The sequence below is a fragment of the Streptomyces sp. NPDC002133 genome (genome assembly GCF_040296405.1).
Taxonomy (GTDB): domain Bacteria; phylum Actinomycetota; class Actinomycetes; order Streptomycetales; family Streptomycetaceae; genus Streptomyces.
The window spans coordinates 57,549-112,013 of sequence record NZ_JBEOXF010000015.1 but is presented as its reverse complement, the minus strand read 5'-3'; the positions used below and the strand labels follow the sequence as shown (position 1 = coordinate 112,013).

Below are 54,465 nucleotides of genomic sequence, written 5' to 3'. Positions count from 1 at the left end.
GGGCGGCGAGGGCGCTTCTGAGGAGATCCTCGTCGTCGGCGATCAGCAACCGGATCAACACGCCGCTCCGTTCGCCGAGGCCGGCAACGACGCCAGGACTACGAAGCGGTCGCCGTCTCGGCCCCACGTCAACTCGCCGCCGGCTGCCCGCAGCCGCTCGGCGAGGCCGCTCAGCCCGGTGCTCTCCGTGGCGGCGGAGTGCTCGTCGGCGCCGTCGTTGCTGACCCGCAGGCGGGCGAGGCCGCTGGTGACGCGGTAGTCGACCTCGGCGTGCCGGGCGTGGCTGTGGCGGAGCACGTTGGTGGTGGCCTCGCGCATCACCAGGCCCAGCAGGTGGCGGGTGGGGCCGGCCAGGTCGGCGGCGACGGCCGCGGGGTCGAGGGCCATCCGGGCGTCGATGTCGGCCGCGGCCAGCACGCGGGTGGCGTTGGCGATCTCTTCGTCCAGTGTCGTACGGCGGTAGCCGTGCACCACGGCCCGCGTGTCGCGGAGGGCTTCGGCGGACAGGCGCTGCACGTCCCTCATCTCCTCGGCGGCGCGCGCCGGGTCCAGCTCCGCGAGCCGCGCCGCCAACTCGCTCTTCAACGCGATGATCTGCAGGTGGTGTCCCTGAATGTCGTGCAGGTCGGCGGCGAACCGCAGCCGCTCGTCCTTGACCGCCAGCTCCGCCTCCAGCCGCCGCGCCCGATCCAGCCGCCCCGCGACGTCCCACGCCCAGAGGGGGCCGAGCACCATCCAGACGGTGAAGGCGATGAGCCCAGCCGGGAACAGCGCGGCGTACGCCAACTCCCCGTCCCCGGCGGCCAGGCTGACGGCACCGCCCGGCAGCAGCGCGAGGACCACCGCGCCGACGATCAGCAGCCGCCTGCGGCTCGGCGTGAGGTAGGTCGCGCAGATCGCCACCGTGACCGCGGGCGCGACCGCCCACAGTCCGTAGTTGCGCCGGACCAGCGGGAGCGCCGCGAGCACGACCGTGGCGACGCACGCGGCGAGCAGCCAGCCCATGGGCGGGCGCGCGGGATGCGGGTGGCCCGCCGACGGCGCAGCCAGCCATCCGCTGAGCAGCACCGCACTCGCCACGGCCTCGACGGCGAGAGCCGCGACGGCCGGGGTGCGGGCCCAGAGCGGCACGTCGCCGTCCAGGATCCAGACACCGAAGAACACCACCAGAAAGCACACCGCGCTGCCCGGCACGGCCCACCAGGTGTAGCGCCGGAAGCTCGTCAGCCCCGTCCCGCGCTCGCTCGCTCCCTCACGCACGCGGCCATTGTCGCAGCAGCGGGGCGCGCCGACCGTGTGTCGTCCGGCTGGTCTCCGCATGACAGATGTCATGCGCAGACGTGACAACGCCACACCCGGACGTGCTGCTTCGGCACTACTGGCGGCTCTTCCGCTCGCGCAGGCTGAAGCGCGTAAAGACACCCCGGCCCTGCATGTGAGGAGAGCGTGATGCAGGCACGGAACCACACCAGGCTGGCACACACCCAGGACGCCGCGGCCCGTCCCGCCGGCAAGGCTCGCGGCGGCCACAGCTGGTGGCACTTCGCCCGCCACTACCTGGAGATGGTCGTCGCGATGGCCGTCGCAATGCTCGTCCTCGGCGCGGTGACGCGAGGCGTCCTGGCGCCCGCGGACGTGGAGTTCTCGGCGACGCGCCATCCCGAACTGGCGTCGTTGGAGATGGCGTTCGACATGTCTGTCGGCATGGCCATCTGGATGCGCCACCGCGGCCACGGCTGGCTGAGCACCCTCGAGATGTGCGGCGCGATGTTCGCCCCCGCGCTCGTGCTGTTCCCGCTGCTCTGGCTGGGCGTCGTCGCGCCCGACTCGATGATCACCCTGGAGCACCTCGCGATGCTCCCGCTGATGCTCCTGGTCATGCTGCGCCGCCGGAGCGAATACGGCGGCTGACCCCGCACCCCTTCCGCCTACGCCTGACGCCCCAGGAGACGCCATGACTGCCAAGACACATGCGGCGACGCCGGTCACGACCACCGGAGCCGCCTCCGCAAGGCGGAGCCCGGCCCGGGTGCTGATGCGCCGCTGGCCCACGGCACTGGCCCTCGCGCTCACGGTCCCCGACCTGCTCAGCGGGAACGGCTCGAGGGACGCGAGCGGCGCGGTCGCCGCCTTCGGGGAGGCCCTGCCCCTCCTGCCACTGCTGTACCTGATCGTCAACCAGCTCGGGAAGCCCCAACTGACCTGGCCCGTGCTCGGGGCAGGGCTGGCGACCATGGTCGCCCTCCGGGCGCAGGGCGCGGTCCCGCCGTCCACCGTCCTGGTGACCGTCGCGCTGATCCTGCTGATCTGGGGCACCGTTCGCGGGACCCCGCACGGTCGGACCGTCTTCGGAATCCAGACCGCAGGGGCGTTCATCTTCTGCGCGCTCGCCCTGACGGGACTGACGGTGGACCCGGACCTCGGCCGCCATCTGGTGGCGGCCGGCTGGCTCCTCCACGGCGTCTGGGACTTCGTCCACCTGCGGCTGCGCAGGCTCGACGGGATCGTGTCCCGTACATTCGCCGAGTGGTGCGGCGTCGTGGACATCCTGATCGCCGTCGAGCTGCTCCTCCTGCCATAGCCGTACGGTCCTCCAGGTCGGGTCACGTCACCCTCCGGCGGTGCACCAGGCGGTGCTGCGGCACTTCGCCGCCACCGGATCGGCCCCCTGGGTGCCAAGTGCTGGAGCCAGTCGGAGCGTTGGCGGGGCTGCATCGAAGCGCGTAGGGGCATCGTGCCGTCGCGGTGGTTGCCTGCCGGGCACGGGCAGGACCAGTCTGGAGACCTCGAAACCGTCCCGTCTCCCCGCTGCGAGTGGAGGCCGCCCGTGGCCAAGAAGTGCTCCGCCCCCTCGTCCGGGTGCTCGTCCTGCCTGCGCTGTGGCCGACGGCCGTGTTCGCGCTGGCAGGGGCCGCGCAGCGTGCTGCGGCTGGGCCGGACCGTCCTGACCTACCGCGGCTGTGTGCGCTGGTCCGCGGCGACCACCCTTGCCGTCGCCGGGCTGCTGATCGGCGGCGGCATCACGGGCGCGGTGCTCGTGACCGGTACTGCCGCCGGAGCCATCGGGCTCGGCTGGGCGGCGTTCACGCTGCGGATGATCCGTCTCGCACCGTCCTGCCCCGGCCCCGGCGGCGGATCCGGACCCGGCGGTACGGGCGTACGAGAACCACGTCGGCCGCGGCCGACGCCGCCCGGCGGCGCCATCGCGCTCCCCCTGCCCGACAGCCCGCCGGGCGGTGCCGCCGCCACGGTCTGACACCTGCCAGCCGCGGTCAGTCGGCCAGGAGCGGGCCGAAGGTCTGGACCCCGATCTCCACGGCGCGGTCCTGGTCGATGATCTGCCCCTTCACCTCGCGATGCTCGCGCATCCACTGCTCGGCCGAGGCCCGGCCGGTGAAGAAGTTCAGGGCGTCGCAGCACACCGTGGCCGCCGGCCCGTCGCCATCGCGGCGGCCGACGAACACCACCGCCTCGGCGGGCTCCCACACAGCGGCGCCGTCGGCGAAGGCGACCTTGACCGGATGGCCGTCGACCGGGTCGCCGGACGACACCGTCACGTTCTGGCCGAGCATCGCCGAGATGCCCAGGGCGTCGATCGCGCACATCGACCATGCCTCCACCCCGCTCGCCAGCCGGACCCGGTGCCGGGTCTCGACGGCCGAGAACGGGTAGGCGGCCCGGATCCGGCCCGCCAGGTCCAGGTGCAGGAAGTCCTCCCGGTCCAGCTCGGCGAGCACCTCGCCGGCCGTCCGCCCAGCCGCGGCCGCCAACGGCTCCAGCTCACCCGTCTCCGGTGCCCGGCCGGTGGTCGCGAAGTGCCGCAGCACCGCCTGGTGCACCGCCCGCAGTCCACGCTCGGCGGGTGCACGACGGCCACGGCCGGCCCGCCCGATCGGGTCCAAGACGTCCGGCTCGCAGCACTCCATCCCCGCATCGGCCCCGGCCACCTCCGCCCCGGCGAGCGCGCGCCCCAGCGCCGTGACGCTGGGCGCCCCCTCCATGCGGCCGTCGTCGTCCCGGTAGAGGCGGCAGGACACGCTCGGCACCGCGCCCGCGGCCGCGAACGGGTCGACACCGTCGAGCAGGACAGTAGGCGAGCCGGTCATGCCCCAGCGGGCGGCCTCGGCGTCCTCGCTCACCTCAACCAACTCCACCTGCGCCACGCGCCCGTCGAGCGCCGCGGTGATCCGCTCCAGCACGACCGGCGCATTCGGGCAGTCAGGCACCGTCAGGACCGTGATCCGCATCCCGCTGTCCTCCCATTTCGATGACCTCGCACCGACCGTAGACCTTCCAGTGCACTGGAAGGTCAAGACGTAGCGTGGAGGTATGCGCATAGGAAAGCCGGCTACCGCAAGCGGAGTCACGGCCAAGACCATCCGCTTCTACGAACAGGCCGGGCTGCTGCCGGAGCCGGCCCGCACCGCCGGCGGGTACCGCGACTACGCGCCAGAGGCCGTCCAGCGGCTCGGCTTCATCCGCGACGTCCAGGGCGCCGGCCTCAGTCTCGCCGAGATCCGCTCGGTCCTGGAACTGCGCGACGACGGCCAGGCCCCCTGCGGGCATGTCACCGAGCTGATCAACGCACACCTTGCCGAAATCGACCGCCGCATGGCCGAGCTCGTCGCGACCCGTGCGGCGCTGCGCGGACTCGCCCGTCGTGCGACCCAAACCGACCCGGCCACGTGTACCGAAGGCTACATCTGCCGCATCCTCACGACGTCAGCGTGACGCCGACCGGACCCGGCTCCCGGACAGCTGCCGCCAGCCCGGATACCGCGACTGCTCACGTCGGACGACTGGCCGTCGCGGGCCGGTCGGTGCGCCAGGCCAGGACCACGAGCAGCAGGCCGCCGCAGACGATGGGGCGCTGGTAGTGAGCGGGCTAGCGGAGTTGGACGAAGACGGGGTTCAAGTAGAACCACAGATCGCCCCAAGGGCTCTCCAGCCCGTCAGCGAGGGGTGCGGCCTCGTCAGTGCTGGTGCCGCGCACCCGGGCGTAGAGGTCGCCTTCCACGGCTCGCGGGTGTGCCGGATGGCGGAGTCCTTTCCCTGCTTACGCCAGTCGCTTGGGCCGAATCGCGCCACAACCTCCGCGGTCGGGTTGGTGTCGTTGTCGAGGCCGGCGCTCGGGCCGGCGATCTGGCCCACGAGCAGGTCGACGCGCCGGACCTCCGGACGGTCGCCGTTGGCGTTCTTGCCCTCCAGCGGCCGGAACCTGATCTCGATTTCGACGTCGGTGCGGTGGCGGCGGCTCACGGTGAGCGTCTCACCCATGGCGGCGTCACTGCCGCGGTTGCCGGCCGTGAGCTCAAGACTGGTGATCAGATCTCCGGTGCCGACCCAGATCCGTCCGGTGCGGAGCCCGTCCATGATGTCGGCGTAGTCCTGCCTGGCCAGCACGTGGGTCTTGCTGTATTCACCCGGCCTGAAGTCGGATCCGCCGCGTGTACCAGTGCACGCGCGAGTCCGAGGTCGCGGTGATCCACCAGCGCCGGCCTTCGCCGAGCAGCGAATCCCAGAGTCCGCCGACCCGAGCCGTCATCTGGTCGAAGCCCGCCATGGGTCGGGTAGTTGCCGTACCTCCCTGCGCGTCGAGGTGTCCGACACGCGCGGTGAGCGCGTCGGCTGCCGGCCCACGGAGGTCGGCGCGCCGCCGTCCGCGGCGGAGGGCGGTCGCGGGCTGGTCCTCGTCGTGGCGCTCGCCGACCGGGTGGGCGGTGCTCGATCGCGTATCCGTCGGGAAGACGGTCCGCGCGGAGCGGACCTGCCGTGCCAGGGCCTGTTCCCCCGTTCCGGTCCTGAGGCGGGGCAGGGGCAGAACGCGACCCTCCGAGGACCGGGCACCACCCGTCAGTCGACCACGCGTCGCGGGGCCGGCGCGGACGCCGGCTCCCGTAGTGGCATGGGAGATGGCGCGAAGGCCAGTGAGGACAGGAAGGACAGGGACCTCAGCGAGGACAGGGAAGTCCGCGCAGGCAAGAGGGGTAGGCCCCGCATCAGCCGTACCACCGCGGTCCCGTAGGCGATGCCGAAGACCAGCGAGACGAGCAGGGCCAGGTGCTTCGAGATTCCGTCGATGAGCGGGTAGATCTGCCAGTGCGTCAGATAGATGTACATCGAGCCGGTCGCCATGAGACCGGCGACCTGGTTGACGCGCTCCCGGCTGGGCAGTGTGGGCACCCACACCAGCAGCGTGAACCCGGCGACGACGATCGCTTCGCGCCAGGGCTCGCCGGGAAAGAACCCCGGCACGGTGGCGATCGCGGCCGCCGTGACCAGCAGCCGCTGCGGCACCGTGTGGGACTTCGCCGCCGCCCAGCCGAGTGCGAACAGCCAGAAGACAGTGACCGCGTCCGTCATCTGGGAGCGCTGCGGGAGGCCGACGAGTTCGTAACGGGTGAGCAGGCCGAGGCCCGCGAGCGCCACGGGAAGGCCGTACGGGAAGCGCCGCTCGGCCCGGTCGACGGCGGGGACGCAGAGGACGGCGACGACGGCGATCAGGATGTAGACCAGGGCCTCGATGAACCAGGTGTGGATGCCCGACCCCATGTCCTGCGGCCTCAGGGCGTTGTGCAGGAGGAAGAGATTGTCCCACGTGTAGTCGTCGCTGATGAGGAGGGCGAAACCGATCCAGGCCATGCTGGGCAGGGCGATGCGGGTGATGCTGCGACGGACGCGGCGGACGCGTTCGCGCCGTCCGGCGTCGGTGAGGTGGAAGCGGGCGAAGTTGTACCCGGCGACCGCGAGCAGCAGATGCGCCCCGCCCCTGATCGTGAAGACGCCGATGTGCGAGCCGACGACGCAGAAGATCGCGGCGGCGCGCAGGGCGACGCCGGTCTCCAGTGTGCGTCTTCGGGAACGGGAGGACCGGGAGCGGGACCGTGCGGCGGGGGGCTTGTGCTCGGGCGGCGTCAGCAGTTCGCGGATCGACGTCGTGTGCCAGTCGTGCGGCAGATGGCCGAGCCGGTCCTCCAGGTGGATGGACATCTCCACGTACGACAGCGAGTCGCCCCCGAGGCCGACGAAGGTGCTGTCCTCCGTCACGTCCGTCCGGTCGAGGATCTGCGCGTACAACTCGCACAGGGCCTCAGCGGCGTCGCCGGTGGAGGGGGTGTTCGGGATGCCGTCGAAGTCGGGGTGGTGGGCAAGCGCGAGTACCGCCCGGTAGTCGGGCTTGCCGGTGGGCAGGCGGGGCAGCTCGTCCACGACCTGAACGTGGACTGCGCCTGTCGGCAGGCCGCACTCGTCCGCGACCAGCCGTCGTATGCGCCGTTCGTCGAAGGCGCCGGGGTTGCTCGAGTCGCCCGACGCGACGGCCGCGACGGCGAGGGCCTCGTCGTCGCCGGTGCACAGAGCCGCGACCCCGTGCCGTTCGAGCATCAGTTCAACGCGCTGCGGGTCGATCCGCAGGCCGAGGATCTTCACAAACCGGCTCCGGCGCCCGACGATCTCGTAGAGCCCCTCGGAGGTGCGCCGTGCGATGTCACCGGTGCGCAGTTCGTCGACGGTCCGGCCGAGCGAGAGGTCGTCCGGGGTGCGGGCGTAGCCCAGCATGACGTTCGGCCCGGAGTACACGAGCTCCCCGGTGTCCACGCCTGGGTGGTCCTCGGCCGGTTCGAGGCGGAACGAGCCGCCGGGGACCGGAACGCCGATCGACGCGGGGTGCGCGGCCGCGAGATCGGGCGGCAGATAGGCCATACGGGCGGTCGCCTCGGTCTGGCCGTACATGACGTACAGGTCCCAGCCGCGGCGTTCGCACAATGCGGCGTAGCGCGCCACGCGGGCGGGCACCAGCCGGCCGCCGGCCTGGGTCACGTACCGCAGATGCGGCAGGTCCATGTCGGCGAAACCGACCCGGTCGAGCAGGTCGAAGGTGTACGGGACGCCCGCGAGGGAGGTGCCGCCGGCGCGGCGGAAGAGGTCCCAGAAGCAGGAGTCCGCCACGGACAGCCCGGTGAGGACGAGACCCGCCCCGCGCAGCAGATGGCTGTGGACGACGGAGAGCCCGTAGCAGTAGTGCATCGGCAGGGTCGTCGCGGCCCGGTCCGTATCGCGGATGCCGAGATACGTGGCGATCGCCTCGGCGTTCGACTGGAGGTTTCCGTGCGAGAGCCGGACCAGCTTCGGCGACCCGGTCGAACCGGAGGTGCTGAGCAGCAGGGCCAGGTCCGGGTGCAGGTCGTGGGCGGAGACCGAGCGCCGCTCCTCGAACTCCCACTCTCCGGGCGCCGGCCGAACCACGACATCGGGGTCGTACGCCGCGATCAGCGACTCCACGGCCTCCGGATGGTCGCCCGGGACGAGGAGCAGAGGATGCCCCGCCGAGAGCGCGGCCAGATGGACGACCAGGGCCTCGGCGGTGTTGGCGCCGGACAGCAGCACGAGCCGCCGCTCGGCGCCCAGGCGCAGCACGGCGTCGGCGACCCGAGCGGCCAGCTCGCGGTAGGAGATCTCGCCGTCGGCGGTGATGAGGGCGGTGCGGTCACCATGCGTTGCGAGGCGATGGGCGAGGAGCAGCGTTCTGCCGCCTGCGGGCGGTGCGGGGTGGAGCGTCACGGGCGCATCGTAGGTAAGCCTTCCCTTATCGGGAAGAGGGGCGGTCGTCGTTCGCCGAAGCGGCGGGGCGGGGAATTCCCCGAGCGTCCATCAACTGCCGTCGCCTGCAAGGGTGATGAGGCCCGAAGGGCCTGTTGGCCCGTTCGCGCCTCGCCCCCCCGTGTCCAAGCCGTTACCGATGGCCCTATTGACTCTTAGGTGAGGTTTACCTTACCAATGCTCTGTTCGTTGGTCCTCTCCCCCGGCACCGGTCACGCCCCACGCGGCATCGCCCCGCGTGACGGCGGTGAGCACGTCAGGAAGGCTTCACCCTCATGCGACGCCCGTTGGCCCGCAGTCTCGCCGCCGTAGCCGCGGCAGCCCTGTTCCTGCCTGCCCTCGCCGGCTGCAGCGACGAGCCGGCCGGGCTCGTCATCTACTCCGGCCGCAACGAGAACCTCGTCGGGCCCCTGATCGAGAAGCTGGAGGAGCACCTCGGCACCAACGTCGAGGTCCGCTACGGCGACAGCGCCGAACTCTCGGCGCAGCTCCTCGAGGAGGGCGACAAGACCGAGGCCGGCCTCTTCCTGTCGCAGGACGCGGGCGCGCTCGGCGCGCTGTCCACGGAAGGCCGGCTCGCGCCGCTGCCGCAGACGACACTCGACAAGGTCGCACCGAACTACCGCAGCGCCGCCGGCGACTGGGTCGGCGTCAGCGGACGCGTCCGCGTCATCGCCTACAACTCCGCGAGCGTGCCCACACCCCCGGACAGCGTGCACGACCTGGTGAAGCCCGAATGGCAGGGCAAGATCGGCTACGCCCCGACCAACGCCTCCTTCCAGGCGTTCGTCACCGGCATGCGCGTCCTCGAGGGCGACGAGGCCACCCGCACCTGGCTGAAGGACCTGAAGGCCAACAAGCCGAAGGCGTACGAGAGCAACCTCAACGTCCTCGACGCCGTGGACTCCGGCGAGGTGTCCCTCGGCCTGCTCAACCACTACTACTGGTACGAGAAGGCGGCCGAGAAGGGCGCGGACAAGCTCGAGGCCAAGGTGCACTACCTGCCCAAGGGCGACCCGGGCGGCCTGGTCAACGTCGCCGGGGTGGGCCTGATGAAGGGCGCCGACAAGCAGCAGAGCGCGTACGCGCAGAAGGCCGCCGACTTCCTGCTGTCCGCCGAGTCGCAGCGCTACTTCGCCGAGGAGACCAAGGAGTACCCGCTGGCCGCGGGCATCAAGCAGGCCGACGGCGTGCCGCCGCTCGACTCTCTCCAGCCCCCGAAGATCGACCTGGGCCAACTCAGTTCGTTGAAGGCGACCCTGGCGATGCTCCAGGACGTCGGAATGGTCTGACCCGTGACCACACCGGGTTCCTCCGTCCGCGCGCGCCACGACACCCGCCGAACCCGCCCGTCCCGCCCGGCAGGCGCGCCCGCGCCCGCCGGGCGGCGGCGCACCGGCTCCCGGCCCTCCTGGCCGCTGCTCCTGACCGCCTGCGCGGCCGCGGCGCTCGCCGTACTGCCGCTCGGCTACCTGGGCGTACGGGCACTGGAGCGCGGTCCCGCATTCGCCTGGGACGTCGTCGCCGACGAGCGGACCGGGCTGCTCCTGTTGCGCAGCCTGGGCCTTGCCGTCGTCGTCGTCGCGGTGTGCCTGCTGCTCGGCGTGTCCCTGGCCTGGCTGACCGTGCGCACGGCACTGCCCGGCGCCCGCGCCTGGTCGGTCCTCGTGACGCTGCCGCTGGCCGTGCCCAGCTACGTCGCGGCGTTCGCGTGGCTCTCCGCCGCGCCCTGGCTCGCCGGCTTCACCGGCGCCGCACTGGCCATGACCCTGGTCAGCTTCCCGTACGTGTACCTGCCCGTCGCCGCCGCGCTGCGTGGCATCGACCCCGCGCAGGAGGAGGTGTCCCGATCGCTGGGGCACGGCCCGCTGCGCACATTCCTGCGCGTCACGCTCCCCCAGCTGCGACCGGCCGCTGCCGGTGGCGGGCTGCTGGTGACGCTGTACGTCCTGTCGGACTTCGGTGCGGTGTCGCTGATGCGGTACGACACCTTCACCCGCGGCATCTACACCTCGTACCGGGCGAGTTTCGACCGCACCCCGGCCGCAGCGCTCAGTGCCGTGCTGGTGGTCATGACCGTGGCGCTGGTGGCGACGGAGGCCCGCACCCGGGGCCGCGCCGGGCACGCCAGGACCGGCACGGGCACCGCGCGCCCGGCCGTGCCCGTCGCGCTCGGCCGGCTGCGGCTGCCCGCGCTCGCCTGGTGCGCAACCGTCGTCGTCGCGGCCGTCGGCTTCCCGCTGGCCGTGCTCGGCTACTGGCTGGCCGCAGGCTCGTCCGCCGCCTGGGAGCCCGCGCTGCTCACCGACACCGCGCTCACCACGCTCGGCGTGGCAGCAGCGGGCGCGGCGCTCACCACGCTGCTCGCCCTGCCCGTCGGGGTGATCGCGGCCCGCCATCGCGGCCGGACCGCGCACCTGCTGGAGCAGGCCGCGTACGCGGGACACGCACTGCCCGGCATCACCGTCGCCCTCGCGCTGGTGTTCTTCGCCGTCCGCTACGCCCGCCCGCTCTACCAGGAACTGCCCCTGCTGGTCTGCGCCTACGCGGTGCTGTTCCTGCCGGTCGCCGTGGCCGCCACCCGGGCGGCCGTCCTCCAGGCCCCGCCCGTGCTGGAGGATGTCGCCCGCTCACTCGGCCGCTCACCCCTGAAGGTGCTGCGCGAGGTCACCCTGCCGCTCGCCGCGCCCGGAGTCGCCGCCGGAGCCGCCCTGACCTTCGTGGTCTGCATGAAGGAGCTCCCCGCAACCCTGCTGCTGCGCCCCACCGGCATGGACACCCTGGCCACCCGGCTGTGGACGGAGACCGGCGCCGGCTCGTTCGCCGCCGCGGCTCCCTACGCGGCCGCGCTGATCCTCCTCGCCGCCGTCCCGTCCTACCTGCTCGGAAGGCACCGCACATGACAGACCTTCGGATCGCGGGACTGACCAAGGCGTACGGCCCCGGCACCACCGTCCTCGAAGACCTCGACCTCACCGTCCCCGGCGGCTCCCTGGCCGCCGTCCTCGGCCCCTCCGGCTGCGGCAAGACCACCCTGCTGCGCATCGTCGCCGGCTTCCTGCACGCCGACGCAGGCACCATCACGCTCGGCGGACGCACGCTCACCGCCCCCGGTGTGCATCTGCCGCCGGAGCGCCGGCGCATCGGCATCGTGCCCCAGGAAGGCGCACTGTTCCCGCACCTCGACGTGACCCACAACGTCGCCTTCGGCCTCACCAGCCTGGACCGCGGCGCACGCGGCCGCCGCGTCGAGGAGATGCTGGAACTGGTCGGGCTCGGCGGCTACGGCGACCGGATGCCGCACGAACTCTCCGGCGGCCAGCAGCAGCGCGTCGCCCTCGCCCGCGCCCTCGCCCCCGAACCCCAACTCGTCCTCCTCGACGAGCCGTTCAACGCCCTGGACAGTGCGCTGCGGGCCGGCGTACGGGCCGATGTGCGCGCCGCCCTCCGGGCCACCGGCGCCACCGCTGTCCTGGTCACCCACGACCAGCAGGAGGCCCTCTCCACGGCAGACCTCGTCGCGGTCGTCCGGGACGGCCGCATGGCGCAGTGCGCCGCCCCGCAGGAGCTGTACCACCGTCCCGCCGACCCCTGGGTGGCCGCATTCGTCGGCGACGCGGTCCTTCTCACCGGCGCCGCGAACAACGACACGGCGACGACCCCCCTAGGCCACATCGCCTTGGCGGGCCCACCCCGCGGACTCCGCGAGGGCCGGGTGCTCCTCCGCCCGGAACAGCTCCAACTGACCGACCCCGCAACGGCGGACGTCCAGGGCACCGTGACCGACGTCCGCTTCTACGGCCACGACGCCATGGTCACCGTCGTCGTCGACGGCGTGGACGGACCGATCGACGTCCGGGTCCCCGGCCCGGTACCCGTGCGCGCAGGCGGACGGACCGGTATCCGCGTGACGGGAGAGGCAACGCTCCACCCGGCGACCAGTTGAGGGGGCGATTGGCCGGCGGTGTCGTCGGCTGACGGGGTGACCGCCGCGCGGCGGCCGCTCCTGACGTGGCCGACCGGTCGGCGGGGGCAAGCCGCCCGGCGCCCGCATGGTGCCCTTCTCCCCGATCGGCTGGGACAGCCGATGCATCAGGGTGCGCACGCCCGCTTGACGGGACTGGATGTGCGCGAGCTCGCAGCGGCGGGCCAGCGCTCACTGGTCGTGCGTGGCTGTCGTGATGCTCCCGGCCCAGCGGGAGGACGACTCCAGGTCAGGTCCCGCTTGCGAGTGGCCCACGTGTCAGTGGAGTGCTCCAGCCCGTCCCGGCACCGTGCGGCCAGGTCACGGGAAGCCAGCCGTGCCAGGTGCTCGCCCACCAGTCGCAGGACCTTCTCGTCCTGAGCGGGCAGGTGCCTGAGCCGGTCACGGATCGCGACACCGGTCGGGCCGAGGGCGACGAACGGCGCCTCGATGGGACGCAGATGCTTCCTCTCATCCATCGGCGGCCGCCGCCTGAAAGGCTTGGCCGCTACCGGCGCTGGCACGCCCGCAAGCGAGCCGAACTCCAGGCGAAGCAGACCCGCTCCGCCACCAGGCGGGCCAAACGCCAGGCACGCCGCGAGGCCCGGCACGCCACTCATGTCAACCACAGGATCAGCAAGGAGATCGTGGCCGTCGCTGGGGGTACCTCCCAGGCGAAGCGCTGGGGGAGCACCGGACGCGGTATCGCCCTCGAAGAACTGGGTGGCATCCGTGACCGGGTACGGCCCTTCCGCGACCAGCGGGCCGCGCTCTCCGCCTGGCCGTTCCACCAGCTCGAACAGCACATCCGCTACAAGGCCCGGCGGGCCGGGGTGCCGGTGATCTGGGTGGACGCCCACTACACCTCGCAGATGTGTCCCAGATGCGGGCACACGGCAAGAAACAACCGTCCCGTCCGGGACGCCTTCTGCTGTCGTCGGTGCGGGCTCGCCGGCCCGGCCGATCACGTCGCCGGGGTCAACGTGCGCAACCGTGCACGCTCGGCGTGGGTTCTCGTCAACGGACCCGTACCACAAAAGGCATGAACACCTCCCTTTTTGCTGGTAGATGCGACCCGTGACCGCCCTGCCGTAGGGGGCAGCCGGGAGCGCGACAAGGCGCAAACGACAGAGCCAACACGCTCGGTCGTTTTACGGCCGAGAAGTTGACGCTCGTGGACGGTCAGTTGCAGCAGTCGCAGCCGGGGCGGCAGCCGCAGGTGTCCGGCTCGCTGACTGCGGACGGGACGGCAGCGGCGGCCGGGGCCGCGCAGCAGCCCTTGCCCTGCCAGGCGTCGCGACCTTCCTTGACGGCGATGGCGGCGATGAGCAGGGCGGCGATGGGGTCGGCCCAGGACCAGCCGAGGGTGGCGTTGAGGACCAGGCCGACCAGGAGCACGGCGGACAGGTAGGTGCACAGCAGGGTCTGCTTGGAGTCGGCGACCGCGGAGGCGGAGCCGAGTTCGCGGCCGGCGCGGCGCTGGGCGGCGGACAGGAACGGCATGACCGCGAGCGACAGGGTGGCGATGACGATGCCGGGGATGGAGCGTTCGGCCTCCCCGGTGCCGGTCAGGGCACGGACGGCATCGACGGTGACGTAGGCGGCGAGCGCGAAGAAGGAGACGGCGATGATCCGCAGGGTGCGCTGTTCGCGTGCTTCCCGTACGGCGTGGTCGCGGGCGGAGAACTGCCAGGCGACCGCGGCCGCCGAGGAGACCTCGATGATCGAGTCGAGGCCGAACCCGATCAGCGCGGTGGAGGAGGCGATCGTCCCGGCGGTGATCGCGACGATCGCCTCGATGACGTTGTAGGTGATGGTCGCCGCGACCAGCAGCCGTATCCGGCGGGCGAGAACGTCGCGTCGGGCCGGGGAGGGACCGAGGGATATCGATATCTCGGCGGACATGGTCAGCAGCAACCCTTCTCGTCGGCGTCGACGCAGGTGCGGTCGGTCTCGACGGCCACCACGGCGCTGCGCAGGTCGTCCAGCGCGTGGCCGAGGCGTTCGTCGGCCAGCTCGTAGCGGGTACGGCGGCCGTCGGGCACAGCGGTGACCAGGCCGCAGTCGCGCAGACATGCGAGGTGGTTGGAGAGCCGGGTGCGGGAGATGCCGAGCGCGTCGGCGAGATCGGACGGGTAGGAGGTGGCTTCGCGAAGGGCGAGCAGGACGCGGCAGCGGATCGGGTCGGCGAGCGCGCGGCCGAACCGCGCCAGCACCTCGGCCTCGGAAGCGAGAGTCAGCACACCACTACAGTACAGCTCATCCTGAATTCAGAAAACCGTGGATCGATGTAACGCCTGCTACATTCTCCGGCGTGACAAGCAATGGGACAGGGATACGGTGGCTCGTCCTCGTCATCAAGCTGCCCGCCGACCCATCGCGGCACCGGGTGGCGGTCTGGCGGGGGCTGCGCAAGGTCGGCGCGCTCTCGCTGGGCCAGGGCATCTGGGCCGTGCCGGACGTGCCGGTCTTCGCCGACGGCGTGCGACGGGCGGTCGAGCTGACCGAGCGGGCCGAGGGCCAGACCGTGGCGCTGAACGCCTCCGGGCGCTCCGCCGAGGATGAGGCACGCTTCGAGGCGATGTTCACCGCCGCGCGCTCGGAGGACTGGAAGGAGTTCCTCGCCGACTGCGCCAAGTTCGAGGCGGAGATCGCCAAGGAGATCCGGATCGGCAAGTTCACCCTGGCCGAGCTGGAGGAAGAGGAGCAGAGCCTCGAACGCCTGCGCCGCTGGCACCGGGACCTGACGGCCCGTGATGTGTTCGGGGCTCCGCAGGCCGCCGAGGCCGCCGAGCGGCTCAAGCAGTGCGCGGTGATATGCGAGGACTACGCCGAGCGCGTCTTCACCGCCCTGCACCAGGCCGATGGGCGGGACGCGTGACCGCCCACGACACCCCCAGTACCGGAGGCCGGCGGGCGATGTGGCCGCTGTACGCGGCCGGGTTCACCACCGCGTTCGGCGCACACGGTATCGCCGCCAACCTCGGCGGCTTCTCCGAGGACGCGGTCACCTCCCTCCTCGTCCTGGGCGGCCTGCTCGCCCTGTACGACGGCGCCGAGGTGGTCCTCAAGCCGGTCTTCGGCACCCTCGCCGACAAGGTCGGCGCCAAGCCCGTGCTGCTCGGCGGCCTGATCGCCTTCGCGGCCGCCTCCGCGCTGTACGCGGTGGCGGACAGCCCCGGCTGGCTGTGGGCGGCACGGCTCGGTCAGGGCGCCGCCGCCTCGGCGTTCTCCCCCTCGGCCTCCGCACTGGTCGCCCGGCTCAACCCGGCCGCCAAGCACGGCCGGGCGTTCGGCAGCTACGGCTTCTACAAGTCCCTCGGCTACACCCTCGGCCCGCTCCTGGGCGGCGTCCTGGTCTGGGCCGGCGGACTGCGCCTGCTGTTCACCGTCATGGCCGTCCTGGCCATGGCCGTCGCCGCCTGGGCCACGCTCGCCGTCCCCGCCCTGGCCCCCCTGCCCAAGTCCCGCCAGACCGTGCTCGACCTGGCCCGCCGCCTCACCTCCCGCACCTTCCTCGCCCCCACCGCGGCCCTGGCGGGCGCGACCGCCGCACTCTCCGTCGGCGTCGGTTTCCTGCCCGTCGCCGGCGCCGCGGCCGGACTCGGCACCGTGGCCACCGGCGCGGCCGTCTCCGCCCTCGCCGCCACCGCCGCACTCGTCCAGCCCTACACAGGCCGGGCCCTGGACGCCGGCCGCATCACCACCCGCGCCGGACTCGCGACCGGACTCACCATCACCGCAGCCGGTCTCGGCTGCGCCATGCTCCCCGGCCTGACCGGCGTCCTCACAGGCGCGGCCCTGATCGGCGCCGGAACCGGCCTGATCACCCCGCTCGGCTTCACCGCCCTCGCCGCCGCCACCCCGCCTGAACGCCTCGGCCAGACCATGGGATCAGCCGAACTCGGCCGCGAACTCGGCGACGCCGGAGGCCCCCTCCTGGTCGCCGCCGTCGCCACGGCAACCACCCTCACCTACGGATTCGTCGCCCTCGCCGCCCTCCTTGCCATCGGCCCGCTCCTCACCCTGGCCGCGCACCGCCGCACCGCCCCCGCACGGCAATAGCCGCGCACGCGACACCGGCGCCCGCCCGGCGGTCTTCAGAAAACCGGGGCGGCCCGCTGGGACCCCCCACAAGGCAGTGGTGTTCGTCGGGCAGCGCAGGCCGCGGGGGCGGTCGCCGAACGGCTGCCCGTCGGCCGTGACGGTGCCGCCAGTGGGTTTGTTCAGCCCGAGTACCATCCGCAGCGTCGTGGTCTTGCCGGCACCGTTCGGGCCCAGGAACCCGGTGACGACGCCCGGACGCACGGTGAAGGACAGGCGGTCGACGGCGGTGGTCTCGCCGTAGCGCTTGGTGAGTTCGGTTGCTTCGATCACGGTGTCCACGCTGCCGGGTCGGATCCCGTTCGGACGTCGGACCGTCGGCCACGATCGGGCGCCCGGGGTAGCCCCGGGGAGTACGCCTGTGGGCCGATGCCGGGGGCGGGCCGCGTGCCTATGATCGGCGCATGAAAGCCCCGCTGGCTGCTCCGCGGACGCTCCTTGTCGAGATCCTGGCCTGGTGCTCAGGCATCACATACGTCGTCCTGCTGTACGTAGTCGTGCTGAACACCGGCCGCGAACTGACGGGTATGCGCCTGCTGTTGGCCGCGCTGCCCTCCGTACTGCTGCTGCCTCTGGTGCTGCGTCGGCCGCTGCCCGTTTTGGTGCTGCTGCTCACCGTCTCCTTCGCGGCGATCGTGCGGGCGGACTCGGCGATGGCCGCGGGCCAGGGCGGGATCTACGGCATGCCGCCCGCGCAGACGCAGGCGTGGCAGATCGCGTCTCTGCAGGCCGTGCTCACCGATCTCACCGTCGGACGGATCGCCGCCACCCGGTCGCGGCTGACGGCGGCCGTCGCCGCACTGGTGGCGTTCGGAGTGCAGATCGGGGGCGCCAGTTACTACCGGGAGGGCTCCTCGTCGTTCCTCGCCGCCTCGGCCTTCCTGGCGCTGATGATGGGCACCGCCTGGACGGCCGGCTACTCGGTCCGCGAACGCCGCCAGCACACGGCTGCGCTACGGGCCCGGGGCGCTGAGCAGGCCGTCACCGCGGAGCGGCTGCGGATCGCTCGGGAACTGCACGACATGGTGGCGCACAGCATCGGCGTCATCGCCATCCAGGCCGGGATGGGCCGGCGCATCATCGACACCCAGCCGTCGGAGGCCCGCAAATCCCTCGCCGCCATCGAGGACACCAGCCGCGACACTCTGGCGGGTCTGCGCCGGATGCTTGGCGTGCTGCGGGAGGCGGACCCGGGGGACGGTGCCCCGCTCGGCCCGGCACCGATGCTCGACGATCTCGACGGGCTGGCAGAGCGGACCCGGGATGCGGGCGTGCGGGTGGACATCGACTGGCGAGGGGAACGGCGGCTACTGCCGGCGGATATCGAGCTGTCCGCGTACCGCATCATCCAGGAGGCCATCACCAACGTGGTGCGCCACTCAGGCGCCAACGCCTGCCGGGTGACCGTCGACTGCCGGGAGGACGACCTGTCCATCGAGATCACCGACGAGGGCCGCGGCCTGTCCGGCCTGCCCGGCGCCGCCGGCTACGGGCTGACGGGCATGCGGGAGCGAGCGGCGCTTCTGCATGGCGCGTTCACGGCCGGACCGCGCGCCGAAGGCGGCTTCCGCGTCGCGGCGCGGCTCCCGGTGCCGGCGGCGGTCAGATGACCCGGGTGCTGCTCACCGACGACCAGCCACTGGTCCGGCATGGGCTGAGGGTGCTGATCGCCGACCACCCCCGGCTGGAGGTCGCGGGGGAGGCGGCGAACGGCGAGGAGACGGTACGGCTCGCCGACCAACTGTCGCCGGATGTGGTGATGATGGACATCCGGATGCCCGGCATGGACGGCATCGAGGCCACCCGGCGGATCACCGCGAGCTGCAGCACACCACCGAAGGTCCTCATCCTCACCACGTTCGACGACGAGTATGTCTACGGCGCGCTCCGAGCCGGGGCAAGCGGCTTCCTCGTCAAAGACATGGACATGGACCAGATCCTCACCGCGATCGAGACTGTCGCCGCAGGCGACGCCCTCATCGCGCCGAGCGTGACACGCCGCCTGATCGCAGAGTTCGCGGCCCGGCCCGCCGCCGTCGCGCCGCCGCGACCGGTGGAGGGCATCACCGCCCGCGAGCGGGAAGTGCTGACCCTGGTCGGCCGCGGCCTGTCCAACGCGGAGATCGCCTCGCATCTGCACATCAGCATCGCCACGGCGAAGGCCCATGTGAGCAGGCTGCTGACAAAACTGGACGCGCGGGACAGGGTGCAACTGGTCATCATGGCGTACGAGCTGAGGCTGGTGACCGCGCCGCGGGGATAGGGACGCCTACCCGGACGGCTACAGGCTACTGGCCCACAGCCCAGAAGCGCAGCGTTGCCCACTTCTGAACACAGGCGTCCCGCCACGTCACGCCAGGCTGCCGACTGCGGAACAGCGCAAGGCAGGAACACTGCCTCTTCACCAGTAAGCCTCCCCCGCCTCCGGCCGCACCGTCGCTGCAGGCTTCGCCGTCCCCACCTGGACCGCAGCCTCCACCCTCGCCCTGCGCGGCCTCAGCCTGCGCGGTGTCCCGATCTGCCGCGACTGTGCGGGGGTCAGTCGCGACTTCTTCTGCAACCGCTGCGGCTTCGAGGGGATGCTGCTCGGCCAACGGCTCTGCGAACGCTGCACCCTGTCCGACCGCCTCGCCGGCCTCCTCGACGACGGCACCGGTCAGGTCCACCCGCGTCTGGCGCCGCTCATGATCCTCCTCCTGGAACTGGACCGTCCGAAGAGCAGGCTGATCTGGCTCCGCCGCCCCGACGTGATCCGCCTCCTGCAGGACCTGGCAGCCGGTCGCGTCCCGCTCACCCATGAGGGCCTGCAGCGGCAGGAACACTGGCGCACGGCCGCCCACCTGCGCGACCTGCTCATGGAGAGCAACGTCCTGCCCACAGCCGACCGGCGACTCCTGCCCTATGAACGCTGGCTCGCCGAGCGCCTCGCGGCCGTCGAGGATCCCGCCCGGCACCAGCTCCTGCACCGGTTCGCCGTTCGCCACCTGGCACCAACTGCGGCGCCTGCGGGGGAAGGCCGAAGCCGGGCCGCTCGGACGCTCTCCCACCCACGAGGCCAGACAGCAGATCACCCAGGCCGACGCCTTCCTGACCTGACTCGCGGCCGGCGACCGGGCCCTCGACCACCACCCACCTGGTCGTCGAAGCCTTGATCCTGAGAGCTGGAGGAAGGTTCAATCGCCGGATGGCTGAGACTGACATTGACCTGGGAGTCGTGACGGCGCCGTCGGGAGTCATCGTGCTGGGGATGGCATCGTGGATCGACCACTGGCCACAGCTGGGCCAACCGCTGTCCGAGCGCGCAAATGCCGCAGCGTCGATCGGCGGCGGGCATGTCCACGACTGGATGTGTGAGATGGTCGCGGTTCCCGCAGCGGATGACAGGCCGTTGCCGGTCCGGGCCAGCGCGACGGCGTCTCCCTTCGACGGACGACCGACAATCGCGGTCCTTGAGATGGATCTCGGCCTGCCATGGGTCGGCACCGCAGGGGACGAACCGATCGTTCTCGGCGACCTGCCGGTCGACCGGTGCGGCATGGTGCTCGCTGACGCGGTCGCACTGGACTCCTGGACCGGAGACGGACATCCGTCCACCGACGGTCTTGCCGACGTCACCTACTGGGGTGGCTACGCGCAGGCCGCCCACCTTCAGTTCGACGGAGAGCTGATCACTCAGCACGGCAGCCAAGTGCGAGGGTGGCTCGACCTGCCTCTTGACGACGCCGAGGAGCTCGCCGACGCCCTCAACGCCTGGGAAGGCGACGAGCAGGGCCGGGGCGTCATGGTCGCGGTCGATGAGCACACCGATTTCCACCGCTTCAACCGCGCGAGTTGGACCCACCCGCTTCAGATCGGCGCCATCGAGGTCGTCGGCTGCCCGGTGGTGGGAATCAACTGGGACAGCGGCGACCACTCGATGAGACATCGTGGCGAACGCCGCTTCGGGCAGGTCTATCCCGTGACTCTCCAACGTGGCCCCGAGGGCCAGACAACGATGCGCTGGACGATCCCGCCCTACGTCCCAAGCCAAGAGCGCACAGACTGATCGACAGGGCACCAACGACAACTCACAATGACCAAGCCAGGGCATCACTGGCGAATACGCGACACCTCAACATGCGAGCTCACCAGCCTCAAGCCCCAGGTCCTACGCGAATACAAGGCCGTCCTCGAACCCGGCGCCAACATCGCAGGCCCGGCTGCCGCGGAGCTGAAGTCCGGAGCCCTGCCCGAGGAGGCCGTCGACTGGCTGAAGACGAACTTCTTCAAGACCCAACTCGAACTCGGCCACTGCCTCCGGCTGCCTGCCGAGGGCCCCTGCGAGTGCGACCTCTACCTGACCTGCGCGAAGTTCGTCACCACACCCGCCTACGCGCCGCGGCTGCGAGCACGGCGCAAGGTCGAGCACGCCCTCGCCACCGACGCCGCCAACCACGGCTGGGACCGCGAGGCCGAACGCCTCCGATGCACCGCCGACCGCATCGAGAAGCTGCTGACTGACCTCGGCCAGCCCTCGATGCCACCGACGCACCGGAGGAATCCCGCCTTGGCCCGCCCGAATGAAGCCCGACAGGGCCGGCCGCGTCACGCTGGCCGCCGGCGCTCATGCGGTCGTCGGGTAACCGATCTGGGCGATGTCCTTGGCCAGATCACCGAGTGCCACCTCCGGGTTCAACGCCGAGACGATCTCCTGGGTCAGCGGCTTGAGATCAAAAACCGCCTGGACCGCATCAAGGTCCAGCGTGACCTCGTAGACCTCCTCGGCGAACTCCCGGTAGGCATCGGCACTGCCCGCGATGAGCACATCGAACAACCACTCAGCACCGTCGGCGTCGTCCATGTCCTCGGTCGGCACAACGACTTCGCCACACCTCCTCTGGCTGTCGGAGCTCTCGCGCCAGAAGCAGACGGTCGCTCGGGGCAGTCCGTTGTGGTCGGCGAAGGCGGGCTCATCTACATGGGGACGAAAGACGTCAGGGACCGAGTCGAAGAGCCCAGGCCAGGGGGCCGGGGGCGAAACGCGATACGGAGACATCGGCGACTCGTGGTCGCACGCCTGGGCATACACCCCAGCAGCGGAGAACACGATGGCGAAGTCGTTGCCGGCGCCGTCCCTCATCGAGGCCATCTCCTCGCCCGGCGACCAGCCGGAATCGAAGGAGTAGTACCTCCACTCCCACTCAGGGCTCAGAACGGCATCCAACATCGCCAGGGCCCTGGACCGATCGCGGACCGTCGCGATGGTGGGCAGCCGCTTGATCACTTCATGCACCGACACGGAGCTATCCAAGCGAAGCCCACTGACATCCGCCGCACCGGCCCCACAGTCGCCGCACCCTCACAACACCGGCCATGGGACTGGTATGGATCGTTATTGGGTTGGTCTGTATAGGTCCTCCGTGCTTTCGGGTCCGTCACGGTTCGTAGCCGTCAAGCCGTGGTGACGGAAACCTGGTCGCCATCGATCAAGGTTCCTGAAACCCTGATCGCCATGAACGCGGACCCCATCGACCAGGCCCGACGCCTCGTGCGTGACCGTTTCCCCAATGCGCTTGCCGCGGTCCTTGGCGGGTCGGTGGCTGCGGGGCGAGCCACTGCCAGCAGTGACCTGGACATCGCAGTGCTCATCGGGGACGGCGGCAAGACCTGCCGGGAGACAATCCGGTTCGAGGGACGTGTCGTGGAGCTGTTCATCCACACCCGTGCCGGTCTCGCGGATCTCTTCGCTGCGGACGTCGCTGCACGTCGTGCGGTCCTGCAGAGCGTGTATGCCACGGGCCTCGTCCTGGTCGATGCCGCTGGGGAGGCCGGCCGCGCCCGTGCCCGGGCTGAGGCGGACCTCCGCAATGGTCCTCTGGCGCTGGCACCGGAGATGGTCGAGACGAAGAGGTATGGGCTGACGGATGCTCTGGACGATCTCGCCGATGCTGGCGACCGGATCGAGCGTCTCGCGGTGGCCGGGTTCGTTCTCAGTGCCGCGGCAGATCTGCTCTGCGACTACCACCAGGCAAGGGCCTACCCGACATCGGCGGCGGGAAGTGGCTGCCGCGGCGCCTACTGGAGGCGGACGGGGAGCGTGGGGCCGCCCTGCTCGAAGGACACCTGCGGCTGTGCACGTCGGGAGACCCGATGCCCATGATCGACGCTGCATCACAGATCCTCGCTCTTGTCGGCGGGCCTCTTCGCGAGGGCTATCGCAGGACTTGGCGCGGTGTCATCGAATCGGTCGCTGCGGCATCCGGGCGTTGACGGAAGTTCATGGCCGTGTGTGATCGCCGGGTGCGTAGTTCTTCCAGAGGGCTCCGGCGTCGGTGGCAATGCGGGTGGTGCTCTTGTCGTGGTAGCCCAGTGCCTGGGCAATGACGGGCGCCGGGGCCTGGAGGACGAGCTGGCGGATGGCGGAGGTGCGGCCCTTCTCGACCGGAATGCCGAGTTCCCGCAGCGCGTCACGCAGGGTGGCGGGATTCATGGGCTGGCTCGCGCGGCGGCCGGGGAAGAGCCAGGGCGAGTTCTGGTTGATGGCGGGGGTGCTGGCAGGCAGGGCCTGGAGGTAGAGGGCTCACGTATCGTCTGGCGGCTCCGCCACCTACAAACCCCTCAAAGATCCCTGGGTGGACGTCGTGCTGCGGCTGGCCGTGCTCCTTGTCGGCACAGCCGTGCCAAGACTCGCCCGCCGCCTCGCCAAGCGATGCTCACGCCTCTGCGGTGAGCAGACCCGCTCACCGCAGAGGCGTCGGCGCGCCTAGCTCTCCTTGAGGAGCACGGCGAACCGCTCGAGGTACAGCGGCCAGCCCTCGTCCGAGCCCACCGCACCGGACACTGCCTCCCAGCCGGGGCCGTGCCGGTCGATGTGCCGGTGCTCCAGCTCCACCCGGGTACGGTCCGGGGTTTCGGCCACGAAACGGACCTCGACCTCGCTGGCGTTCTCGGGGTCCTGCTCGATCTGCCAGGTCGGACCGATGTCCCAGCTGAACACCATACGGTCCGGCGGCTCGTAGGCGAGCACCCGGGCCCAGCGGCACTCGCTGCCGTCGACCCCGCGGTCGTAGATGTGGCCGCCGACCCGGCCTTCGAAGACGGTCTCGGCTATGGGCGCGCCCAGCATGTTGTGCTCCGGCGGCTTGAAGTCGCCGAACCGCTGCGTGAACGCGGTGAAGGCCCGCTCGACCGGCGCGTCGACGACGATCTGTCGACGTACCACTGCGGCTGGTGCCTGACTCATGACTGCTCCTTGCGTTGTTCGCTCTCTTCGGCGACGTCCTGGTAGCCGGTCAACGCCCTGTTCCAGAAGGTGTCCAGCTGGTCGCGCAGGGCGGCCACGCCCGCCGGGTTGAGCCGGTAGATCCGGCGCGTGCCGGAACTCCGCTCCGCCACCAGACCGGCGTTCTTGAGCACCTTCAGATGCTGGGAGACCGCGGGCCGGCTGACCGGCAGCTCCTCGGCGAGCTCCCCGACCGCTCGCGGCCGCTCGGCCAGGCATTCCATGATCGCCCGGCGGGTGGGGTCCCCGAGGGCGCTCCAGGGATCGTCACTTTCGTAAGTCGCCACGAACGGTAAGCCTAGACTTACGAATAACGCAAGGCAACCCGGGTCTGCTGATCCGCGTCGAAGCTCCGACCAGTCCAGCGGACCTCTCCCGGTCTGCATCGCCTGTTACACCGCCCTGGCCCCGCTGTCGGCCTGGCCAGAGACTGTTCCAGGTTCGGATCATGTGGCTGGTCGGAGGCTGCGGAGCCAGATCACGGCGCCGCGTAAGTGGAGTCCGGCGAGGTAGCTGGTGGGCGTCTTGTCGTATCGGGTGGCCAGGCCCCGCCACTCCTTCCCAGGCCGACGCGAAGAGCGGGATCACGTGGGACCTGAGCGTCGATTCCACAGTGTGTCGCGCCCATCAGCATGCGGCAGGGGCCAGTAAGCAGGGGGACCTACAGAAGGAGCCACCCGGCGGAGTGCTGGCCGAGCCCTGTGATCACGGGCTGGGACGCTCACGTGGCGGGTTCACCACCAAGCTGCACGTGGCTGTCGAGCAGGGCCAGAAGCCCATGTCGATCGTGGCGACGGCCGGGCAGCGCGGCGACTCGCCGCAATTCGAGCCCGTGCTGGAGAATGTCCGCGTACCCCGCATCGGATCGGGCCGGCCACGCGTCCGCCCCGATCGAGTACGCGCCGATCGGGCGTACTCCTCCCGCAAGAACCGCGCCTACCTGCGCCGCCGTGGAATCCGCTGCACCATCCCATACAAGGCTGACCAGGCCCGCAACCGCAGGAAGCTCGGCTCCCGTGGCGGCCGACCGCCGCGTTTCGATGTGCTGGATTACCGCGAGCGCCATGCGGTCGAGTGCGGGATCAACCGACTCAAAAGGCACAGGGCAGTCGCCACGAGGAACGACAAGCTCTCCGTCCGCTACGAGGCGACTGTGCTGGTCGCACCCGTGAACGAGTGGCTGTGACCAGCACCGTCGCAACGGCCCTCAGACGACGTCGAATTCGTTGCCCTCAGGGTCCTGCATGGCGGCGGCGTAGAGCCCCATGTCCGGCTCATCCTCGATCCGCAGCACGGTGGCACCAGCTTTGACCAGCCGTTCCACCGTAGCCTTGACCCGCTCTGTGCGGACGTCCAGTGGGACGTCACGCCCCCACCGACCTTCAGGTCGAAGTGCCACCGGTTCTTGGCGACCTTCAGCTCCGGAACCTGCTGGAACCACACCCTCGGTCCACGTCCCGCGGGATCGATGATCGACTCCGGAATATCCCCGGCACCAGCCGGCAACTCTGCCTCGGGCACCCCCACCGCCGCCCAGTAAGCACGCCACGTGACGTGCCCGCCCGGCGGAGGCTCAGGCACGTAGCCCAGGGCCTCGGCCCAGAAAGTCACCATTCTCTGCGGATCGGAGCAGTCGATCGTCAGCTGCACTGTCATCTCCATGCTCGGAGCATCCCAGGCAGGTCTGACAGACGATCCACTTTCGCAACAGGCCCTAGCAGAGCGTCCAACGGCTCTGCCGAGGTTCGGCAAAGCTCGGTTGAACTGGTCGCTGCGGGGCTACGGTCCGGCCGTGCCGGTGGAATTTCTGACTGATGAGCAGGCCGAGGCGTACGGGAAGTTCGCTGAGGAGCGACGAGGCCCGAGCTGGAGAGGTTCTTCTACCTCGATGACGTCGACCGTGCGCTGATCGGCAAGCGGCGCGGGGATCAGAACCGGCTTGGGTTCGCGCTCCAGATGTGCACAGTGCGCTACGTCGGGTTGTTCCTGGAGGACCCGCTCGCGGTGCCGTGGCCGGTCATCGAGCATCTCGGCCAGGAGCTTGGCATTGAGGACGTCTCGTGCATCAAGCAGTACACCGAGCGGCTGAAGACGGCGTACGAGCACGCGTGAGAGATCCGGGACGCCTACGGCTACCACCTGTACGAAGACCCTGAGTGGGGCCGGTTGTTCCGTACGTTCCTGCACGGGAGGGCGTGGACGAATGCCGAGGGACCGGTGGCGCTGTTCAACCAGTCGGTGCACTGGCTGCGCCGGAACCGGGTGCTGCTGCCCGGGGTGAGCGTGCTGGTCCGGCAGGTCGCGGAGGTCCGTGGGGTAGCAGAGCAGCGGCTGTACGCCACAGTGGCGAACGCGGCCCGCCGCGCGGACGCCTCGCTGCCCGGGGACCTGGACGCGCTGCTGAGCGTTGACCGGTGGTCCGACCCGCGGGCGCGGCTGCTGGACGGCAAGGCGTGGGAAGCGGTGCGCGAGGACACCCTGGCGGGCCTGAGCTTGAACGAGCCGGTCGAGGAGCATCTCAAAGGCCGGGTCAAAGCGCTGGATGCGGCCTTGCAGTTGATGGCGGAGCGCCTGGAGGAGGCCGGGCAGGACGCGAAGCTCAGCTTCGCGATCCAGCCCAACGGCAGAAGGACCAACTCGGCGCGCTCGGCCTGGTCCTCAATGCCGCCGTGCTCTGGACAACGCGCTACCTCGACGCCGCCGTCGACCACCTGCGGGCCCTGCCGCCCGAGGAGCGGGAGCATGACGTCCTGGACGAGGACGTGGCCCGGGTCTCCCCGCTGAAGCACGCCAACCTCAACTTCCTGGGCCGCTACAGCTTCGCCGCCCGCCCGCCACGCGAGGGCCTGCGCCCACTGCGTGACCCGGCGACCGTCGACCTCGACGGGGACGACGAGGGCACCGGCGAATGACGCGGCGTTAGGGCGCGTATCGGGTCGTGATCAATGAGCATCGCAGCTTCCGGGGCGGGTGCCCGTCTGGGGTACGGGGCCCGGCGATCTGCGGCTGCGCCGTGTGGACGCGAGTGACCGGAAGCGTTGCCGCAGGCAGGCAGCGGCGGGGCCCGAGGGCGCCGGCTGCGTGCCCGCCGGGCTGGTGTGTCAGACCATGGCGAGCCGGTCCACCAGCAGCTCCACCCTCGGCTCGATGTCCTCCGGCGGCAGCCGTCCCGCCCGGGTCAGGGTCGCCAGGCCGTGCAGGGACGCCCAGAACACCTCGGTGAACAGCCCCGGGTGGACGCCGTCCCCGGCGACCTCGCCGAGGCTCTCCAGCAGCGCGGCGAAGGCGTCCTTGAGAGGTTCCGGGGTGTCCTCGTCCGCGAAGGCCAGGCCGCCGTCGAGCTGGAACAGGGCGTCGTAGACCGCTGGGTTGCGTGCGGCGAAGTCGAGGTAGGCACGGGCGAGGGCGGCGACCCGCTCGCGCGGGCTGTTCGCGCTGGAGGCCGCGGCCCGCACCGCCGCGGCCATCTCGGCGGCGCCCTCGAGGGCGACGGCGCCGATGATCTCGCGTTTGCCGCGGAAGTGGCTGTAGAGGACGGGCTGGCTGTATTCGATGCGCTCGGCGAGCCGGCGGGTGGTGACCGCGTCCCAGCCCTGCTGCTCGGCGAGTTCGCGGGCTGTCGCCACGATGAGGCGCTCGCGCTCCGCCCGTTCGCGCTGCTTGCGTTCCTGTACCGACATGATTCGATCCTAGCACCGCTAGACAAGCGAGCGGCAGTAGTACTAGCGTTGCCTCATCAGCTAGCAGCGCTAGATACCAGGAGGGATCAGCATGCTCGATGCACTTGAGGTCGTCACCACCGTGGTCGTCGGACTGATGGTGGGGGTGGAGTTCTCCGTCGCCTTCGTCATCAACCCGATCCTCGGCGCACTCCCCGAGGACAGCGGCCAACTCGGCCGCAGCCACGGGGGCCGGATGCTCGGCGCCGTGATGCCGGTCTGGTACATCGGCTCGCTCGCCCTCGTCGCGGTCTGGGCCATCGCCGGATGGCACCACCACGGCACCGGCCTCGTCGTCACCGCCGGCGCGCTGCTGATCCTCAGCGTGATCATGTCGCTCCTGCTGCTCGTCCCGATCAACAACCAGGGCAAGACGTGGACCCCCGAGAACCGGCCCGAGGACTGGAAGGAGCAGATGCACCGCTGGGACCGCTTTCACTACGTCCGCGTCGCCGTCATCATCGCTGCCTTCACCCTGCTCGTCGCCGCCCTCGCCTGAGCCCGCCGGCCGGCCCCGCGCCGGCGGCGCACCCCTCTACCGCGCCGCTACCCTCGTCACGCCCCGCATGCTGATCCGCCGAGCAACGAGCCGCTACCGCTGGGACGGCCGACCCACCACCCGACGCCTCAAGTGATCCATTTGCCGGTCGGCCTTACCCCATCGTTGACGGGAAGAATGACCGTCGAACAATGGAGCCCCACCAATGGATGGTGGGGCTCCGTTGATCGTTCCGTCGGCGCCAGGGGTTCACACGGTGGTATCTACTGTCACAGGACAGTAGATACCACCGTGTTCACTTTCAGGGCAGGAATTCCCAGAACGGGCGGTCAGGCGCGAAGTTGCGAGAACACACCGTCACGTCCTCACCCCTGAGATAAGCCAGCAACCATTCACTGAACGTCATCTCGTAGAGAGTGTGGGCCGGACTGTCCAACTCCTGAACCAGGACGCGCCAGGGCAACGAGGGTCCGTCAGGAACGCGAAGGAAAACCCATTCCCCCGTCATGGCCGACGCCACCGGCATCAACTCACCGGGGTTCGCCCCTACCGGACGGGGCAGGAACTCTGCCATGTCCTCCTCGCGCCAGAGCTCGAGATCCCCCCTGATGGTTTTTCCCAGACTGTGCAGAAGATGGCCGGCGGGGTGCTCCAGATACAACTGCCCGTTGATCGTGATCGAACCGTAAGCGTCCACGATCTCACGGAAGTCCGCAGGGAATTCGATACCGAATTCCTGCTGCAGTTCGACCCAAGGTGCCGCATCCGACCAGTTGAATCGGGGTTCACCCAACAGGGCTTGGATCTCTGAAAGCGTTGCCACCACTGGACCCCTTCTAGCACTTCGAGCCGATGCCGGTCTGGGAGTTGATCGCCGTGCACGAGAAAGTGTCCACGATGTTCCCCTGGGGTCCGTATGCGGTCATTCCCACCTGACCGAGTGCAGGAACGGCCGAATGCGGATCTCCGTAGATCGGAACGACCGACATGAACAGTTTGTTGTCCCCCGTCAAGTGCTTCCACCCGAAGGCTTCCACCTTGCTGGCCATCCTTGCATTCGCCCTGCCATGCAACGCAACCAGGTTTCGAACATCCTGGCCGGTGCCTGCGCCCCAGTAACCTATCGTGGCCGGCCTGCGGCTTCCCTCCTCCTGCCGCGATTTCTCCCATTTCGTCCGGCTGGACGGACAGTTCGCATTCGGGGCACTTCGGCATACCGTTCGCCCCGGTGCGCGACCTGCGGTCACTCTTGGTCAGGAACGCAAAGGCGCCGGTCGCCCTGCAACTCTTGTTCCGCTGGTGATCCGTGTACTCCTCAAGACCCCCGTAGATCCGTCCTCCGTCGATCAGAGGCACCGTGTTGCACGTGGGGTTATTGGTGTCGGTGGTCCGCGGCGCAGGCCTGGGCTGGGGGCCCGGCGACGGCTGGGGGGTGGGACCCGGACGCGGTTCGGAGGACGAATCGCTGGAACTGGCCTCCTCCGCGGACGGCCGCAGCATGTCGCCCACGGCTTGCCCCGCGTCCTGAAGGCCCTGCCGGCCCTCCGGAGTCGCGGCGTAGAGGGAGAGCCCCAGGGCCCCCGCCGCCCAGTAGGCGAGCGCGGGAAGCGCGAACCAGTGGCCGTCGAGTTCGACGCCGCTCACCGGGTTTCCGCCGGTGAAGGCCTAGCGGTTGCTGGTGTAAAGGGTCCGCGCCCAGGCTCATGTCGGCGAGGGCGCCGTTGTACATGTCCCGGGTGGTGAAGCGGTTGAGGCCTGGGTTGTAGTCGCGGAAGCCCATGTCGTAGGTGCCGGACTGGGCGTCCCAGCGCTTGGCGTTGAAGCGGTAGGGGTTGTACTCCTCCTTGTCCGGCTGGCCGGCCTCGGGCTTGTCGATGCCGGTGAACTCGGTGGCGTCGTTGTTGCCGTAGGCGGTGTAGCCGTAGGTGGCCTTGGTGTCGCCGTTCTTGTCGGTCAGGGTCTCGACGTCGGTGTGGCTGTTGTAGCCGTAGTATCCGTCCTCGGTCGTCCCGTCGGTGTTGTGCTTGCTCTGCGACAGGCGCTCACCCCACGGGCTGTACTGGAACGACTTGGTCAGCGCGCCGGCGACCTTCTCGTCGAGGACCTCGCCGGACAGGCCCCGGTACTCGAAGTCGGTGGTCTTGCCGTCCGCCGTCTTCGACGCGGTGCGGTCCAGCGGGTCGAAGGTGTACGTCGTCGACTTCATCGCGCCGCCGGCGTCCGTCTTCTGGGACTCCACGACGTGGTCGAAGCCGTCGTACACGCTCCGCTCGATGACCTTGCCGCCGGAGATGACCGACTGCTGGCGCCCGAAGGGGGCGTAGGTGTAGTTGGCGCTGACGCCCGATGTCGTCGCGGTCAGCAGCCTGTTCCGGTCGTACTGGAACGTGGTGCTGGCGCCCTTGACGGTCTGGCTGATGACGTTGGCGTTGTCGTCGTGGACGTACGTCTCGGTACCGGCGCCGTTGCCCGTCTTGACCGACTTGGTGAGCCGGTCGGCCGGGTCGTAGGTGAAGTCGGTCGTGGAGTCGAGGTACGCCGAGCGGTTGTCGGCGTTCATCTTCTTCGCGACGTCCTGCGCCTTGTTGCCGTTGGCGTCGTAGGCGTAGGTGTGGGTGGCGACCAGCGTGGTGCCGTCCGCCTTCTTCTCCGTCGTCGACTTCAGCGCGGCGTCGAGGTAGTAGGTGTAGTCGACGGTGTTGTCGTTGGCCTTGGTCTCCCTCAGCTTCTGGCCGCGGTCCGTGTACGTGTACGACGTGACCTTGGGGGCGCTGTCCGTCGCGGACTTGCCGACGGACACCGTCTTGACCTTTTCCCGCAGGTCGTAGCTGTACTTGGAGAACTGGCTGGGGTGGGTGACCGTCTCCGACTGCCCGTTGGCGTCGTACGTGTACGACGTCGCCTTCTTCTCCACGCCGTACAGCGACTCCGTCACCTTCTGGACCTGGTTGAGGTCGGTGTAGGCGATGGCGTAGGCGTCGACCTTCGCCCCGGACGACGTGTCGTCGATCGACGTCAGGTTGCCGTTGACGTCGTAGGCGTAGTTGAAGGTCCGCTTCTCGGTGTCGGTCTCCGCGGAGTTGTCACCGCCCAGCTTGACCCCGTCCGCGACCACGACGCCGGCGCTGTTCTGCTCGAGCTTCAGCTTGGTGTCCTCGCCCTGCTTGAGGGCGTAGTTGCCGAGGCTGACCCAGGTGCCGGTACCGGCATTCTGGTCCTTGGTGACCGCAGGTTCGGTGGTCGTGCCGTGCGACAGCGTGTACTTCGCGGTCGTGGCGGCACCCGTCACCCTCGGGTACTTCACGTACGCGGTGTACGTGCCGTCCTTGGGGATGTCGAGCGTCCACGTGAAGGCGTCCGTGCCCGTACCGGCCGTGTGGGTGCGGTGGTCGTAGCCCTGCTGCCCGGTGATGTCCCCGGTGGCCCAAGTACCCGTGGAAGAGGTGTGCTGGGTGTCGGAGTTGTCCACCGGGACCACCGACTTGCCCACCGGAACACCGTCGTCGGAACGGGACTTGACCTTTCCGTCGGGGTAGAACGACCACGACATCGTGCGGTTGGAGGAGCCGCCCGCCGACGTCAAAGTCCTGGCCGTCTGCTGGCCCAGGGCGTTGTAGTCGTAGGTGGCGGCGATGTCCCACGGGTCCGTGGAGCTCTTCGTCCAGCCGTTGTCGAAGTAGGCGTACTCCGTGTTGTTGCGGACCGTCTGCCCCTCCGAGGGCGGCATCGAGGTCTTCGCGACCCGGCCCGCGTCGTCGTACACGGTCTCGGTGTAAACGTTGGGGTCGTTGTGGCGGGCGTCCGCCGGGTCGTACGGCTGGTACCGGCGCTTGGGCCGGTTCAGCGCGTCGTACTCGGTACGGGCGGTGAACGCCGTGGTCGTCCCCGCCTCGACGGCACGCGGGGTGATCACCTTGGGGGTGTTGCCGACCTGGTCGTACTCGTACCGGGTCGTGCGGTAGACGATCGGCGAGGTGCCGCTGCGCGGGACCTTGACCTCGGTCTGCTTGCCCCGCTCGTCGTAGCTGACGAGCGTGGTGTTGTTCTCGGCGTCCGTCGTGGAGACGACCAGGGAGTCCTTGTCATAGGCCTTCTTGCTGGTCTTGCCGATGGCGTCCGTGACCGTGGTGACCCGGTGGTTCAGGTCGTAGGCGGTCAGGGTGCTGTAGTCGGCCGTGTCGGACGTGGCGTTCTTCTTCGGGTCGACGACCTTGGTGGTGTTTCCCACGTTGTCGTACTCGTAGCTGACCTTGTCCCCGTTCGCGTTGGTGACGGAGGTGAGCTGGTAGATCTCGTTGTAGTAGTTGGTCGTGACGAAGTCCGTCGCGTCCGCCGTGGTCAGCGTGCCCTTCGGCTCGGTCGTCGTCTTGAGGTTGCCGACCTTGTCGTAGGTGTACGTCGTCTTCCGCTCGCCCGACGTCGTGGTGTACACGAATCAGGCCCGGTCTCCAATGAAGGAGACCGGGCCTGACCTGGTGTTTCAGCTGTCGGGGTGGCGGGATTTGAACCCACGACCTCTTCGTCCCGAAGCAACTTGAGTAGGCACTCCACCTTGGGCCCGGGCGCTGCTCACCTGCGGCGACCGTCCATGGGCGTCCGTGGGTGTCCGCCGCTGTGCGCGGGCGTTGTCACGCAGTAAGACACTCACCAACTATGCGGTGGTGTCGTAGGGCACGACTAAGTTGCCAGCATGACTTGCATCAGCGCGGCTCGACAAGGGCGCGTCGGCGACGGCGTATCGAAGGCACCTCCGGACAACCCGGTCTCCGTAAACACAGTGTCTGCGGCCGTCGGAAGCAACCGCCGCCGGCGGTGACGGCAAACCTGCCCGGTTTGTGGGTCCCCAAGGGGGCGAATAGCCTAGTCGCAGGGGGTCGGTTCGATCAGAGGGGCCGCCCATGAGTATGTACCGAAACCGCGCCTGGCGCGCGACGGGAGTCATCACCGCACTCGCTACGGCCGCCGCGATCGGCTTCGTCGCTCCGGCTCAGGCTCAGTCCACCGCGCAACTGAACGCGTACGTCAGTGACGGCTGGGGTGGCGGAACCATCACCAGCAACCCCGCCGGGATCAACTGCCACACGTCGGTGTGGGATCCGTACGGCGGTGACCCGGCGCCTGACCCGACCGGCACCTGCACTGCGAGCTTCCCAATCGGGACGACGGTCCACTTCAGCGCTACAGCTGACGCGGATTCATACGTCAACTTCCCCCCCGACCCAAATCCCGTGACCATACGGGTTGGCCACAACTACACGGGGGTTGTGTTCTGCCCGAACGACGGCCTCTGTTCCGCAGGCTAGTCGCCCGTAGCAGTTCGGTGTGTGGCCGCGCTGCCCCTCCACCTGAAGTGGCCTGGCTGATGGTCTTTTCACCGTGAAGACGGTGTATCCGCTGTTCATGTCTTCGGCCACCGCGTCCTCCACCGTCGACATCGCCTTCCGGTTCACGTCGCGGTACATCGGCGCCAGGTTTCGGATGTCCTCACCAGAGCCGTCGAACCGGTTGGCGATCAGGTGCCCCCGGTCCAGTGACCGGTTGCGAGCCAGTCGTTGAGTTCCGCGCTGACCTTGTTGGTAGTCAGGCCCTTGTCGTAGAGGGAGAGGGCGAGGCTTTCGCCCGCCGCACCGTGCGGTTCCCGCAGCTGCGCAACGTCGCGCAACTGACGGACCGCCAGTTGCACCTGGCGGTCCATCGCCTCGGAGTCCGGTTCGGTCGATGCCCGGCCCGTCACCAGGCAATCAACCCACTCTCATGTGCACCCCCGTCAGAACAGCGAGTTGTTGCCCCGCAGCCGACGCCGCAGGAACGAGGCGAAGTTCTGGTCCTCCAGGTGGGTGAGCGCGGTGCCGTCAGGCTCGATGTACGCGACCCGCCAGTCCTGGGGATCGCTCTTGATGGTGAGCCAGCCGAACGCCTTGCCCTCCACCTCCCCCCACTGCAGGAACCCTCGGCCCTCGTCCAGCCACCTCAGCCCGGATGCGACGGGGAACACTCCGGCACCGGCGATGACGCCGCCGGGGAACTCCCTCATGACTGCCAGGTAGTCCTCCGGGAGCGCGCCGAACGACTCCTTCACGGCCGGGTCCAGAAGCTCTTCCGCGTACTGCCGGACACCGGGGACACCAATACTCCGCACCTTGGTGACGATTTCCTCCACCGCGCCGATGTCCCGGTTCGCCAGCACCGTGGCAGTCGCGCGCTTGTCGTCGGCGACTTTCCACCACGATCCGGACTCGTATTCCTCGTATGTCTCGAATGCGGGAATTCCCTCGGGGCGTCCCAGCAGGGCCCGCGCGACAAACTCCGACGCGGAGAAAGGAAGGTCCAGCCACAGCTGGAAATCGGCATCCGTGAGGACGGTCGTCCAGTCCGCGGTATCAGGGGCGCTGGTGTCCCACAGCAGCACGCCATCATTGGCGGGACGGCCCCACGGAACCATGCCGTTGGGCTGTGGGTAGAGGGCAACCAGAGCTCCTGCTCGCGGCTACTCAGGGATTCCTGCATGTTCGCGACGCGCGGCGCGGTATCCCGCGTAAAGTCCTCCAGGGAGAGCACGGGCAGATCGGGCCGTGCGAGCAGCACGGAACCCGCGATCACCCCCTCCGGCAACGCCTGGACCAGCAGCTCGAAGTCCTCGGGGACTACCTGCCCGTACCCGCCCCCCTCCGGCCGCGTCGGAGCGTCGAGACCGAGCAGCCGGACGACGTCGAGATGATTCATCTATTTCCTCCTTGCACGGCATCGGCGGTGGGGCCGGCGGCCAACGGCCGCTCACCCCACCGCCTCGTCAGCTCGGGGGTGAGGCTGACGGGCTGGGCAATGTCGCAGCTCAGCGCATGCTGCGGGGTGATGACGGTGCCCCAGGGCAGCCGAACTGCCTCACCTCCACGCCTTCACCCGCGGCCTCGACCTGGAGCACGACGCCGTGACCACCGCACTGAACTGCCCGCATCACAATGGCCGCACCCAAGGCGTCAACACCAAGCCCAAGATGATCAAGCGCCCGACGTACGGACGCTCGGGATACGCGCTGCTGCGTCACCGGATCCTGCTCGCCTGATGTTGCCCTCCGTCACCACCGAATGTGCGACAGGGCCGAACGATTTACGGTCCCCTGCAGGCCCAACGACGGCAGGCGCCTTCGCTCACCAAACGGTTGGCACCCGCTCGTCGCCGGTCATGCGCGGAGATAGGTGAGGACGGCGAGGACGCGGCGGTGTCCCTGGCCGTCGAGGTGGAGGTCAAGTTTCTGGAGGATGTTGCTGACGTGCTTGTTGACTGCTGCTTCGGTGACGTACAGCTCGCGGGCGATGGCGGCGTTGGTGCGCCCCCCGGCCATCAGTGCAAGGACCTCGCGCTCTCGTGGGGTGAGGCGTTGCAGGGGATCGCGGCGGCGGTTGAGGAGTTGGCGGACCACTTCGGGGTCCACGACCGTCGCGCCCGCGGCGACCTGGGCGACCGCGTCGACGAACTCCCCGACGGCGCCGACTCGATCCTTGAGGAGGTAGCCGACCCCGGTGTCGCTGCCCAGGTCGAGCAGGTGGGTGGCGTAGGACTGCTCGATGTACTGGCTGAGTACCAGGACCGGCAGGGTGGGGCGCTCGTGGCGCAGGGCGACGGCAGCGCGCAGGCCGTCGTCGGTGTTGTCCGGTGGCATACGGACATCGGTGACGACGATGTCGGGGTCGTGCTCCCGCGCTGCGGTGATCAGGGCATCCGCGTCGCCGACGGCGGCGAGCACCTGGTGACCGAAGCGGGTGAGCACGCCGACGAGGCCGTCCCGCATCAGCACCGAGTCCTCGGCCACTACGACGGTCAGCGACACGGCAGCTCCACATGAACAAGGGTAGGCCCGCCCGGCGGGCTGGAGATACGGAGTCTGCCGTCCGCGGCGGCGACGCGGTCGGCCAGGCCGATCAGCCCGGTGCCCGCCTCCGGGGAAGCACCTCCGATGCCGTTGTCGCTGATGGAGAGAGCGAGGATGTCGGTGTGCAGGCGGGCGTGCACCTCAACTCGGGTCGCCTTGCTGTGCCTGGTGGTGTTGGTCAGGGCTTCGGCGATCACGAAGTACGCCGTGGTGTCCACGGAGAGCGGCAGCCGACGTGGCAGACGGATGTCGACCGTGACGGACATGGCGGAGCGAGCCGAGAGGTTCTCGACCGCTGCGGCCAGGCCGTGGTCGGTGAGGGCCTTCGGATGAACGCCACGACTGAGTTCACGCAACTCGTCGACAGCGAGCCCGACCTGCTCCTGAGCCTCGGCGAGTTGTCCGGCCAGCGGTGAGTCCGGCTCTGTGTCGAGGGCGGCCAGGCCGAGCATCACATTGAGGGAGACCAGCCGCTGCTGGGCCCCGTCGTGCAGGTCCCGCTCGATCCGGCGCCGCTCCGCATCGAAGGCATCGACCAGCCGGGCCCTGGAGGCCTGTACGTCGGTGAGCGCGCGGCCCAGTTCGCTGTCGCGCGGCGCCAGCATGAGACGCGTGACCGCGGCCCTCGCGCCGGCCCAGGCGGTGATGGTGTACGGCGCGGCGGCGAGCAGGCAGAGACCTACGATCACCAGCGGCCAGGCGCCGGGATCGTCGAGAGGCGACGTCATCACCAGCACGGGGACGACCAGGGCGAAGGCCAGGACGAGGAAGTCCATCCACCACAGAGCGGTCGCCGACACCGCCGTGAAGCCCAGCTCGCGCCAGGTCGCCGGCTCCCGCAGCCGGGTTCGCACCCATCCGACGAGTCCCGCGCGTTCGGGAGCCCGGTGCGGGTCCGGCACCGGGTCCAGGTCCACCAGGCGCAGGCGCCACCGCTCGAAGCGTGTGACGGCGACGCCGGACAGTGCCACACCTAGCAGGATCAGCGCCCCGACCAACATCACCAGCGAGACGATTCCCGCGACGAGCGAGACCACGAGGACGACGCTGGTGACGGCACCGAAGACGACACCGGACAGCAGGTATGCCAAGGACCGCCAGGGCCAGCTGGAGCCGAGCACCTTCAGCGGGTTCTGGCCGAGCGCCTGCCAGGCGGTCCGATGTCGCACCTTTCAACCCTAGCGAGCCGGAGATCTTGAAGCAGTAGTGCAAGCACTACCCCCTGGACTCGCGTGTGCGCCAGTGCGCCGAAGGGGGATGGACCGGTGCACTGGGTTCCATGAAGCTGTTCACTGTCCATGCCGGTACGGGTCGCCGACTCGGCACAGTGGTGGCCGCGCTCGGTATCGCGATCGCCGCTGCTGCCGTACCGGCCTCCTCGGCCGCACAGTCCACCGCCACCTTGGATGCGGCCTCGATCGACCGATTCGTACACGACTACCTGGAGCAGACCCGTCTGCCGGGCGCGGTGGTCGCCGTGACCAAGGGTGACCGGGTTGTCCACACCGCGGGGTATGGGCACACCGCGTCCAGACAGTCCATGACGGAGCGGACCCGCCTGCCTGTGGCATCACTGTCGAAGTCCATGACCGCACTCGCCGTCATGCAACTGGTCGAGGCGGGCAAAGTCGACCTGGACCAGCCTGTGCACCGCTATCTGCCCGAGTTCACCATGGCCGACCGGCGTTCCCAGGAGATCACCGTCCGGCAGGTCCTGACGCAGACCTCCGGTATGGCCGACTCCGCCTACCCGGATCTGACCCGCGCCCAACCGCACACCCTCAAGGAGGCCGTCGCCGCGATGCGTGAGGCGCACCTCGCCACCACGCCGGGCACCCGGCACCGTTACCACAACCCCAACTACTTCGTCGCGGCCCGCCTGGTCGAGGTGGTCAGCGGACAGCCTTTCGCAGACTACCTGTCCGCCAAGCTCTTCAAGCCGCTGAGCATGACTCACACCGCATCCGTCAACACGACCACCGAGATGCCCGACCAGGTCCGCGGCTATGTCCGCGCCTACGGCACAACGCTCTCCCGTGCTCACCCCCGCTGGTTCGCCGCCGGCAGCCATGGTGTCGTCACGACCGCGGACGACCTCGCCCAGTGGCTGATCGCCCAGAACAACCAGGGCATGTCAGCCGACGGCCGCCGCATCGCCGCCGCACGCACCGTCCGGCTCATGCACACCCCACCGGAAGTGCCGGGCGACACGGACTACGCGATGGGCTGGGCACGGTACCGGCACGACGACGAGACCGAGGAAATCCAGCACAACGGCCAGCTCCTGACCCACAACTCCACGGCTACCCTGCTGCCCTGCGGCAGGGTCGGCATCGCGGTCGTCACCAACACCGGCATGATCTCCGGAGACGACGCCGCCCAGATCTCGCTGGGCCTCGTCGACCTCGCGCGGGGCAAGAGCCCCGAGGTGGCACAGCCCTTCTCGATGACGGCCGACTGGGCCCTGGCGGCGCTGACCCTACTGGCGACGGGCCTCGGCATCCGGGGCGTCCTCCGGGCCCATCGATGGGCGCGGCACACCGCTCAGCGACCGTGGTGGCGTACAGCCCTGTGGTTGCTGCCCCATGCGCTCCCGGTCCTCCTCCTCACCCAACTCGCCTCGCTTCTGGGCCTGCTGATGAACCGGTCCGGAACCCTGGCACAGACCACCTACGCCTGGCCGGCCCTGGTCGTATGCGCAGCGGCCGGTGGCCTCGCCTCCATCTCGGTCATCACCGCCCGGGCCCTCGCCCTGTTCCGCTACCGCCAACACGCCCGGCACGGGGCCGAGGGCGACGAGGGCGACGAGGGCGACGAACCACTCGGCACAGGGGACGAGCATGAGGCCCTCCGCCCCGCCTGACGCCTGATCCCCACCACGAGGCCAATACCGACGGGCAGGTGACACGCGGTCCCGGAAGGGTTCGGGCGGACCTCCGCCCACATCGGGGCACACGGCACCAGCCTCAATACCGGGACCTGGACGGCGGCCGCGGCAGGTGTGGCGCAAGGGCTGGTCAGGGCGAGGGCGACGTCCGCCGGTCGGGCACATCCAGGTGAGTGATCCAGTACGAGCACTGTTCGGAACCTGCTCGGCTCACGGTCGTAGGACTCACGATCGATCGATCCTGAACCTTTGGGCCGATGCCGCGGGGGTCACCCCTACATACGCTGCCTCAGCCAGGACATAACCAATGACGAGGAGCGTTCCATGCCCGCCACCGGCCAGAGCCACATCCGCATCGCCCGGCCGTCGCGTGACCTCGCCGCGGCGGAACACTTCTGGGTCAGCGGGCTCGGTCTGAGCGTACTGTTCCGAGCGGAGAACGCAGGCAGCCCGGACAAACACGATCTGTTGATGGTCGGCTGGCCAGACGCCTCCTGGCACCTTGAACTCGTCCACGACACCGCCGTTGATCCGAGGCCTACCGAAGAAGACCTGCTCGTCGTCTACCTCGACGAGCAAGTACCGCAAACGCTGCTCTCCCGCCTGGAAGCCCATGGCGGCAAGCGCGTGCAGGCTCGAAACCCCTACTGGGACACCTGGGGTGCCAGCATCGAAGACCCGGACGGCTATCGGTTGGTCCTCAGTACCCGCAGCTGGACCAACTCCTGACCCCCAGAGATTGAGACCGCACGAGCCTCTGCCGGTTCTGGATGTCAGCCGTCAGGATCTCTTGGGGGGCGGATGCGTGGAGGCGGGCGGCGCAGGCATGGCCGCCGCCATCCGCCTCGGCCCGGATGGCCATCTTCCTCTTACGGTTGCGCGTCATGCGTGCTCGTCATCCCGTGCAGTCCCACGTCCCGCACTTCGGTGTCCAAGCACAGATGATTGATCAGAGAGATTCGACAGATCCTTGTCCGCCGGCGCTGCTCGTCACGTGGGGACGCACAGCATCGGAGTCGGGCGGTGAAAAACGCCGCACTGACCGAGGCGAGGCAACTCGCCGCCGGACAACCTGTCCGTGGCCGAAGGCCCCGCGGCGATGGGATGGCCACGCCGTGGTCCTTGGCCGCCATCACTCAGAACCCGGCCGTGCGGTTCCAGCCGCCAAGAGCGTCGTCTCCATGCTTCTGCGATCTCTCTCAGAAGATGCAGCCGCCCAGCTCAGGGGCCATACAGCGCGTCAACGACGGAGAGTCGCCGATTCGCCCCTTTCTCACAAAATGCATCCCCACAGGTCAGAGAGCCGCCGTTCCGACACGTCATGCATTCCTGCTGAAACGGCACACCCGGCGGCTGGGCGTGTCCCGCCACCGTCTCACCCGCCGCGGCCGGATCGAGGTGCGCGCCTACCCCCTGCGGCAGGTCCTCGCCGACGTCGAGCAGGGCTACCGGGGCAGTGAGGAGTACCGGGCCAACTTCGCCCGACTGGTGGCCGATGAGGCCGCACGAGCCAGCCGCCCACCGCTGCCCGCACCCGGGATCCCCGCCTGCGCGGGCGTCGGTCCCCTGCTGTGGCACCGGTACCAGGGAGGCGAGCCACTCGTCGAGCGGCACTGGCTGTCCCGCTGAGAAGACGGTCCGGGCCCGGACGAGGGCGGCGTCGATGTCGCCAGTGTCGGCCTGCGCCCGGCGAAGCCGTTGCGCGCCGGCGAGCGGCCGCGCCGACCGGTCGTGGGCCGGGGCTTCGGCACGGAGGCGGAACCAGTGGAAGCCGGGCGACCGGGGGGTTACGTCTCGTCGACGTGCTGCAAGACGACGGTGCGGCGTACGCCTGCCTCCAGCATGGCCTGGGCCCGGTGCTGTCCGTTGATGTAGCCGGTCTCGCTGGCGGGCTGGATCGCGTCCGCGATGCTGAACAGGGTGGCCAGCGCCTCGGTCTGCCACCGGGTGGCGCCGGCCGCGGCCGCGTGGGCGGTGGCGAACTGTCGTCGGCCCCCCATGGGGCGAAACCTTCAAAACGGCGAACGCCTCAGGCCGGTTGATCTGGCGCGCGAGCACGGTCTGTCCACGCAGGCGATCAGGAACTACGAGGAGGCCGGCATCCTTCCGGCCGCCGGTCGCACACCCCACGGCTGCACCTACACCCCGCTACACGCCCAGGCCCTGCGTGCGTTTCTTGCCCTGGTGCCCGGCCACGGCCACCAGACGGCGACGTCGATCATGCGGCCCGTGAACCAGGGCGCGGTCGATGGGGCGTTCCATCTCATCGACGAGAGCCACGCCCAGCTCCTCGATGACCGGCGGACCCTCCAGGCCGTGGAGAGCGCCCTCCGCGACCTGGAGCCCACCACGGCGCCCGAGCCGGGTGTGGGGTCCGAGCCAGCCGCGGTGTCCGGGCCCGGCGACACGTTCATCGGGCCGCTGGCAGGGAAGCTAGGAGTCCGGCCCGCGACGCTGCGCAAATGGGAGCGCGCCGGGCTGGTGCGCCCGCGCCGCGACCCGCGGACCGGGTACCGCGTCTATGACGAGGCCGCCGTACGATGCGCCCTGATCAGCCGGGTCCCGCCGCTGTCCCGGCCAGAGGTCAGCAGGCCGCAGGCATTCTTGACGGGCCCATGGATGTCAGGAGTTGCGCGGAGTCACGAGGCCGGATTCGTAGGCGAGTACCACGAGTTGGGCGCGGTCGCGGGCGTGGAGTTTGGTCATGGCCCGGTTGATGTGGGTCTTCGCGGTCAGCGGGCTGATCACCATGCGGTCGGCGATCTCGTCGTTGGACAGGCCGTGCGCGACCAAGGCGACGGCTTCGCGTTCGCGGCTGGTCAGCTCGTCCAGCCCGGTGCCGCCGTGAGCAGGGAGCGGCTGGGTGACGTACCGGTTGATCAGTTTGCGGGTGATGGAGGGTGCGAGGAGGGCGTCGCCGCGAGCGGCGACGCGTACGGCGTGCAGGAGGTCTTCCGGGACGATGTCCTTGACGAGGAATCCGGCGGCTCCGGCGCGCAGCGCGTCGAGGACGTACTCGTCCATGCCGTAGTTGGTGAGGATGACGACGTGCACCTGGGCGAGGGCCGGGTCGGCGACGATGCGTCGGGTGGCCTCGATGCCGTCGACGACCGGCATCTGGATGTCGATCAGCGCAACGTCCGGCAGATGCTGCTGGGTGAGCGCCAGGCCCGCCTCGCCGTCGGCGGCCTCGGCCACCACCTCGATGTCGTCTTCGAGGTCGAGCAGTGCACGGAATCCGCTGCGGATGAGGGGCTGGTCGTCGACCAGCAGGACACGGATCATGACTCTCGCTCCACGGGGAGTTCGGCCTGGACGGTGAAGCCTCGCTCGCCGCACGGGCCGGCGTGCAGTCGGCCGCCGAGGGCGGTGACACGTTCGCGCATCCCGAGCAGCCCCAGGCCGGGCGTCACCGCCGTGTCCGGGGTGGCCTTGCCGTCGTCGTCGACCTGGATGGCGAGTGAGTCGGCCCGGTATGCGATGCGGACCGAAGCGGTCGCGGCCGAGGCGTGACGGGCGATGTTGGTCAGTGACTCCTGCACGATCCGGTAGGCGGTGCGGCCCACTGCCGCCGGCACGTCGGGCCGCGGTCCCTCGATGATCAGCGTCGCCTCCAGCCCGGCCCTGCTCGCCTGCTCCACCAGGTCCGGAATGTGGTCGAGCCCGCGGGGCGGGGCGGTGTCGTCGTCGCGCAGCGCTTCCAGGGTGGCGCGCAGTTCCCGGGTCGCCTCCCGTCCAGCTTCCTGGATCGCCAGCAGGGCTTCGGAGACGTGTTCGCCGCGCCTGCGGGCCACGTGGACGGCGACTTCCGCCTGCACCTTGATGATCGAGATCTGGTGGGTGAGCGAGTCGTGCAGCTCTCGCGCGATGTGCAGCCGCTCCTCGTCGGCGCGGCGTCGCGCGGTCTCCTCCCGGGCTCGCTCGGCTTCGTCTGCCCGCCGCTCGGCCTGGCGCAGCGCCTCACCCGCGGCAAACGCGGCGATCAACCAGGCAATCTCGAGAACGTGTCGGGCCTGCGCCAACGCCTCGCTCGCAGGCCCATCGCGCAGGAGCAAGGCAGTGAGGTGGAGAACGGCCAGCAAGGTCACGGACGCCGCCACGGTGAGGGCGCGGTGCCCGGCCCTCACGGCCGCGTACACCGCGACCAGGTACGCGACGGAGAGCACGTGGAAGCCGGCCGCCTGATACCCCACCGCGCACAGCCCGGTGACGGCCAAGACGGCCAACGGAGCGCGGCGACGCGCGGCCAGCGCCAGGCCGCCGGCCGCAAGAAGTGCGTAGCCGAGCACGTCAGGGTCCGTGTTGGGGTGCTCCCCGGACAGCCCGGTGCCCAGCAGCAGGACCGCCACGCCGAGGGCGACCGCCCAGTCTCCGACACCGGCCGGGACACGGAACCGCCCACCGAACCGTCCTATGTCCATGCGCGCACCCTAGCCGGATGTCGCTGCGGGCAAGTCCCGCTCGCGGACGAGCGGCCACCTACCGCACACGCAGTACTTTTCGCCGCGCCTGCCGCACCCGCGGCAGCGCAAAGTGCCTGCGTCTGCGGGACGACCGACGGTGCAGTCGGCAGACATTCTCAAGTCACAGCGAAATCCAGGAACTTGCCGGGTACGAAGGAGGAGAGCGTCATGAGCACAGCACAAGCCCTGATGGTGGCCGTCGAGGGCGGAGTCATCGGCGACGGGCGGACCGGGGCCAACCTGGCCCTCGGGGTAGGGCTGCTCGGCGTGGCCATCGGCTGGCTGGCCCTGGCCCGCGTCGCCAGCCGTATCAACACCGGCAACGCGCGTGCCGGAGCCATGTCAGCCATGACGGTGGGGCTGGTCGGCACGTTCCTCGCAGTGCTGCACCTGGCCACCTCCAGCGGTGGTCCCGGCACCGGCAACGGGCTCGTCGGAGCCATCGTGGCCATCCCGTTGGGGCTGCTCGCCATGTTCCTCGGCCGCCGCGCGCTGACCCGTTCCCGCCGCACCGTAGCGACCGGCTGACCGCAGCGCGTACGAGCTCTGGTCTACGCCGCAGGGTCCCTCTTATTGCATGTCACGGTACCCCTGTGCGCCTCTCCGGGCGTGGCGGCAGTGGTGAAGCGCGTGACGGGACTTCGCGGCCCGAGTGGAAGGGCAGGCCCTGCCCTGGCGCCACGCCCGGTCCGGCGCGGGGCGCGAGAACGGGCCGTGGGCCTTCGGTCGCCGTCCTGAGGAGGGCAGCTCTGACCGGTTCGGCCGCACGGCGCAGTCGTTCACGATGCCGTATCGGGTCAGCCGCGAAGAAAGTCGAGCACCTGCTGCACGAAGACCTCGTGGTACTGGAAGAGGGCGCCGTGGCCGGAGTCGGGGTAGATGGAGAGCTTGGCGTTGGGCAGCAGTTCGGCGAGGCGGACGGTGCTGGCGGCCGGCCACATCGCGTCGTTGTCGCCGTTGACGACCAGGGCGGGCTGCTGCACGGCGGCCAGGTCCTCGGAGGTGTTGCTCTGCTCCCACTTGGCGAGTGCGGTGAGCTGGGCGCCGACGGCTTCGTTGGAGATCGGGGCGTCACGGTCCTCGTCGGTGCGCTGGTTCAGGCGGTTGAGGAACGCGTCGGCCTGGCCGGCGGGGTGCTGCTCGAAGAAGAGGTGGTGCTTGGGGTGCCTGCCCTCGGCGCCGGCCTTGCCGATGGCCTCCTGCAGGACGGCGCCCATGCCCGCGGGTCCCTCCAGGTTGGCGGGCGTGGTGCCGGCCAGGACGATACGGCGCACCCGGTCGGGGTACCGCAGGGTGGTGACCTGGGCAACGATCCCGCCGAGGGAGAAGCCGAGCAGGTCGACCTTGTCCAGGCCGAGGGCGTCGAGGAAGGCGGCGACGTCGTCGGCCATGGCCTCGAAGTTGTCGGGAGTGGTACCGCCGGAACGGCCGACGCCGCGCAGGTCCACCGCGATCACGCGCCGCTCGGTCGCGAGGCCGTCAAGGACGGCGGGGTCCCAGTCGTCCAGGACCGCGGTCACGTGGTGCAGCAGCACCAGGGGGACACCGTTGCCGTCGCCGAGCTCACGGTAGGGGAAGGGGGTGCCGTCGACCTGCACGGACTTGGTGGGGGTGTTCGTTGCGGACATCTTGCCGACCCCATGGGTGTCGACCTGATCGCGGCGGCGGCCGGGGTCTCCAAGCGGAGCCTCTATCAGCGTTTCCCGAGCAAGGACGACTTGATCGCCGCCTACCTCCCGGTGGCCACGGACAAGTTCCTCGAGCTGGTGCTGCCGCCCGCCGAGGCGTGTGCGTCTCCGGCAGAGGCCATCCTGGAGGTGTTCGTCGCCTCTCAGCGGGCAGCCACGGAACCGGGCTTCCGCGGCTGCCCGGTGCTCAATGCGAGCGCAGAGATATGCGACCCGGCCCATCCCCTGCGTGCGGAGGCGGTCGCCTACAAGAACCAGCTGCACGAGTATTTCGCCACGTATGCGGAGGCTGCCGGGGCCGAGAGCCCCGATCTGCTCGCGGAGCAGCTGGTCATTCTGTTCGACGGCGCGATGACGCACACGACGGTGCGGTGCCTGCCGTTCCTTGACAGCGTGCACACGACCGCACGGATGCTGCTCGGCGCACACGGCGTGACCGTCCCGGTCGAACCGGCAGCGGCGCACTGACCCCTGCTGACCAGCAGGCCCGCGACTGGGCCGTGTGCCGGTGAGTTTCGACGAGTCGAACCTCGTGCCGTGCGCCGGGTTGCTGACCCCGCGCTTCTTGCCAAGCTGACCCCTGGCAGAACTTGTCGAGAGCCGTGTGCACTTGCAGTCCCACGGAGCTCACGGCGGAGCGAAGGCGCTGACGGTCGTCGGGGCGGAGCCGGCCGGGGGCGACTCGATCGACGACACCGCCTTGCTGCGGGCAGGTGCGGCTGGTCAGACCACTTCTTGTCGGATAGGGGTGCGACTGTCCGGCCGACGGCGGCAGCCCCCGCAAACTGGATCCGACACCGGGCCTCGAGCTCAGGCAGGGTTCGTCATCGACAAGATCCATATTGCCGACCACTACGCCCAACGGCGACTACGACAGCGGCTTCACGGAGAGCCATGATCCGCCGGTCGGCACCGGAGCCTTCGCCAGCCTCGACAACGTCTGAACCAACGCGGACGGCTTCAACCAGCTCGCGGGCACCGGCGTCGGCGCCGATATGGCGGTCGGCCCACGGGTAGGTGGACATCCTGGGCGGATCGGCCATGAAATCCGAGGACGAATGGTCGCACGGTACCGAACGACGAATGGAGCAGCATGTCTGACAACGAGGCGTTCCTGCTGGGCCCGGCAAACTTCTCCGGACGGCCGCCGGTCCGGCTGGTGGTGGAGGGCGTCGTCGTAGGCATCGTAACCGCCGGTTTGGTCGCGGGTGCCGCGGTGACGGGTGTACTGACCGGCGTCGACACGGTGGGCACCGTAGTCGGTGTCGTCGTAGGCCTGGCCGCCGGCTGGTATCTCCTCTCGACGAACGCGGGACGTGTCCTGGCCGCCGCGGTCGCCCTGTTCGGCGGGGCCCTTGCCTGGTGGATACCGGGCCAGACCGCGCAGGCCGTCCTCGCGGCCCGCGGCGAGAGCCGTACGGTGGTGGTGACCGAGGTCCACGTCCACCGCTACGAGGGACGGAACTACGTCAAGAACTCCTGCTCGGTACGCCTCCTTGACGGCAGCCCGGTCCCGACCGAAGCCTGGCGCACGTGTGGCGCCACCGCGCGCACAAGCCAGCACCTCACGATGGTCTTCGACCCGGAGGACGCCGTCCCGCCGACCGACCGTATCCTTCCTGCCACCGCCACCGAGGCCCTCGCGGGGCCGGCGGCGGCGACTCTGGCCCTCGCGGCGCTGTGCTGCGTCGCGGTGATCCGATCCCAGCCGTGACCACTCAGGTCATCCGTTCCCCCAGTGACTCCGGGCACACTCGCGGCGCTGCCGGGGCACCGTGCCAAGCCTCGATCCTCACGCTCGACCCCAAGTCGCCCATTCCATGCGGATGTTGGCACGAACCTCCCTCTCTCAGACGCGCCGGCCTCGGGGAGGGGCACCTGGCATCTCTTCCCGCGGGTGGCGAGGGAAAGGGTGTCCTTCGCGCCGAGCGCGACCTCTGGACCTCGCCCGCGTTCCAGGCGATCTCAGTGTCGTCGGTAAGCGGGGTCGCCGGTGTCGTCGTCCAGGCCGACGAAGCCGAGGTTGCGATCGCGGCGAGGCCAGCCTCGCGGAGCCGGTCGACCAGGTCGTCGTGGCGGCAGGCGGTGATCTCCGAGCCGCGGGCCGGGCGGACGGTGGAGGTCCACAACAGCCGTCCCTGTACGTCGGTCAGGGCGATGACCAGCAGCCCGTGCCGTTTGTGCTTGGCTGACCAGCGGCGGCCCATCGGGATGCCGGTGCGGCGCTGGGTGGGTATCAGCGAGCCGTCGAGCAGCACGACGCTGCCACCCTCGCGGGCGATTTTCGCCAGGACGCGCTCCAGGCGTGCTGCCCGCGCGGCGAGCAGTTCGATCATCTCCCTCAGCCACCGGTCCACAGTGGAGCGTGAGACGTGGTTGCCGCCAGCGAGGTCGGCCAGGCGCTGGTCATGCCGCAGTGCGGCCAGCACGATCACCGTGATCTGGCCGGTCGGTCACTTCCGCCACCGGGAGCGGATCTTCTTCAAGTGGGCGCTCAGCAGCCTGGTCAGGCAGCGCATGGTCTGAGTGGACAGCGGCAGCCGGCACTGGTAGGCAAGCTCGGTATGGTCCCCGGCCGGGGTCTTGGTTGTAGGCATACCTCCCCAACCCTGGCCGGGGGCACGCCGGTTACGGCCGGGCGGGCGCGGATCACGGCCGGGTGGTGAAGGTGCCGTTGGGTAGTTTGTGCAGTCAGCCCCGGGCGGCCAGCTTCGACAGCTTCCCCCGCAACGGCTCCAGCCGGCCTGGCACCGAGGCGTCGATTCCCAGCTCGGCGCCGACGTCCTTGACCATCACCGGCCCGCCCGCGGCCTTCACGATCTCAAGCATCCGCTGGTCGTCACCGCTGGTCGTCACCGGGCAGCCAGGACGCATCCGGCGCCTCCCGGCAGTGCGGCACCTTCAGCACCGACCGACCCGCGACCTGCACCCGCTGCGGTGGACCGGCGTCCGGCCCGGCCGTGGCCGACTCGGCTTCCTGCTCGTACAGACGCCGCAGCACCCGCTCCGCGACCGCGAGTTCCTCTCGTTCAGCGTCCACCTCAGCCAGCTGTTTGGCCAGCGTCTCGGCAAGCCGGTCCAGCTCAGCGCGGCGAGCTGCGATCTTCTCCAGCGACGACACGGTTCCCCTCCGAAAATGACGCGACACCCCCGCCCGCGATCGTAGAAACCCCGCCGCCCGAGGTGCGGCCAAAGCCGGAAACCCCATCCCCGACCTGTCAGATGATCTACGCGCCAGACACCCCGCCCCCGACCAGGGCGAGTACGCCACCGGTCTCTCACGCCAGCACCGCTGACCAGCGAGGATTCAGGTTGTGCAGTCCTCTCTGAAGGAGGGCGAGTGCTGCTCTTCACTCCCCCGGCGGTTGCCGCCGGCACCTGAGACGGACTATCTGCCCACTGCGGCGCAATCCTAGTAGGGTCCTGGCGTGCCGCTTTCTACTGCCCCGAAGCAACCCACGTCTCGGGGCATGCTCTCGTCGCTGCCGCGACCGCGTACACGTCGCCAGCGTCTCACCACCGCCATCGGAGCCAGTCTCGTCGTGATCGCCGGGGGTACGTGGCTGCTGCTGGGCACCGGGCCCCAACCCGGAGACCACGCCCCCATGCCCATATGCGCCGTCGACGGCTTCACCCTGCGCGCCGACGTAGACGCGGACGGACACCTGGACGAGATCAACGAGGGCACCACCTCAGTCGTCTTCCAGAGAGACGATCACCAGACCACCGTCAGGGTCGACGATGCCCGCGGGTTTTGGCAGAAGCTGCGAGGCGCATCGAAGGACGACATGGCGACGCGGGGAGCCTTCGGCGACTTCGACGGCGACGGTTACCTCGACTTGGCCATCTTCTACAGTCAGCGCGACGAGGGCGACTCACCGCGAGACAACATGGTGGTGCACGAGGCGCATTATGGGCCTCTTGCGCGCGACCTGAGCAGCGACCGGACCGGCACCATCCGACTTGGGTCATCATCGTTCGTGCACGAAGCACGGGCCATCGACACCAACCACGACGGCCGCGCCGAGCTGGAGGTCTTCCAGTCGGGCGGGGACGGCTCCGTCTCCCGCTACATCGGCCGGCAGGACAGGGGCGGCGTGTCCGTAAGCCGTAAGGAGACCGACTCCTATGGCGTGTCGGACCGGCCCTACCGCGAACCCAACGCCCTCGCCTACGGCACCTGCGACGATCGCTAGTGCGCCAGTTCACCCACTGAGGACTGCACAACCTGAATCCTCGCTGGGCAGCGGTGCTGGCGTGCGAGACCGGTGGCGTACTCGCCCTGGTCGGGGATCGCCGGCCTCGCCGCGATCGCGGACCTCGGCTTCGTCGGCCTGGACGACGACACCGGCGACCCCGCAGTGATCACCGGCTACAAGAAGCCGAAGGGCAAGAAGCTCCCGCCCGCCAAGAAGCTGGTCAACCAACTGATCGCCGCAGAACGGGCAGTGTGCGAGCACGCGTTCGCGCACCTGAAGAACTGGGCGCGTGCTGACAAAGCTCCGCCTCGACGTGAAGTGGGCCACCCGGCTCGTCCGCGCGCTGCTGGTCCTCAACCAGCACGAGATCGCCCGCTGACAGACGATCTTCACACCAGACAGGCCCCGACGACCAGCACCAGCACGGCATCACCCACCCACACCACCCCCATGATCTGCACGTTCAGGATGAACACAACTCAATGCAGACCGGAGAGCCACACACTCTACCAGCAAGATCATTACCAGCTACGGCAGAACTCACAGTTCAGGCTTCACGTAGGCAAGACATGAGTACGCATTCAGAGCGCGAACTCACAGGGTGGCCGACCTCGCTCGCCTCCTTCCCGCTGGGACAGTGGACCGCCGGCGGGTGTTACGCATCGTCGGATGCAAGGTATCCGGCGCCACCGACATCGAGTTTCGAGGGTGTGGAATGTCAGTCGAGGACTTCGGTGACGGGCCAGATGCCACACGATGGCCGGTACGGAGAGGCAGCCACCTCAACCCGCGAAGCGCCGCACTCGCGGGGATGGTCTCGGGTCCGGACGCCAGTATCAGGCGCTTGCCGGTCACCAGCGAGACGCTGACGCGGCTCACCCCGGCCATGCGGTGTACGTCGATGGCCGAGACATCCGCCCAGCGGATGTGGCGCTCCCGTTGGCCGAAGGCCGACAGCGCCACCAGGTACTCGGGGGTCAGCTGGGCGCCGCCGGAATGTGGCAGGATGAGCGCGCCGACGACACCCAACGCTGCCGTATACGCGCAGGCACGCAGTTCTGCGACCGTCATGGGGTCGGCTGCCCACCGTAGGCCCAGGTAGACCAGGCCCGTCGCCAGGACCATCCCCACGACGAGCGGGACGGCGAACTGCCCAGCACTCGGCGGGAATTCGACGGCCTCTTCCGTTGTCGGCACGGTGGCTTCATTTCCCTCCTCAGGCGGATGGGCGCAAGAGACGTGCTCCGCCTTCTGCCGTCAGCCGCCATCGCTCATGCACGTGAGCGCCCGCGAGCCAGGCAGTGCCTTGTCCATCCACGACCAGGCGGGGGCGATGTCCGCTCCCTGGTACCAGTCCACGGGCTCGTCGGGGAGTTCGGACAGGCTCACCAACATCCGGGAACCGGGCACGGGGCGTGGCGCCACGTCGTCGTGGTCGTGGTCGAAGGTGAGAGTGAAGGTCAGCCGCGCGGGGCCGTCGGCGGGCTTCAGGCGGCGGTCGACGTCCAGCACCACGCGGATCTCCCCGTCGGTGCCGACGGGTTCGACCGCTCGGACTGTGCCCTCGGCGATGATCCTCGCGCAGGCCACGATCCCCTCCGGGGTGAGCTTCCCCAGGCCCCCCGATTCCCCGCCGCTCATGGCAGCCTGCCGTGCGATGCCGACGCCCGCGACGGTGACCACACCCACCACGACTGCGGCCAGGCACAGCACAAGCGCCCTGCGTCGGCGCCAGCTGCCAGCTGCAGCCGCGGGCGGTGGCTGGGCGGCGAAGGTGTCGCCGATCAGCCGTAGGTGCGTCCGCAGCAGCGCGATATCGGCGAGCGCGGCCGCGTACTCCTCGCCCTCCGCGTCCGCCGACGGCGCGTCCGTGAGCGCCGACATCAGCGCCTCGTCCTCGACCCCGCCCATCGTCACACCACCTCCTTGGTGTGCAGCCGGCCGCGCAGCGCGCGAACGGCGGTGTGCAGCCGGCTCTTGACCGTGCCCTCCGGAACGCCCAGCGCCGCGGCGATCTCCGCCACCGGCAGGTCGGCGTAGAATCGCAGCGTCAAAACCTGCCGCTGCTGGGGCGACAGGTGGTGCAACCCGTCGGCGATCGCCAGGGCAAGCACATGCGCCTCTCCCCCGCCATGCCGGGACTCGCCCCGGGGCGCCAGCGCCGCGAGCCGCTCGCTCAGCCGCGCCTGTCTGCGCCGCGAACGGTGCCAGTCCATCGCCACGTTGGAGGCCGCCACGGCAGCCCACGCCCCCGGGTCCCGCAACGGCTCGCGGCCGCCGGCCCGATACTCCAGCAGCTTCAGCCGCACCTGCTGCACCCCGTCCTGCAGATCGCCCGTGGGCACCCCGCCGAGCGCCAGGACCGCCCGCACGCGATCGATCTGCGCCGGCGTCAGGGGGTCCTCGTCCCCAGGCCGGGATCTCCGTCTCAGCAGCGCCACGCCCCTCCCCTTCCGCGATTTCCCCTATGACGCGGCAGAGGAGGAAAACGTTCACCTGGTATTTGTCGAGGTCCCCCGCGAGCTCCTCACCCGTTTCGCACCCCACGAGTGACGTGCCCGACCTGATCACCGGCGAGGCGTTCGGACGCCTCTTCGAGGGCTTCGAGCACACCGCATGGCGGCTGGAAACCCGAACTCTCTACACCGTCGATAAGGAGCAGGAGCCCTTCGCCCGCCACCGGCGCGGCCAGGACCCCGGCACGGACTGGTTCCAGCCGTGGCTCGACACCATGCGCCGCGGCATCGAGCAAGACAAGCTGATCGAGCGCGTTCGCATCGTCCCCGAAGTCCTGACCGCCTACCTCGAGTTCGAGCTGTGGCTCTGCCAGTTCAACGTCCATGTCGACGAGGACATCCGCTACCTGCCCCAGGACCAGGCAGACAAGCTGGGGCTGCCCGACTACGACTACTAGCTCTTCGACTCCCGCCGCCTCGGGCGCATGCACTTCACCGACAAGGGCGTGCCCCTCGGCACCCAGATCATCGAGGACCCCGCCGAGGTCGTCCGGCACAGCCGGCCACTCCTCTTCCACCCCGCCCTCTGGGCGATTGCGGACGTGCCCCAGACCAGCTTGCCGTCCGGCGAAGAGGCGGCCGACCCCTGTCCGCGTGAGCGTGGTAGAACTCGTCGGCGTACTTGGCGAAGGAAGCGTGGGCCACTTCACACACCCCTGTCCGACCAGCAGCCATGTCGGCCATCCCACCGCACCGCGCCCGACCGGTCCACCGCCCGCAGCGCGTGCACGCCGGCGAACACGGCCACGTCACCGCCGGGGACACTGCCACCGAGCCGAACCCGAGCGGCCACGGCGCCGGAATGCGTACCTCCGGCCCACCTTCGTCCAGGCCGCGGACCACCACCTCGGTGTCACCCCGCTGCACCAGCAGCCTGCGCCCGCCAGGACAGCACCTGCAGGTCCTCCGCCCGACCGGGGCCGAGAGGGCGGCGACGGCGGCCAGGAGACGGGCGGCGACAGACACGGGACGGGCCCCCAGCGGATGGTGCGGACGAGGCGTGTGGGATCGTTCCACAGTTCTCAACAAGGGGCTCACTGAGCGGAGTTACGAGATGGCGGAGCAGAACGGCTCGGGCGGGTACACCCCTCACTGGCTACGCCCCGGCCAGTGGGGCGAAGAAGGCGTACGCGACCTGCCCGCCCTTGACGCCCCCGAGGTGGCAGCCCGGCCCGCCCGGGTACGGGAGGCCCTCGAGGTGGCCCAAACCCACGGACTGCCGGTCGACGAGTCGATGTGCTGGCCGGGGACCGCCGAGCAGCCCTTCTCACGGCTGGGGGACCGCTTCTGGAGGCTGGCGGTGGACGAGGAGTCACACTCCCCCGAATTCGTCCTCGACGAGCACGGGCACGTGTGGGCGCTCGCGGAGGGCGTCGACCCCGCCGAGCGCTTCGTCAACTCCTCCGTGATCGCCTTCCTCGACGCCCTCGCCGCCTGGGAGTACCGCTGCGAGCACGTCGACGACTTCGACGACCTGGAGCCGGACGACCCCGACTCGGACGACGACCCCGCCGGGGAGGCCCGGGCCGCCTTCAGCCTGGAGATCCGGGACCGCCTGCGCGAGCTCGACCCTCCCGCCTTCGAGATGGACACCTGGTGGGATCGGGTCTACGAAGAGGTGGAGTACGACGCGATCTGACAGGCAGTTCTCATGAGCGAGATCGAGCCCCTGGTAAGCGGACTTGATCTTGGCCGATTTATCCCTACCAGAGGCTTCGCTGCTGTCCGCACACGGCCTTCCCCGCCCCGCTCACACACCGTCACACCCCTTTGCTGGCACCAGCTCACTCAGCGCGAGCGTCACACCAAAAGCTGGCAAGCAGCAACAGGGCCGCCGAGCCCGCCGGCGCCGAGGTCAGGAACTACACCCGGCATCGACGGTTCATGCATGTCGAAGCCATAACCAGACGGCGGCAGGCATGTGGCCCTATCCGATGGTCGCGGTGCGCTGGGCGATGACGAAGACACCGGAACAGGCGGCGGTCGATCGTGGCCGGGGCGAGGAACAGCCCCGGCTTGTAGCCGGGCTGGACCCAGCACCACTTGGGCGGCTGGAGGAGCACGGAGTCATCGCGCGCGCAGCGGCCGGCGCCGGCGTTCCTGCCGTCTGGCCTCAGGCGGGCAGCGGCTGCACTGCCTCCCGTTGGACCGCCGCCGTACCGGCCACGAGCGCGGCGGCGCACCCCGCCGCCAGCAGGTGGCACAGCGCGGGTGTCCACGCCCAGACGGTCAGCGACATCCGCGGATCCAGCACGGCAGCCACGAGGAACATCGACACCATATGGAGGATGCCCATACCGACCAGGAACGCGATCACGAAGCTGTCGTAGAACGCGAATCCTCGGCGCATCAGCGCCACCGCCGCACACAGGGTCGCGAGTGCCAGGGCGATCAGGCCCGCCGCGGCCAGCCTGTCGAGCAGCGCTCGGGAGGGGTCCACGTACGGCGACATCTGCGTGAGGGTGTTGACGGCCATCAGCACCAACACGGCGGCCGCCAGGACCGCGACGCTCCCAGCGACGAAACGCGCCCGCGGTCCGCGCACCCCCGGAGTCACCCCCAGCAGGAGCGTGACCTCCACCAGCCCGACGAAGTGCATGATGTACACGTACGCCACCGGATGCAGCGCGCCGTGCACGTTGTCCCGTACGTACGCGATGTCAAGACCGTGGATCGAGACCCCGCCGGGCTCCGTGG

General features: G+C 69.7%; 58 protein-coding genes and 9 pseudogenes (2 of these 67 running past the window's edge). 31 read left to right on the top strand and 36 right to left on the bottom strand.

The genetic code is table 11. The annotated features are described in order from the left end of the window. Both ABT078_RS17960 and ABT078_RS17955 read right to left on the bottom strand, forming a co-directional pair. Positions 1-58, bottom strand: the start of a protein-coding gene (locus tag ABT078_RS17960) for a response regulator transcription factor (protein ID WP_351228694.1). Its footprint begins 545 nt before the window's first position; 58 of the gene's 603 nt are visible here — the first part of the coding sequence; it begins with the start codon at positions 56-58; its stop codon lies off the left edge, out of view. Next, complete coding sequence (locus tag ABT078_RS17955) at positions 55-1,260, bottom strand: sensor histidine kinase (RefSeq protein WP_351228692.1); 1,206 nt, start codon at positions 1,258-1,260, stop codon at positions 55-57. The genes ABT078_RS17960 and ABT078_RS17955 overlap by 4 nt, the downstream gene beginning before the upstream one ends. Before the next feature lie 189 nt (positions 1,261-1,449). On the opposite strand from ABT078_RS17955, the gene ABT078_RS17950 reads away from it, so the two are divergent. The 3 genes from ABT078_RS17950 to ABT078_RS17940 all read left to right on the top strand — a co-directional run bounded on the left by ABT078_RS17950 (position 1,450) and on the right by ABT078_RS17940 (position 3,256). Beyond that, the gene (locus ABT078_RS17950; protein ID WP_351228690.1) at positions 1,450-1,911 is read left to right on the top strand and encodes a hypothetical protein; all 462 of its coding nucleotides are present in this window, start codon (positions 1,450-1,452) and stop codon (positions 1,909-1,911) included. 43 nt (positions 1,912-1,954) lie between these two features. Beyond that, positions 1,955-2,581, top strand: coding sequence for a hypothetical protein (locus ABT078_RS17945; RefSeq protein ID WP_351228688.1), 627 nt, complete (start codon positions 1,955-1,957; stop codon positions 2,579-2,581). A gap of 339 nt (positions 2,582-2,920) precedes the next feature. After that, the gene (locus ABT078_RS17940; protein ID WP_351228686.1) at positions 2,921-3,256 is read left to right on the top strand and encodes a hypothetical protein; all 336 of its coding nucleotides are present in this window, start codon (positions 2,921-2,923) and stop codon (positions 3,254-3,256) included. A gap of 16 nt (positions 3,257-3,272) precedes the next feature. Here the strand turns inward: ABT078_RS17940 and merB are convergent, their stop codons facing one another. Continuing rightward, a complete protein-coding gene (gene merB, locus ABT078_RS17935) occupies positions 3,273-4,247 on the bottom strand; it encodes an organomercurial lyase (protein ID WP_351228684.1) in 975 nt (324 codons plus the stop codon). 82 nt (positions 4,248-4,329) lie between these two features. Between merB and ABT078_RS17930 the strand changes: the two genes are divergently transcribed. Next, complete coding sequence (locus ABT078_RS17930) at positions 4,330-4,731, top strand: heavy metal-responsive transcriptional regulator (RefSeq protein ID WP_351228683.1); 402 nt, start codon at positions 4,330-4,332, stop codon at positions 4,729-4,731. 180 nt (positions 4,732-4,911) lie between these two features. On the opposite strand, the gene ABT078_RS17925 is transcribed toward ABT078_RS17930, so the two are convergent. From ABT078_RS17925 to ABT078_RS17915, 3 genes are all read right to left on the bottom strand, one after another. Then, entirely contained in the window at positions 4,912-5,403 is a 492-nt protein-coding gene (locus ABT078_RS17925) for a hypothetical protein (protein ID WP_351228682.1), read from the bottom strand. 16 nt (positions 5,404-5,419) lie between these two features. Beyond that, positions 5,420-5,563 (bottom strand): hypothetical protein, encoded by a 144-nt coding sequence (locus tag ABT078_RS17920; RefSeq protein ID WP_351228681.1) that lies wholly within the window; start codon positions 5,561-5,563, stop codon positions 5,420-5,422. Positions 5,564-5,853: 290 nt separating this feature from the next. Next, positions 5,854-8,559, bottom strand: a complete 2,706-nt coding sequence (locus ABT078_RS17915) for an AMP-binding protein (RefSeq protein ID WP_351228679.1) — start codon at positions 8,557-8,559, stop codon at positions 5,854-5,856. Positions 8,560-8,873: 314 nt separating this feature from the next. On the opposite strand from ABT078_RS17915, the gene ABT078_RS17910 reads away from it, so the two are divergent. Genes ABT078_RS17910 through ABT078_RS17900 form a run of 3 tightly spaced genes read left to right on the top strand, consistent with a single transcriptional unit; the run spans position 8,874 to position 12,544 of the window. Then, a complete protein-coding gene (locus ABT078_RS17910) occupies positions 8,874-9,890 on the top strand; it encodes an iron ABC transporter substrate-binding protein (RefSeq protein ID WP_351228677.1) in 1,017 nt (338 codons plus the stop codon). 3 nt (positions 9,891-9,893) lie between these two features. Continuing rightward, positions 9,894-11,501 (top strand): ABC transporter permease, encoded by a 1,608-nt coding sequence (locus ABT078_RS17905; RefSeq protein ID WP_351228675.1) that lies wholly within the window; start codon positions 9,894-9,896, stop codon positions 11,499-11,501. Beyond that, the gene (locus tag ABT078_RS17900) at positions 11,498-12,544 is read left to right on the top strand and encodes an ABC transporter ATP-binding protein (RefSeq protein ID WP_351228673.1); all 1,047 of its coding nucleotides are present in this window, start codon (positions 11,498-11,500) and stop codon (positions 12,542-12,544) included. Before ABT078_RS17905 ends, ABT078_RS17900 begins: the two co-directional genes overlap by 4 nt. Positions 12,545-12,634: 90 nt before the next feature. On the opposite strand, the pseudogene ABT078_RS17895 reads toward ABT078_RS17900, so the two are convergent. Continuing rightward, positions 12,635-13,041, bottom strand: a pseudogene (locus tag ABT078_RS17895) (IS200/IS605 family accessory protein TnpB-related protein); the annotation flags it as partial. Between ABT078_RS17895 and ABT078_RS17890 the strand changes: the two are divergent. Continuing rightward, positions 13,024-13,608 carry a zinc ribbon domain-containing protein gene (locus ABT078_RS17890; RefSeq protein WP_351228671.1) on the top strand — a complete coding sequence of 195 codons (585 nt, stop codon included), beginning with the start codon at positions 13,024-13,026 and terminating at the stop codon, positions 13,606-13,608. The pseudogene ABT078_RS17895 and the gene ABT078_RS17890 sit on opposite strands and share 18 nt — an antisense overlap. Positions 13,609-13,744: 136 nt before the next feature. On the opposite strand, the gene ABT078_RS17885 is transcribed toward ABT078_RS17890, so the two are convergent. Next, positions 13,745-14,467: a cation efflux transmembrane domain-containing protein gene (locus tag ABT078_RS17885; RefSeq protein ID WP_351228669.1), complete on the bottom strand. Its 723-nt coding sequence runs from the start codon at positions 14,465-14,467 to the stop codon at positions 13,745-13,747. 2 nt (positions 14,468-14,469) lie between these two features. Then, entirely contained in the window at positions 14,470-14,805 is a 336-nt protein-coding gene (locus ABT078_RS17880) for an ArsR/SmtB family transcription factor (protein ID WP_351228667.1), read from the bottom strand. A 71-nt stretch (positions 14,806-14,876) separates the two neighbouring features. Here ABT078_RS17880 and ABT078_RS17875 point away from each other — a divergent pair, with 71 nt between their 5' ends. Further along, a complete protein-coding gene (locus ABT078_RS17875) occupies positions 14,877-15,443 on the top strand; it encodes a Chromate resistance protein ChrB (protein WP_351228665.1) in 567 nt (188 codons plus the stop codon). Between the two features lie 38 nt (positions 15,444-15,481). After that, positions 15,482-16,627: an MFS transporter gene (locus tag ABT078_RS17870; protein WP_351228729.1), complete on the top strand. Its 1,146-nt coding sequence runs from the start codon at positions 15,482-15,484 to the stop codon at positions 16,625-16,627. A gap of 117 nt (positions 16,628-16,744) precedes the next feature. Here ABT078_RS17870 and ABT078_RS17865 read toward each other — a convergent pair. After that, positions 16,745-16,939: pseudogene (locus ABT078_RS17865) on the bottom strand (ATP-binding cassette domain-containing protein); the annotation flags it as partial. A gap of 131 nt (positions 16,940-17,070) precedes the next feature. On the opposite strand from ABT078_RS17865, the gene ABT078_RS17860 reads away from it, so the two are divergent. Both ABT078_RS17860 and ABT078_RS17855 read left to right on the top strand, forming a co-directional pair. Then, positions 17,071-18,276 (top strand): sensor histidine kinase, encoded by a 1,206-nt coding sequence (locus ABT078_RS17860; RefSeq protein ID WP_351228663.1) that lies wholly within the window; start codon positions 17,071-17,073, stop codon positions 18,274-18,276. Continuing rightward, on the top strand, positions 18,273-18,929 hold the full coding sequence (locus ABT078_RS17855) for a response regulator (RefSeq protein ID WP_351228661.1): 657 nt from the start codon (positions 18,273-18,275) through the stop codon (positions 18,927-18,929). Before ABT078_RS17860 ends, ABT078_RS17855 begins: the two co-directional genes overlap by 4 nt. Positions 18,930-18,954: 25 nt before the next feature. On the opposite strand, the gene ABT078_RS17850 is transcribed toward ABT078_RS17855, so the two are convergent. Beyond that, positions 18,955-19,650, bottom strand: a complete 696-nt coding sequence (locus ABT078_RS17850) for a hypothetical protein (protein WP_351228659.1) — start codon at positions 19,648-19,650, stop codon at positions 18,955-18,957. 230 nt (positions 19,651-19,880) lie between these two features. Between ABT078_RS17850 and ABT078_RS17845 the strand changes: the two genes are divergently transcribed. After that, positions 19,881-20,711, top strand: a complete 831-nt coding sequence (locus tag ABT078_RS17845; protein WP_351228657.1) for a hypothetical protein — start codon at positions 19,881-19,883, stop codon at positions 20,709-20,711. Between the two features lie 558 nt (positions 20,712-21,269). Here ABT078_RS17845 and ABT078_RS17840 read toward each other — a convergent pair. Beyond that, positions 21,270-21,929 (bottom strand): hypothetical protein, encoded by a 660-nt coding sequence (locus ABT078_RS17840; RefSeq protein WP_351228655.1) that lies wholly within the window; start codon positions 21,927-21,929, stop codon positions 21,270-21,272. A gap of 174 nt (positions 21,930-22,103) precedes the next feature. Here ABT078_RS17840 and ABT078_RS17835 point away from each other — a divergent pair, with 174 nt between their 5' ends. Further along, positions 22,104-22,805 (top strand): nucleotidyltransferase domain-containing protein, encoded by a 702-nt coding sequence (locus tag ABT078_RS17835; protein WP_351228654.1) that lies wholly within the window; start codon positions 22,104-22,106, stop codon positions 22,803-22,805. Between the two features lie 117 nt (positions 22,806-22,922). Here ABT078_RS17835 and ABT078_RS17830 read toward each other — a convergent pair whose 3' ends face one another. From ABT078_RS17830 to ABT078_RS17820, 3 genes are all read right to left on the bottom strand, one after another. Continuing rightward, positions 22,923-23,135, bottom strand: coding sequence for a hypothetical protein (locus tag ABT078_RS17830; RefSeq protein WP_351228652.1), 213 nt, complete (start codon positions 23,133-23,135; stop codon positions 22,923-22,925). Between the two features lie 273 nt (positions 23,136-23,408). Beyond that, entirely contained in the window at positions 23,409-23,888 is a 480-nt protein-coding gene (locus ABT078_RS17825) for an SRPBCC family protein (RefSeq protein ID WP_351228650.1), read from the bottom strand. Further along, positions 23,885-24,214 (bottom strand): ArsR/SmtB family transcription factor, encoded by a 330-nt coding sequence (locus ABT078_RS17820; protein ID WP_351228648.1) that lies wholly within the window; start codon positions 24,212-24,214, stop codon positions 23,885-23,887. The genes ABT078_RS17825 and ABT078_RS17820 overlap by 4 nt, the downstream gene beginning before the upstream one ends. Before the next feature lie 272 nt (positions 24,215-24,486). On the opposite strand from ABT078_RS17820, the pseudogene ABT078_RS17815 reads away from it, so the two are divergent. Beyond that, positions 24,487-25,113 (top strand): annotated as a pseudogene (locus ABT078_RS17815) (IS5 family transposase); the annotation flags it as partial. 21 nt (positions 25,114-25,134) lie between these two features. Here ABT078_RS17815 and ABT078_RS17810 read toward each other — a convergent pair. Continuing rightward, positions 25,135-25,368, bottom strand: coding sequence for a VOC family protein (locus tag ABT078_RS17810; protein ID WP_351228646.1), 234 nt, complete (start codon positions 25,366-25,368; stop codon positions 25,135-25,137). A gap of 351 nt (positions 25,369-25,719) precedes the next feature. Here ABT078_RS17810 and ABT078_RS42715 point away from each other — a divergent pair. Together ABT078_RS42715 and ABT078_RS42710 are read left to right on the top strand one after the other, a co-directional pair. Then, positions 25,720-26,336, top strand: a pseudogene (locus ABT078_RS42715) (DUF4158 domain-containing protein); the annotation flags it as partial. A 218-nt stretch (positions 26,337-26,554) separates the two neighbouring features. Then, positions 26,555-26,839: pseudogene (locus tag ABT078_RS42710) on the top strand (Tn3 family transposase); the annotation flags it as partial. Between the two features lie 189 nt (positions 26,840-27,028). On the opposite strand, the gene ABT078_RS17790 reads toward ABT078_RS42710, so the two are convergent. Beyond that, complete coding sequence (locus tag ABT078_RS17790) at positions 27,029-27,607, bottom strand: TetR/AcrR family transcriptional regulator (RefSeq protein WP_351228644.1); 579 nt, start codon at positions 27,605-27,607, stop codon at positions 27,029-27,031. Between the two features lie 91 nt (positions 27,608-27,698). On the opposite strand from ABT078_RS17790, the gene ABT078_RS17785 reads away from it, so the two are divergent. Next, on the top strand, positions 27,699-28,145 hold the full coding sequence (locus tag ABT078_RS17785; RefSeq protein WP_351228642.1) for an anthrone oxygenase family protein: 447 nt from the start codon (positions 27,699-27,701) through the stop codon (positions 28,143-28,145). Between the two features lie 34 nt (positions 28,146-28,179). Further along, positions 28,180-28,281 (top strand): annotated as a pseudogene (locus tag ABT078_RS17780) (IS5/IS1182 family transposase); the annotation flags it as partial. Positions 28,282-28,446: 165 nt separating this feature from the next. Here ABT078_RS17780 and ABT078_RS17775 read toward each other — a convergent pair. The 5 genes from ABT078_RS17775 to ABT078_RS17755 form a co-directional block, all read right to left on the bottom strand. Next, a complete protein-coding gene (locus ABT078_RS17775) occupies positions 28,447-28,968 on the bottom strand; it encodes an SMI1/KNR4 family protein (protein WP_351228640.1) in 522 nt (173 codons plus the stop codon). 549 nt (positions 28,969-29,517) lie between these two features. Continuing rightward, positions 29,518-32,577, bottom strand: coding sequence for a golvesin C-terminal-like domain-containing protein (locus ABT078_RS17770; RefSeq protein WP_351228638.1), 3,060 nt, complete (start codon positions 32,575-32,577; stop codon positions 29,518-29,520). Positions 32,578-33,340: 763 nt separating this feature from the next. Beyond that, positions 33,341-33,676 carry a DNA/RNA non-specific endonuclease gene (locus tag ABT078_RS17765; RefSeq protein ID WP_351228727.1) on the bottom strand — a complete coding sequence of 112 codons (336 nt, stop codon included), beginning with the start codon at positions 33,674-33,676 and terminating at the stop codon, positions 33,341-33,343. Next, positions 33,658-33,879 carry a hypothetical protein gene (locus tag ABT078_RS17760; RefSeq protein ID WP_351228735.1) on the bottom strand — a complete coding sequence of 74 codons (222 nt, stop codon included), beginning with the start codon at positions 33,877-33,879 and terminating at the stop codon, positions 33,658-33,660. The genes ABT078_RS17765 and ABT078_RS17760 overlap by 19 nt, the downstream gene beginning before the upstream one ends. Before the next feature lie 33 nt (positions 33,880-33,912). After that, complete coding sequence (locus ABT078_RS17755; protein ID WP_351228636.1) at positions 33,913-34,554, bottom strand: hypothetical protein; 642 nt, start codon at positions 34,552-34,554, stop codon at positions 33,913-33,915. 456 nt (positions 34,555-35,010) lie between these two features. On the opposite strand from ABT078_RS17755, the pseudogene ABT078_RS17750 reads away from it, so the two are divergent. Further along, a pseudogene (locus ABT078_RS17750) lies at positions 35,011-35,208 on the top strand (ISL3 family transposase); the annotation flags it as partial. 117 nt (positions 35,209-35,325) lie between these two features. Here ABT078_RS17750 and ABT078_RS17745 read toward each other — a convergent pair. Together ABT078_RS17745 and ABT078_RS17740 are read right to left on the bottom strand one after the other, a co-directional pair. Then, positions 35,326-35,973: a response regulator gene (locus ABT078_RS17745; protein WP_351228634.1), complete on the bottom strand. Its 648-nt coding sequence runs from the start codon at positions 35,971-35,973 to the stop codon at positions 35,326-35,328. Further along, entirely contained in the window at positions 35,964-37,184 is a 1,221-nt protein-coding gene (locus ABT078_RS17740) for a sensor histidine kinase (RefSeq protein WP_351228632.1), read from the bottom strand. The genes ABT078_RS17745 and ABT078_RS17740 overlap by 10 nt, the downstream gene beginning before the upstream one ends. Positions 37,185-37,294: 110 nt before the next feature. Between ABT078_RS17740 and ABT078_RS17735 the strand changes: the two genes are divergently transcribed. The 3 genes from ABT078_RS17735 to ABT078_RS17725 all read left to right on the top strand — a co-directional run bounded on the left by ABT078_RS17735 (position 37,295) and on the right by ABT078_RS17725 (position 40,531). Continuing rightward, the gene (locus ABT078_RS17735; protein WP_351228630.1) at positions 37,295-38,878 is read left to right on the top strand and encodes a serine hydrolase domain-containing protein; all 1,584 of its coding nucleotides are present in this window, start codon (positions 37,295-37,297) and stop codon (positions 38,876-38,878) included. Between the two features lie 348 nt (positions 38,879-39,226). Then, entirely contained in the window at positions 39,227-39,631 is a 405-nt protein-coding gene (locus tag ABT078_RS17730; protein ID WP_351228628.1) for a VOC family protein, read from the top strand. Between the two features lie 630 nt (positions 39,632-40,261). Then, positions 40,262-40,531: a hypothetical protein gene (locus ABT078_RS17725; protein ID WP_351228626.1), complete on the top strand. Its 270-nt coding sequence runs from the start codon at positions 40,262-40,264 to the stop codon at positions 40,529-40,531. A 158-nt stretch (positions 40,532-40,689) separates the two neighbouring features. On the opposite strand, the gene ABT078_RS17720 is transcribed toward ABT078_RS17725, so the two are convergent. Then, the gene (locus tag ABT078_RS17720; protein ID WP_351228624.1) at positions 40,690-40,902 is read right to left on the bottom strand and encodes a hypothetical protein; all 213 of its coding nucleotides are present in this window, start codon (positions 40,900-40,902) and stop codon (positions 40,690-40,692) included. Here ABT078_RS17720 and ABT078_RS17715 point away from each other — a divergent pair. Further along, a pseudogene (locus ABT078_RS17715) lies at positions 40,901-41,458 on the top strand (MerR family DNA-binding transcriptional regulator); the annotation flags it as partial. The gene ABT078_RS17720 and the pseudogene ABT078_RS17715 overlap by 2 nt on opposite strands. Positions 41,459-41,524: 66 nt before the next feature. Here the strand turns inward: ABT078_RS17715 and ABT078_RS17710 are convergent. Continuing rightward, on the bottom strand, positions 41,525-42,187 hold the full coding sequence (locus tag ABT078_RS17710; RefSeq protein WP_351228622.1) for a response regulator: 663 nt from the start codon (positions 42,185-42,187) through the stop codon (positions 41,525-41,527). Beyond that, positions 42,184-43,323, bottom strand: a complete 1,140-nt coding sequence (locus tag ABT078_RS17705) for a sensor histidine kinase (protein WP_351228620.1) — start codon at positions 43,321-43,323, stop codon at positions 42,184-42,186. Before ABT078_RS17705 ends, ABT078_RS17710 begins: the two co-directional genes overlap by 4 nt. A gap of 210 nt (positions 43,324-43,533) precedes the next feature. Here ABT078_RS17705 and ABT078_RS17700 point away from each other — a divergent pair, with 210 nt between their 5' ends. Then, on the top strand, positions 43,534-43,893 hold the full coding sequence (locus ABT078_RS17700) for a DUF6223 family protein (protein ID WP_351228618.1): 360 nt from the start codon (positions 43,534-43,536) through the stop codon (positions 43,891-43,893). A gap of 269 nt (positions 43,894-44,162) precedes the next feature. Here the strand turns inward: ABT078_RS17700 and ABT078_RS17695 are convergent, their stop codons facing one another. Next, positions 44,163-44,993 (bottom strand): alpha/beta fold hydrolase, encoded by an 831-nt coding sequence (locus ABT078_RS17695; RefSeq protein WP_351228616.1) that lies wholly within the window; start codon positions 44,991-44,993, stop codon positions 44,163-44,165. Between the two features lie 12 nt (positions 44,994-45,005). On the opposite strand from ABT078_RS17695, the gene ABT078_RS17690 reads away from it, so the two are divergent. Both ABT078_RS17690 and ABT078_RS17685 read left to right on the top strand, forming a co-directional pair. After that, on the top strand, positions 45,006-45,521 hold the full coding sequence (locus tag ABT078_RS17690; RefSeq protein ID WP_351228614.1) for a TetR/AcrR family transcriptional regulator: 516 nt from the start codon (positions 45,006-45,008) through the stop codon (positions 45,519-45,521). Between the two features lie 625 nt (positions 45,522-46,146). Then, positions 46,147-46,767, top strand: a complete 621-nt coding sequence (locus ABT078_RS17685; RefSeq protein WP_351228612.1) for a hypothetical protein — start codon at positions 46,147-46,149, stop codon at positions 46,765-46,767. A gap of 4 nt (positions 46,768-46,771) precedes the next feature. On the opposite strand, the gene ABT078_RS17680 is transcribed toward ABT078_RS17685, so the two are convergent. The 4 genes from ABT078_RS17680 to ABT078_RS17665 all read right to left on the bottom strand — a co-directional run bounded on the left by ABT078_RS17680 (position 46,772) and on the right by ABT078_RS17665 (position 48,174). Then, complete coding sequence (locus ABT078_RS17680) at positions 46,772-47,482, bottom strand: hypothetical protein (RefSeq protein ID WP_351228610.1); 711 nt, start codon at positions 47,480-47,482, stop codon at positions 46,772-46,774. Positions 47,483-47,506: 24 nt separating this feature from the next. Beyond that, the gene (locus tag ABT078_RS17675; protein ID WP_351228608.1) at positions 47,507-47,650 is read right to left on the bottom strand and encodes a hypothetical protein; all 144 of its coding nucleotides are present in this window, start codon (positions 47,648-47,650) and stop codon (positions 47,507-47,509) included. A gap of 94 nt (positions 47,651-47,744) precedes the next feature. Beyond that, a complete protein-coding gene (locus ABT078_RS17670) occupies positions 47,745-47,882 on the bottom strand; it encodes a hypothetical protein (RefSeq protein ID WP_351228606.1) in 138 nt (45 codons plus the stop codon). Positions 47,883-47,892: 10 nt separating this feature from the next. After that, the gene (locus ABT078_RS17665) at positions 47,893-48,174 is read right to left on the bottom strand and encodes a hypothetical protein (protein WP_351228604.1); all 282 of its coding nucleotides are present in this window, start codon (positions 48,172-48,174) and stop codon (positions 47,893-47,895) included. A 349-nt stretch (positions 48,175-48,523) separates the two neighbouring features. Between ABT078_RS17665 and ABT078_RS17660 the strand changes: the two genes are divergently transcribed. Continuing rightward, positions 48,524-49,249, top strand: coding sequence for an FG-GAP repeat domain-containing protein (locus tag ABT078_RS17660; RefSeq protein ID WP_351228602.1), 726 nt, complete (start codon positions 48,524-48,526; stop codon positions 49,247-49,249). A 72-nt stretch (positions 49,250-49,321) separates the two neighbouring features. Continuing rightward, a pseudogene (locus ABT078_RS17655) lies at positions 49,322-49,480 on the top strand (hypothetical protein); the annotation flags it as partial. 366 nt (positions 49,481-49,846) lie between these two features. Here the strand turns inward: ABT078_RS17655 and ABT078_RS17650 are convergent. Genes ABT078_RS17650 through ABT078_RS17640 form a run of 3 tightly spaced genes read right to left on the bottom strand, consistent with a single transcriptional unit; the run spans position 49,847 to position 51,693 of the window. Next, positions 49,847-50,449 carry a hypothetical protein gene (locus ABT078_RS17650; RefSeq protein ID WP_351228600.1) on the bottom strand — a complete coding sequence of 201 codons (603 nt, stop codon included), beginning with the start codon at positions 50,447-50,449 and terminating at the stop codon, positions 49,847-49,849. A 60-nt stretch (positions 50,450-50,509) separates the two neighbouring features. Further along, the gene (locus tag ABT078_RS17645) at positions 50,510-51,169 is read right to left on the bottom strand and encodes a hypothetical protein (RefSeq protein ID WP_351228598.1); all 660 of its coding nucleotides are present in this window, start codon (positions 51,167-51,169) and stop codon (positions 50,510-50,512) included. After that, positions 51,166-51,693 carry an RNA polymerase sigma factor gene (locus ABT078_RS17640; protein ID WP_351228596.1) on the bottom strand — a complete coding sequence of 176 codons (528 nt, stop codon included), beginning with the start codon at positions 51,691-51,693 and terminating at the stop codon, positions 51,166-51,168. Before ABT078_RS17640 ends, ABT078_RS17645 begins: the two co-directional genes overlap by 4 nt. 113 nt (positions 51,694-51,806) lie before the next feature. On the opposite strand from ABT078_RS17640, the gene ABT078_RS17635 reads away from it, so the two are divergent. Together ABT078_RS17635 and ABT078_RS17630 are read left to right on the top strand one after the other, a co-directional pair. Next, positions 51,807-52,166 (top strand): DUF6879 family protein, encoded by a 360-nt coding sequence (locus tag ABT078_RS17635; RefSeq protein WP_351228594.1) that lies wholly within the window; start codon positions 51,807-51,809, stop codon positions 52,164-52,166. A gap of 656 nt (positions 52,167-52,822) precedes the next feature. Then, entirely contained in the window at positions 52,823-53,407 is a 585-nt protein-coding gene (locus tag ABT078_RS17630; protein ID WP_351228592.1) for an SUKH-4 family immunity protein, read from the top strand. 474 nt (positions 53,408-53,881) lie between these two features. Here ABT078_RS17630 and ABT078_RS17625 read toward each other — a convergent pair whose 3' ends face one another. Further along, positions 53,882-54,465 carry the 3' portion of a hypothetical protein gene (locus ABT078_RS17625; RefSeq protein WP_351228590.1) on the bottom strand. It continues 13 nt past the right edge of the window, so the window shows 584 of its 597 coding nt (coding positions 14-597); the start codon falls outside the window, past its right edge; the stop codon is at positions 53,882-53,884.

Coding starts and splice junctions, on each gene's coding strand:
- ABT078_RS17695 (WP_351228616.1), bottom strand. CDS start 44,993: ATGTCCGCAACGAACACCCCCACCAAGTCCGTGCAGGTCGACGGCACC.
- ABT078_RS17945 (WP_351228688.1), top strand. CDS start 1,955: ATGACTGCCAAGACACATGCGGCGACGCCGGTCACGACCACCGGAGCC.
- ABT078_RS17700 (WP_351228618.1), top strand. CDS start 43,534: ATGAGCACAGCACAAGCCCTGATGGTGGCCGTCGAGGGCGGAGTCATC.
- ABT078_RS17950 (WP_351228690.1), top strand. CDS start 1,450: ATGCAGGCACGGAACCACACCAGGCTGGCACACACCCAGGACGCCGCG.
- ABT078_RS17690 (WP_351228614.1), top strand. CDS start 45,006: ATGGGTGTCGACCTGATCGCGGCGGCGGCCGGGGTCTCCAAGCGGAGC.
- ABT078_RS17830 (WP_351228652.1), bottom strand. CDS start 23,135: ATGAATCCCGCCACCCTGCGTGACGCGCTGCGGGAACTCGGCATTCCG.
- ABT078_RS17710 (WP_351228622.1), bottom strand. CDS start 42,187: ATGATCCGTGTCCTGCTGGTCGACGACCAGCCCCTCATCCGCAGCGGA.
- ABT078_RS17730 (WP_351228628.1), top strand. CDS start 39,227: ATGCCCGCCACCGGCCAGAGCCACATCCGCATCGCCCGGCCGTCGCGT.
- ABT078_RS17720 (WP_351228624.1), bottom strand. CDS start 40,902: ATGGGGGGCCGACGACAGTTCGCCACCGCCCACGCGGCCGCGGCCGGC.
- ABT078_RS17660 (WP_351228602.1), top strand. CDS start 48,524: ATGCTCTCGTCGCTGCCGCGACCGCGTACACGTCGCCAGCGTCTCACC.
- ABT078_RS17630 (WP_351228592.1), top strand. CDS start 52,823: ATGGCGGAGCAGAACGGCTCGGGCGGGTACACCCCTCACTGGCTACGC.
- ABT078_RS17885 (WP_351228669.1), bottom strand. CDS start 14,467: ATGTCCGCCGAGATATCGATATCCCTCGGTCCCTCCCCGGCCCGACGC.
- ABT078_RS17860 (WP_351228663.1), top strand. CDS start 17,071: ATGAAAGCCCCGCTGGCTGCTCCGCGGACGCTCCTTGTCGAGATCCTG.
- merB (WP_351228684.1), bottom strand. CDS start 4,247: ATGCGGATCACGGTCCTGACGGTGCCTGACTGCCCGAATGCGCCGGTC.
- ABT078_RS17900 (WP_351228673.1), top strand. CDS start 11,498: ATGACAGACCTTCGGATCGCGGGACTGACCAAGGCGTACGGCCCCGGC.
- ABT078_RS17705 (WP_351228620.1), bottom strand. CDS start 43,323: ATGGACATAGGACGGTTCGGTGGGCGGTTCCGTGTCCCGGCCGGTGTC.
- ABT078_RS17670 (WP_351228606.1), bottom strand. CDS start 47,882: ATGCTTGAGATCGTGAAGGCCGCGGGCGGGCCGGTGATGGTCAAGGAC.
- ABT078_RS17870 (WP_351228729.1), top strand. CDS start 15,482: ATGTGGCCGCTGTACGCGGCCGGGTTCACCACCGCGTTCGGCGCACAC.
- ABT078_RS17685 (WP_351228612.1), top strand. CDS start 46,147: ATGTCTGACAACGAGGCGTTCCTGCTGGGCCCGGCAAACTTCTCCGGA.
- ABT078_RS17890 (WP_351228671.1), top strand. CDS start 13,024: ATGCTTCCTCTCATCCATCGGCGGCCGCCGCCTGAAAGGCTTGGCCGC.
- ABT078_RS17675 (WP_351228608.1), bottom strand. CDS start 47,650: ATGCCTACAACCAAGACCCCGGCCGGGGACCATACCGAGCTTGCCTAC.
- ABT078_RS17910 (WP_351228677.1), top strand. CDS start 8,874: ATGCGACGCCCGTTGGCCCGCAGTCTCGCCGCCGTAGCCGCGGCAGCC.
- ABT078_RS17855 (WP_351228661.1), top strand. CDS start 18,273: ATGACCCGGGTGCTGCTCACCGACGACCAGCCACTGGTCCGGCATGGG.
- ABT078_RS17825 (WP_351228650.1), bottom strand. CDS start 23,888: ATGAGTCAGGCACCAGCCGCAGTGGTACGTCGACAGATCGTCGTCGAC.
- ABT078_RS17930 (WP_351228683.1), top strand. CDS start 4,330: ATGCGCATAGGAAAGCCGGCTACCGCAAGCGGAGTCACGGCCAAGACC.
- ABT078_RS17735 (WP_351228630.1), top strand. CDS start 37,295: ATGAAGCTGTTCACTGTCCATGCCGGTACGGGTCGCCGACTCGGCACA.
- ABT078_RS17920 (WP_351228681.1), bottom strand. CDS start 5,563: ATGGCGGGCTTCGACCAGATGACGGCTCGGGTCGGCGGACTCTGGGAT.
- ABT078_RS17790 (WP_351228644.1), bottom strand. CDS start 27,607: ATGTCGGTACAGGAACGCAAGCAGCGCGAACGGGCGGAGCGCGAGCGC.
- ABT078_RS17785 (WP_351228642.1), top strand. CDS start 27,699: ATGCTCGATGCACTTGAGGTCGTCACCACCGTGGTCGTCGGACTGATG.